Source organism: Cytophaga sp. FL35 (assembly GCF_014349235.1).
Lineage (GTDB): Bacteria > Bacteroidota > Bacteroidia > Flavobacteriales > Flavobacteriaceae > Euzebyella.
The window spans coordinates 230,686-288,356 of sequence record NZ_JACSOH010000003.1 but is presented as its reverse complement, the minus strand read 5'-3'; the positions used below and the strand labels follow the sequence as shown (position 1 = coordinate 288,356).

At 40.0% G+C, this 57,671-nt stretch carries 38 protein-coding genes (2 of these 38 only partly in view); 25 read left to right on the top strand and 13 right to left on the bottom strand.

Features of this window, described 5'->3' with window-relative positions; all coding sequences use genetic code 11:
• The 3 genes in view from BIZ36_RS03710 to BIZ36_RS03700 are tightly spaced (at most 7 nt apart) and all read right to left on the bottom strand, a layout consistent with a single transcriptional unit that may run on beyond the window.
• Positions 1-6,918 carry the 5' end (the start) of a T9SS type B sorting domain-containing protein gene (locus tag BIZ36_RS03710; protein ID WP_187456517.1) on the bottom strand. It extends 7,665 nt beyond the left edge of the window, so the window shows 6,918 of its 14,583 coding nt (coding positions 1-6,918); the start codon lies at positions 6,916-6,918; its stop codon lies off the left edge, out of view.
• Positions 6,919-9,039 carry a PorP/SprF family type IX secretion system membrane protein gene (locus tag BIZ36_RS03705; protein WP_187456516.1) on the bottom strand — a complete coding sequence of 707 codons (2,121 nt, stop codon included), beginning with the start codon at positions 9,037-9,039 and terminating at the stop codon, positions 6,919-6,921.
• 7 nt (positions 9,040-9,046) lie between these two features.
• Positions 9,047-11,305 (bottom strand): T9SS type B sorting domain-containing protein, encoded by a 2,259-nt coding sequence (locus tag BIZ36_RS03700; protein WP_187456515.1) that lies wholly within the window; start codon positions 11,303-11,305, stop codon positions 9,047-9,049.
• A 217-nt stretch (positions 11,306-11,522) separates the two neighbouring features.
• Between BIZ36_RS03700 and BIZ36_RS03695 the strand changes: the two genes are divergently transcribed.
• From BIZ36_RS03695 to BIZ36_RS03680, 4 genes are all read left to right on the top strand, one after another.
• Positions 11,523-13,205, top strand: coding sequence for a glutamine--tRNA ligase/YqeY domain fusion protein (locus BIZ36_RS03695; protein ID WP_187456514.1), 1,683 nt, complete (start codon positions 11,523-11,525; stop codon positions 13,203-13,205).
• A 351-nt stretch (positions 13,206-13,556) separates the two neighbouring features.
• A complete protein-coding gene (locus BIZ36_RS03690) occupies positions 13,557-13,886 on the top strand; it encodes a YtxH domain-containing protein (protein WP_187456513.1) in 330 nt (109 codons plus the stop codon).
• 3 nt (positions 13,887-13,889) lie between these two features.
• Positions 13,890-14,240: a hypothetical protein gene (locus BIZ36_RS03685; RefSeq protein WP_187456512.1), complete on the top strand. Its 351-nt coding sequence runs from the start codon at positions 13,890-13,892 to the stop codon at positions 14,238-14,240.
• Positions 14,237-14,452 carry a DUF6327 family protein gene (locus BIZ36_RS03680; protein WP_187456511.1) on the top strand — a complete coding sequence of 72 codons (216 nt, stop codon included), beginning with the start codon at positions 14,237-14,239 and terminating at the stop codon, positions 14,450-14,452. The genes BIZ36_RS03685 and BIZ36_RS03680 overlap by 4 nt, the downstream gene beginning before the upstream one ends.
• Positions 14,453-14,519: 67 nt before the next feature.
• Here the strand turns inward: BIZ36_RS03680 and BIZ36_RS03675 are convergent, their stop codons facing one another.
• Together BIZ36_RS03675 and gltX are read right to left on the bottom strand one after the other, a co-directional pair.
• Positions 14,520-15,452 (bottom strand): SPFH domain-containing protein, encoded by a 933-nt coding sequence (locus BIZ36_RS03675; protein ID WP_187456510.1) that lies wholly within the window; start codon positions 15,450-15,452, stop codon positions 14,520-14,522.
• Between the two features lie 118 nt (positions 15,453-15,570).
• The gene (gltX, locus tag BIZ36_RS03670) at positions 15,571-17,082 is read right to left on the bottom strand and encodes a glutamate--tRNA ligase (protein WP_187456509.1); all 1,512 of its coding nucleotides are present in this window, start codon (positions 17,080-17,082) and stop codon (positions 15,571-15,573) included.
• A gap of 138 nt (positions 17,083-17,220) precedes the next feature.
• On the opposite strand from gltX, the gene BIZ36_RS03665 reads away from it, so the two are divergent.
• The 7 genes from BIZ36_RS03665 (at position 17,221) to BIZ36_RS03635 (ending at position 25,731) form a co-directional block, all read left to right on the top strand.
• Positions 17,221-20,673, top strand: coding sequence for a hypothetical protein (locus BIZ36_RS03665; protein WP_187456508.1), 3,453 nt, complete (start codon positions 17,221-17,223; stop codon positions 20,671-20,673).
• A 25-nt stretch (positions 20,674-20,698) separates the two neighbouring features.
• A complete protein-coding gene (ybeY, locus tag BIZ36_RS03660; RefSeq protein WP_286174542.1) occupies positions 20,699-21,088 on the top strand; it encodes an rRNA maturation RNase YbeY in 390 nt (129 codons plus the stop codon).
• A gap of 11 nt (positions 21,089-21,099) precedes the next feature.
• Complete coding sequence (gene mnmG / locus BIZ36_RS03655; RefSeq protein ID WP_187456506.1) at positions 21,100-22,968, top strand: tRNA uridine-5-carboxymethylaminomethyl(34) synthesis enzyme MnmG; 1,869 nt, start codon at positions 21,100-21,102, stop codon at positions 22,966-22,968.
• 122 nt (positions 22,969-23,090) lie between these two features.
• Entirely contained in the window at positions 23,091-23,441 is a 351-nt protein-coding gene (locus BIZ36_RS03650; protein WP_187456505.1) for a hypothetical protein, read from the top strand.
• Positions 23,442-23,558: 117 nt separating this feature from the next.
• Positions 23,559-24,110 carry a hypothetical protein gene (locus tag BIZ36_RS03645; protein ID WP_187456504.1) on the top strand — a complete coding sequence of 184 codons (552 nt, stop codon included), beginning with the start codon at positions 23,559-23,561 and terminating at the stop codon, positions 24,108-24,110.
• Positions 24,088-24,918 (top strand): class I SAM-dependent methyltransferase, encoded by an 831-nt coding sequence (locus tag BIZ36_RS03640; RefSeq protein WP_187456503.1) that lies wholly within the window; start codon positions 24,088-24,090, stop codon positions 24,916-24,918. Before BIZ36_RS03645 ends, BIZ36_RS03640 begins: the two co-directional genes overlap by 23 nt.
• 306 nt (positions 24,919-25,224) lie before the next feature.
• Positions 25,225-25,731, top strand: coding sequence for an OmpH/Skp family outer membrane protein (locus BIZ36_RS03635; RefSeq protein WP_187456502.1), 507 nt, complete (start codon positions 25,225-25,227; stop codon positions 25,729-25,731).
• A gap of 58 nt (positions 25,732-25,789) precedes the next feature.
• Here the strand turns inward: BIZ36_RS03635 and BIZ36_RS03630 are convergent, their stop codons facing one another.
• On the bottom strand, positions 25,790-26,188 hold the full coding sequence (locus BIZ36_RS03630; RefSeq protein ID WP_187456501.1) for a DoxX family membrane protein: 399 nt from the start codon (positions 26,186-26,188) through the stop codon (positions 25,790-25,792).
• Positions 26,189-26,244: 56 nt separating this feature from the next.
• Positions 26,245-27,396: a DNA polymerase III subunit gene (locus BIZ36_RS03625; RefSeq protein ID WP_187456500.1), complete on the bottom strand. Its 1,152-nt coding sequence runs from the start codon at positions 27,394-27,396 to the stop codon at positions 26,245-26,247.
• 188 nt (positions 27,397-27,584) lie between these two features.
• Here BIZ36_RS03625 and BIZ36_RS03620 point away from each other — a divergent pair, with 188 nt between their 5' ends.
• The 3 genes from BIZ36_RS03620 to BIZ36_RS03610 all read left to right on the top strand — a co-directional run bounded on the left by BIZ36_RS03620 (position 27,585) and on the right by BIZ36_RS03610 (position 31,592).
• Positions 27,585-28,775, top strand: coding sequence for a phosphoglycerate kinase (locus tag BIZ36_RS03620; RefSeq protein ID WP_187456499.1), 1,191 nt, complete (start codon positions 27,585-27,587; stop codon positions 28,773-28,775).
• A 158-nt stretch (positions 28,776-28,933) separates the two neighbouring features.
• Positions 28,934-30,583 (top strand): LysM peptidoglycan-binding domain-containing protein, encoded by a 1,650-nt coding sequence (locus BIZ36_RS03615; protein WP_187456498.1) that lies wholly within the window; start codon positions 28,934-28,936, stop codon positions 30,581-30,583.
• Positions 30,584-30,596: 13 nt separating this feature from the next.
• Positions 30,597-31,592 (top strand): DUF4837 family protein, encoded by a 996-nt coding sequence (locus BIZ36_RS03610; RefSeq protein WP_187456497.1) that lies wholly within the window; start codon positions 30,597-30,599, stop codon positions 31,590-31,592.
• Between the two features lie 75 nt (positions 31,593-31,667).
• Here the strand turns inward: BIZ36_RS03610 and BIZ36_RS21250 are convergent, their stop codons facing one another.
• From BIZ36_RS21250 to tatA, 5 genes are all read right to left on the bottom strand, one after another.
• Positions 31,668-31,829, bottom strand: a complete 162-nt coding sequence (locus BIZ36_RS21250; RefSeq protein WP_317175474.1) for a DUF6747 family protein — start codon at positions 31,827-31,829, stop codon at positions 31,668-31,670.
• Positions 31,830-32,090: 261 nt separating this feature from the next.
• Positions 32,091-34,562: an OmpA family protein gene (locus BIZ36_RS03605; RefSeq protein ID WP_222937207.1), complete on the bottom strand. Its 2,472-nt coding sequence runs from the start codon at positions 34,560-34,562 to the stop codon at positions 32,091-32,093.
• 11 nt (positions 34,563-34,573) lie between these two features.
• A complete protein-coding gene (locus BIZ36_RS03600) occupies positions 34,574-35,497 on the bottom strand; it encodes a PorP/SprF family type IX secretion system membrane protein (protein WP_187456496.1) in 924 nt (307 codons plus the stop codon).
• 13 nt (positions 35,498-35,510) lie between these two features.
• A complete protein-coding gene (locus BIZ36_RS03595) occupies positions 35,511-43,916 on the bottom strand; it encodes an Ig-like domain-containing protein (protein ID WP_187456495.1) in 8,406 nt (2,801 codons plus the stop codon).
• 326 nt (positions 43,917-44,242) lie between these two features.
• On the bottom strand, positions 44,243-44,425 hold the full coding sequence (gene tatA / locus BIZ36_RS03590) for a twin-arginine translocase TatA/TatE family subunit (protein WP_187456494.1): 183 nt from the start codon (positions 44,423-44,425) through the stop codon (positions 44,243-44,245).
• 170 nt (positions 44,426-44,595) lie between these two features.
• On the opposite strand from tatA, the gene BIZ36_RS03585 reads away from it, so the two are divergent.
• The 11 genes from BIZ36_RS03585 to BIZ36_RS03535 all read left to right on the top strand — a co-directional run bounded on the left by BIZ36_RS03585 (position 44,596) and on the right by BIZ36_RS03535 (position 55,714).
• Positions 44,596-45,462, top strand: a complete 867-nt coding sequence (locus tag BIZ36_RS03585) for a M23 family metallopeptidase (RefSeq protein ID WP_187456493.1) — start codon at positions 44,596-44,598, stop codon at positions 45,460-45,462.
• Positions 45,463-45,510: 48 nt separating this feature from the next.
• The gene (locus BIZ36_RS03580; protein ID WP_187456492.1) at positions 45,511-47,007 is read left to right on the top strand and encodes a GH3 family acyl-acid amido synthetase; all 1,497 of its coding nucleotides are present in this window, start codon (positions 45,511-45,513) and stop codon (positions 47,005-47,007) included.
• Between the two features lie 137 nt (positions 47,008-47,144).
• Positions 47,145-48,830, top strand: coding sequence for a DUF6909 family protein (locus BIZ36_RS03575; RefSeq protein WP_187456491.1), 1,686 nt, complete (start codon positions 47,145-47,147; stop codon positions 48,828-48,830).
• A 4-nt stretch (positions 48,831-48,834) separates the two neighbouring features.
• Positions 48,835-49,839, top strand: coding sequence for a hypothetical protein (locus tag BIZ36_RS03570; RefSeq protein WP_187456490.1), 1,005 nt, complete (start codon positions 48,835-48,837; stop codon positions 49,837-49,839).
• Positions 49,840-49,846: 7 nt separating this feature from the next.
• Positions 49,847-50,851 (top strand): dTDP-glucose 4,6-dehydratase, encoded by a 1,005-nt coding sequence (gene rfbB / locus BIZ36_RS03565; protein WP_187456489.1) that lies wholly within the window; start codon positions 49,847-49,849, stop codon positions 50,849-50,851.
• Between the two features lie 45 nt (positions 50,852-50,896).
• A complete protein-coding gene (gene rfbA / locus BIZ36_RS03560; protein WP_187456488.1) occupies positions 50,897-51,760 on the top strand; it encodes a glucose-1-phosphate thymidylyltransferase RfbA in 864 nt (287 codons plus the stop codon).
• A gap of 13 nt (positions 51,761-51,773) precedes the next feature.
• Positions 51,774-52,337, top strand: coding sequence for a dTDP-4-dehydrorhamnose 3,5-epimerase (gene rfbC, locus BIZ36_RS03555; protein ID WP_353616810.1), 564 nt, complete (start codon positions 51,774-51,776; stop codon positions 52,335-52,337).
• Entirely contained in the window at positions 52,309-53,091 is a 783-nt protein-coding gene (gene rfbD / locus BIZ36_RS03550; protein WP_187456486.1) for a dTDP-4-dehydrorhamnose reductase, read from the top strand. The genes rfbC and rfbD overlap by 29 nt, the downstream gene beginning before the upstream one ends.
• A gap of 9 nt (positions 53,092-53,100) precedes the next feature.
• Positions 53,101-53,682: an acyltransferase gene (locus tag BIZ36_RS03545; protein WP_187456485.1), complete on the top strand. Its 582-nt coding sequence runs from the start codon at positions 53,101-53,103 to the stop codon at positions 53,680-53,682.
• Entirely contained in the window at positions 53,682-54,779 is a 1,098-nt protein-coding gene (locus BIZ36_RS03540; RefSeq protein WP_187456484.1) for a DegT/DnrJ/EryC1/StrS family aminotransferase, read from the top strand. Before BIZ36_RS03545 ends, BIZ36_RS03540 begins: the two co-directional genes overlap by 1 nt.
• Positions 54,776-55,714, top strand: coding sequence for a Gfo/Idh/MocA family protein (locus BIZ36_RS03535; RefSeq protein ID WP_187456483.1), 939 nt, complete (start codon positions 54,776-54,778; stop codon positions 55,712-55,714). The genes BIZ36_RS03540 and BIZ36_RS03535 overlap by 4 nt, the downstream gene beginning before the upstream one ends.
• A 68-nt stretch (positions 55,715-55,782) precedes the next feature.
• Here the strand turns inward: BIZ36_RS03535 and BIZ36_RS03530 are convergent, their stop codons facing one another.
• A protein-coding gene (locus BIZ36_RS03530; RefSeq protein WP_502709162.1) for an acyltransferase family protein crosses the window boundary here: on the bottom strand, positions 55,783-57,671 show its 3' portion. 25 nt of this gene lie beyond the right edge of the window; the window shows 1,889 of its 1,914 coding nt (coding positions 26-1,914); its start codon lies beyond the right edge, outside the window; its stop codon occupies positions 55,783-55,785.

Genomic DNA, 57,671 nt, shown 5'->3' with positions numbered 1-57,671 from the left:
ACCATCCAAACTAAAAGTATAATTACCGTTTCCTGCCGTTACATCTACTTGTATGGTGGCATCGTTGGCGCCTGCATAACATGCGGTTTCGGTTGTTGTAAAAGTGGGAACTGCAGGGGCCGTTACCGAAATAGGGCCATCAATAGGATCACTACAACCATTGGTATCCCTCGCTCTTACAATGTAATCTCCTGCTGCTAATCCTGTAAATACAGCATTATTTCCGTTGGTGGCAAAATCATAACTTGCTATGGGATTTCCTAAAGTATCCTCTAGTTGGTATTCATAAGCAGGTGTTCCTCCTGAAGCTGAAGCAGTTATAGTAGCTCCCGTATTGTCACATGTAAATTGTTCCGTAATGGATGCGGTAGTAACTACGGGAGTTGGCTCGGTTAAAGTTTGATTCAATGTAGCGCTACAACCGGCTATTGGATTATCAACATCACGCACTACAATAGTATAAGCTTGAGCTGCTAAACCTGTGATTTGCTCGGCGGCACTAAATGGACCTACGAAGGGGTTGCCATCAACGCTATATTCAAAACCACCTACACCATAATTATCCGCATCAATGGTAATCGTCCCTGAACCATCTGCGTTACAATCCAAATTTTCAAACGAAACAATGTTCGCTTCAAAAGCATGCCCGTTTTCTATGTTGGCATTGGTGTCAACTGTACAGTTGCTTCCGTAATTTACAGTGATAGTATGAAGACCTACGGCCACATTGGCAAAAATATTGGATGGCTGCGCCGTGCCCCCATTCAAACTATAGGTATAAGATGGGTCGTTAGGTAAAACCGTAATTGTGCCAGTACCATTACAACTATAGACCACAGAGGTTGAAAGCGTAGGTTCTACAGGTAGCGGCGCAATAATAATATCTGCCAAAGTAATTCCACACGTGGTAGCATTGGTATCCCTAACGCGTATGCTATAAGTACCATCGGTTAGAGAGGTAAATGTATGACCGCCAGTGGTAGAGGCCGTCCAAGCACCTCCGTTGATGCTGTATTGATAATCTCCAGAACCACCAGAAGTTGGAGTTATACTACCAACAGTAATCTCTCCATCCGTGGTACAGGTATAATTTTGTGTAAGTGTAGCTTCCGCAACTATCTGTGCGGGTTCATTTATGGTAACATTTTGTACAACGGATTCGCAATTGTTGGAATCCCTGACCCGTACTGGGTAAGTTCCAGCGGATAAGTTAGGGAAGGAATCTCCGGTAACATAGGTTGCTCCATTATCAATGCTGTACATAAAAGGAGCATTACCACCCGAATCCACCACAATAGCTATAGAACCATCAGTACCACCAAAACAGCTAACGTCGGTGGGTGTTGGAGTAAATACAATAGGCGTATCCTGAACTACTGTAAGGGTGTGAACCGCAGTACAATAACCAGCATTGCCACCGTTGTCCCTTACATGAATATCATAATCCCCAGCTGTAGAAACGCTTACCGGATTGGTATTGTTAAAATCACCATCAACAACAGGAGTTCCGTTTAGCACAACGGCATATACGTAATTGTTGTCCCCGCCTGTTGCGTTAATACTAATATCGGTTGAGGTGGCGCAGGCTGTAATGTTAGGTGCGGAAGCGCTTACCGTCAATTGTGGATCAATGGTAATCGTTTCTAAAGTTCCGGTGCAGCCAAGACCATCTTGAACATTAATGGTGTAGGTGCCGTTGTACAGTCCGGTAAAAGTATAGGTGGTAGCAGTACTTGGTGAAGGTGCTACCCAAGGATTTCCGTTCAGGCTGAAGGTATAATCTCCGTTACCGCTGGTCACATCAACTTGAATAATGGCTGTATTTCCACCAGGATAGCAGGCCGTTGGAGTTACGGTATAGGCAATAGGGTCAATAGGGCTAATCGTTAGGGAGGCATCAATAGCATCCTCACATAAATTGACATCCCTTACACGAACTATATAATCTCCTGCCGCTAATCCTGTAAAAACGGTATTATTGCCGTTGGAGACAAAGTCAAAACCGGCTATGGTGCCTCCCAAGTTATCTTCTAATTGATATTCGTAACCTGGTGTACCACCTGTAACACTGGCAGTAATGGTTGCACCACCGTTGGTACAAGTAAGTTCGGTGGTAACGGAAGCACTGGCCACTACCGCTGTCGGCTCCGAAATGGTATGTGTAAGTGTTCTTGAACACGTAATTTCATCCGATTTTCTCACCACAATGGTATGGTTGCCGGCACCTAATGGTGTCGAAGTGGTAACCGGTGAAGTGGTAGCATTAATAAATGCACTTCCGTTGATTGAATATTCAAATCCGGCAACGGCATCAAAATTTTCTGCTTCTATAGTAAGAGTGGCATCTGTATCGCCGTTACAAGTGGCATTGGTAGCACTAGTAATAGAGGCTGTAAATACATTACCTGCAACTACGGTAACCGGGGTTTCAACAAATTGCTCACAAACTTCTGGCACCTGGTGTACCGTAATATCATCAAGAACGAAATCATTACCGTTATTACCAGTAATTTCCGATCTAATAACAAAATCTAGCGTGGTATTCGCACCTGGATTCAGGGTCGCGGTAAATTCTACCCAGTCACTAGGTCCTGTATTTTTTGGTATGATACCTGTTCTGATGGATTGGATAACGTTGGTTGTTCCGGCCTCCCTAATTTCTATGGTTAAGTCGGGATCAAGGCCACTTCTACCCTGACGCATTAAATTTAGAATGTAAAGCGAAACGCTTAAATCTTGATTAGGGATTACGTCGTTGATTTGTTTAGAATATATGATTTGCGAAGGAGTAGGTGTTCCAACATTCATCACCAAATACCTACCTTGACTTGCACGCGTACCGGTGGTATGATCAATCGGACTTAACCAAGAACCAAAGGGAGCAACGATGTCACTGGTTACTGAATACTCAAAATCATTAATATTGCTGTTTGCATCCCCAGGAGGATCGGAAGTTTGATCTTCATAAGTATAGCCACTTGTATTTGGACTAGGGATGGTTTCTCCGCTACCAAAATCTTCGCTTAATAGAATACTCGGAGTTGGAGGTGTTTGCGAAGTATAGAATGTGGTTACGGTATAGGTGCCTGGTGTAACATTATTAAAAACATTGCTAGTTGGGTCAGGTGAATTGAGAACACCGTCAAGCGCATAGGTATAGTTGTAAGTAGCAATATTTGGTGTGGCCGTTATAGTGCCTGTTCCATCACAATTATAACTCACTTCAGGAGTCAATGTTACTTCAGGTTCATCAGGTACATCTTCTACGGTAACGGTCATTGGAAATTCACATGACCCATCATCAACAATCACAGTATAATCTCCTGGAGGTAAAACTGCAACACTTGATGCACCATAGGTGACACCACCATCAAAGCTATATTGATAAGTTCCTGAACCGCCGGTAACATTGGTTACCCTTACCTCTGCCCCATTGGGGTCACAAGTAGCATCTCTTGAAACACCTGTTGAAGCACTTAATGGAAATGGTTCGCTCAAAACATGGGTCTGAGATTGATCACATCCAGAGCTATCCAATACTCTAATGGCGTAACTTCCTGCGGAAAGATTTACAAAGGTGGGCGTAGATTGGTAGGTGGTACCACCATCAATACTATATTGATACGGGGCTGTTCCACCTGTTATGTTCACTACAATTTCCCCATCGGCATCACCACTACAGGAAGGTTGGGTTTCACTAACGGAATCGATACTCATGGTACCATTATCATTTATGGTCACCTCGTTGGAGAAAGCAAAACAGTTGTTGCCATCAACGACTACGAAGGAGTAGGTACCAGCTTCTCCAGCAAAATATTCATCAATACCATCTGCATCGGTATCTCTCCAACCAAATATGAAATTAGGATCGGTATCGTATGCATCACCTGGAATTGAAGCTACATCAGGGTAAAGGTTCACTCCATTTCTACTCCAAATAGCATAGTTATAATCTGGATTTGGATATCCATTGTTGGCTGTAAGTTGAATAACCCCTGCCGTACATCCAATATCACTAATGGTCAAGGCTGAAATTGTTGGATCAGGAGTTCTATCTACTCGTACGTTTTCAGTATAAGTACAACCATCTTCAGTTGACGCTTCAATGATATAATCACCTTCATTTACCTGAAAAGTATGAGTATTATTTGTACTCGCCGTTTCATCGTCGATCAAGGTACCGTCATCTCTTCTAAGTACGTAGGTATAGTTGGGCTCAACATTTAAAATGTCAATTTTAATAGTGCCTTGATCATTACAATTGGCGGGAGTAGTTTCTACATCTACTTGAAAATCCCTATCAAGAATTCCAATATCGGGAGTGCTGAATATACAGGCATTCGGTATGGGATTACCAGAGCTATCCAACTGAGTAATGTCAACTCGGTAAGCACCGTTGGTTGCAATATCAAAACTTGGTCCGTTATTAGCGCTAAAAGGGACTACAATGGTTCCATTCGCTACATCAACGAGTTGAAAACCGTAATTACTTCCTAGATTGGTAACGGTAATATTTCCATCGGTATTACAAATGATATCTCTGGAAGTGTGATTTATGTCAAGCTCGTTTTGATAAACATCAAAATAGAATCTACTGAAACATCCATTTTGATAGCTAACTACCAATCTGTATTTTCCTGCCGTAGTAGCGGTAAAATTATTTCCTGATGCTTCAAAGTTCCATTGGCAGGTAAGATTTTTATTGGCACAATCATCTGGAGCCGGTAGACAACTTGATTCATCTAAGCGCTCCCAGGTTAGATTGGCGTCAGTAATATTAATTTGAAATAATTGAGAATCGTTTGAACCACAAAGGAATATATTAGGAAGTAAATCCCCATCTACGCTACATTGTACAATTTCCCCTTGAATGTCGTTCGTAGGGTCGGCATCGGAGTTCAAGCCATTAAAATAATCGACGATAGGGTTGGTTTGAACGGTTCCAAACCTTTCAACAATAATTATTTCTTTAAAGCCTTTACAAGGGTCTGCAACTATTTTGTCAACAATATAAGTTCCTATGTCATTGACAACTAGCGTGCTTAGGTCTCCGTCTGGGTTTCCATCGTTCAGAACCGGATCAGATGAGTCTATTTGACCATTGTTGTTGTCATCCCTAACCCAAATATAATCGTCAAAATTGTCGCCAGCATCAAGTGTAACATCTAGCCCACAAAGTTGTACGGTACGCGTAAAGTTACAGTCAGAAAGGTCGTCCAAAAGAAAGTTGGTGGCACCAGGAGTAACAAAACCACAGGTATCAAAGTCTGACACACTAGGGTCATCGGTGATTTGGTTATCGTTTATAACACCTTCGTAAGTGGAAAAAGCAAGATTTTCAATGAGGTCAGTACAAGCATCTATAAAATCAAAGCAATTTTCTGCTACCTGTACCCTCATCCGAATGCTTGAGGCCGGTTGACCTACCCTAACAAGATTTGATGGAATACTAAAGACGACTTCCCTTGTTGCCGGATTGAAAGTGTAGGAGGTACCCGTGGGCATCTGCAAATTACTTTCATCCAAGGTTACATTTATGGGAAGTATATCCCTAATGGTATAATTGGCAGCATCATCGTTTCCAAGGTTTTCGAAGGTGAGAACATAGTCTAAAATCTGACCAAGATTTACTCCTTGTCCTGTAATATCATTACCACTAATGTCCTCTACACGTTTCTCAAGTACAATATCCGGTTCTATAATCTCAACATTAAAGGAATTAAAGAATGGATAATATTGATCTCCGTTGGTCTGAAACCTAAAAGTAGCAGCGGTTTCATTGTTTGGAATGACTGAATTGGAGGGGTTATTTACCAAAAAAATATCTGTGTCATACCCTAGGGTATTTATACTTGCAGGGTTTCTGTTAGTTGTGACGGTGCCATTAAGAGTAATGTTACTATTAAAAAAGTTGGTGGAAGGGTTGGCGCCGTTGCTTAGAGTTGTAAAACCACCATTGCTGGCAGCTCTAATTCTCAACCGATCTCCTGTAATCCTGAAATCACCTTCTAAGGTGGCCGCCCCTACGTTAGCCCTAACCGGACCAGCTGGAATGGTATTAAACCCTGAGTAATTAACATCTACTTGGTCAGTATCTCTAACTCGTGCAAAACCATCAAAAGTGGTGATTAGTTTACCTGTTAGGTTTGGATTTTCATATACGATAACCAATGTCCAACCGCCTGTTGAACCTCCTCCAGGAGTGAGTCCTCCGGTAGTGGCCCTTATGTTTGCTACAGTATAGTCCCCTGCGGGGTTTGCCAAAGGGGTAATTAAATTGGTAACATCTGCATAACAAGCATAGGGGCTATTTTCTCGTACGGAAGAATCCGCGCTGGTAAAACCATCATAAAGAATCTCGTCGGCCGTAATATTTATGTAGGCTCCTCCTGGAACCCTAAATCTTACTTGGTTGAAATCATTTTGTCTTCCTTGTCCTACGGGAATGTTATTTTCTGTATAATTGCCGGGAGCGGTATAGGAACCATTAGCTGTAGCACTTGGGTAAGTTGCGGCCCAATACAAAGCGGCATATCTAATGCGATTACAATCAGGGTTTGGAAAATTAAATGTTGCTGTACTGGAACTAAAGGTAGATGGGTCGGTGTCTACATCTATATACTGCATATTTTTATAGTCATTGTAGTTCAGCCTACCTCCTGTTTCCGTGTTCCAATCATTATTGTCCGTATTTAGATTGTTGTATGGGTCATTTGGTTCCGTGGTAGGTGTACCACCTTCCCTATTTAAGATACTATTGGAAATAAATGTAAGATCCCCCTTAATATTTGTTTGATACCTATAATTATCACCAGAAGGGTATGTTCTTGTAAAAGAAGTATACTCTTGGGAAAAAACGGTGCAGGTGACCATAAAAAGGACTCCTGCAAGGATATTTTTAATAAGTTTTGGTATCATTTATGCCAGTAGGTTTGGTTTGACTCGCATAATCCACATCTTGTCGTTGTACGAATCGTTTAGGTTGGTGTAGTAGGATATTAGGGCATTGTTCCAAGATTCATGTCTTTTTAAATAGACATATCTCCAGTTATTTTCCGGGTTGATGAAATAGCTTGCGCTTAACCCATAGGAGTTTAAAAGTTTTACAAACCGATTGGCATTTTTTGGACTGGCAAATACATTCGCTATGATATAATAACCGCTTCCAATACCATCAATTTTATAAGTTTTACTAGTTAATTCCTTAGAGGCAACTTGATCTTTGACAATGACATTTTGCTGAAGCACATCATTTTCATATTTGGCAGATTTCTCTTTGAGTTTATCAACATTGCTGGCGTAGGCCTCATTGCTGTATCTATTGTCAACATTCATAATCCAGAGGTCCCCATTGTAGTTACCGTCCATTTGACTATTGTGGGCATTGGCAGCTTCTTCCCACGTATCAAATCTTTTTAAATACACATATTTAAGTCCGTTGGATGGGTTGTCTATATAATTGGTTTGGTCAAAACCTTCATCGGTCATTTTGTTCAGGAAATTGTCCATGTATTTGCCGCCTTTATAAACGTTGGCAACTACATAGTAACCATCTTGAACCCCATCTAAATTCTTGAATTTTCTACTTTTAATAGGTTTTGACGAACTGTTTGTAGCTAACTTTTGAATGGCCACAGGTTCATTTTTCTTGGCATCGTTGCTGGCCAGTTCTTGGGTTTTGGTTATCCTGATGACCGCATCTTTTTCAGCCTTTGTTAGTTCTGTACTATTTGGTATTTTATGGTCTTTTGTAGTGTTCTCAGCATCAACAACGGGTCTTGTTTTGTTTCCTAGGAACATGGCCTCGGCACGGTCTTCAAGGTCTGGTCTACTTCCATTGGTTTCATTCCTAACCATACTCATGACCATGTTAAAGCGTCTTTCCAAATCCCTTTGTCTACTAGCTTCCATGGAATCTTGACGGAACATCAACTCTTCAATTATGGCATCATTTTCAGCGAGTTTTCTCCTCAATTCGGCAATTTCTTCGTTGGATGCAAGATCATTTTTATCTATATCTTCGCTATCTGCCAATTCATCTTCGTAGTCTTCCTCTAGCATTACTCTATCCTCGGTAAGGTTAGGAGTAAAGGAATAGGCAAAAGAGATTTCGTGGGTTATCCCCAAGTTGTCAAAGTCTGTAGTAAATCCTTTTTCCATGGTATATCCCAAGGAAAGTCTTTTATTGATATTAAAACCTGCACCGGCAGAAGCTCCATAAAAACTGTCATATCCGCCTTGTAACCATCCAATTTTGGGTAAATCTAAGATGAGACCTCCACCAAAGGATATGTCCTGTGTTTCTTCTGTGTCATCTGAAGCAAATCTGTTTTGACCGTTCATTCTTACTCTGGCCAATGGCATTAATCTGCTACCTTCCATTATTCCTGAGTCATTGGTAAAAGGATGGGTATATTGCAGATGTGCAGAATAGGTCTTGTCCGCAAAATCTGTCAAGGATTCACTTGTTTTCAAATTATAATCAAATAGGTTTTCGGCAAATACACCAAAATCAAATTGACCATAGGATATATTGAACCCCGGTTGAAATGAAAGAACATTGCTATCTTCTGTACCGTTCAGTCTAAAATCTTCTGAGTCAATAACATCAACATTGTTCCTGTCCAATCCTGTACTGTAATAGGCCAAGTTTCCTCCAAATGTAAAATTGCTTTTTTCGCTTAACTTAATGCCATAGGCGTAGTTTGCCAAAACACCTATATTGGATACCGGACCAATTGATTGGGTATAAAGACTAAGTCCCAAACCACTTCTATCCCCTATTCTACCGCTATAACTCAGGAAATAGGTTTGGTCATTATCCTTAAATTGTACCGATTGGTTTCGATGTAATAGATTGATGTACGATTTATCTTCCTGTACAGTGGAAAAGGTAGGATTGATCAAAAACCTATTGAATTTCAATAGGTTTTGTGATGCTGGACTGTAAAGGAGAATAGGATCGTCTTCTTGTGCCTGAAGATTAGTGAGACCTAGGGCAGCAAAAAGTATGAGTGCTATTTTTTTGGCAAGTTTCATGATTTGGTTATCTAATGACGGTTATGGTTCCCTGTTTTAAAGTTTCATTAGCGTTCTTTATTACATAGTAGTAAACCATGTTCTGCTGGGAAAAGCTGGTAGAGCTCTCTGGCCAATTGTTTTGGTAGTTGGTGGCGTTGAGAACTTCTTTTCCTTTTGCATTATAAATAATTACGTTAACGTCTGATTTATTTGAGTAAGAGTTGGGTATAATCCATTGATCATTTGCTCCATCTCCATTAGGAGTTATAACGTTTGGTATATTAAATAGGTCAAGGTAATCTGCGGTAATCGTTCTTACTATCTCGCAATTGTCTATTGTGGCAACCAATGTATAGGTACCCTCAGCAGTAAAGCTGTAGGAGTCCGTAGAACTTACTTCGTTATTATTGGAATCATACCAACGGTATGCGGTACCACCTGATGCGGTGACAGTTTTAGAGCTTCCTTCAGGGAAAATTACATCTCCATCCTCACTAAGCGTAATCAGCTCTGGGTCCAAAGGTGTTATTGAGATTTCATTGGAAATCACTGGGCATTCTCCCTTCTGAACCACAAGTCTGTAAGTACCAGGTTCTGAAACATTCAACACGGTATCAGTAGAATTTATGGTTGTACCATTCCTTTGCCAACCAAAGGTTTCTCCACTTAAATCCGTCTCGGTTGAAATGTTTATGTTATCATCACTACTGCAATAAACTGTACTAGAACTCGAAATGACTAAGGAGCCACTTCCGCTCAACTGTAAAGGCAGGGTGTTGGAGGTTGTATCTATACCGGCAAAAGAGCCATCAACGCTGTAATTGCCATTTTCATTATTGGTAGTAAGACTTATAGATCTTGCCGTTTCGCCAGAAATAGCTGTACCGTCTTTACGCCATTGGTAGGTAAAGCTCGATGCAACATCATCGGTTACGTCCAATTCCGTACCATCGGCAAGGACCGCGTAAATAGTAGCTGTTTCTAGGACCATACTAGAGTTGGTACAACTGGTATATTCTGTGGCATAATCAATTTCCATTCGGAATTCAGCCGGACTAACTACTGTTGTTTCTTCAGAGTTGATCGTTGTAGAAGAACAGGTTCCACCTGTTTGCGTTATCGCTGCGTAATAAGTTCCTTGTTGGGTTACATTATATGAACCGCTTGTAGCTCCAGAGATGGCGATGCCATTTCTATACCATTGGTATGTTGGGCTATTGGCATCAGTAGAAACGCTTAATGCTTCTGATTGACTTGGTAATACAACCACATTTTGGTTGTTTATTCTGTTTACACTAAACGAACCTGCATTGGTAATGGTAACAGGAGCAGATGTCTCCGTACAAATACCCGCACCTTGAATTTGTACTGTATAATCTCCCGCAAACGAGGGATCATCGGTATCAATAGTGTAGCTAAATCCTCCTGCTTGGGCCGTTCTTACTACATTTCCGTCCTTGTACCATGTATAGGTATAGGAACCATTTTGAACATTTGCCTCTAGGGCCGGGGCAGCATCGCCCTCACATAAGGCCGTGTTGGCTTGATTATTAACAGCAATTCCTGTACTGGTACCAGTATTTATTATAATATGATTTGATTCTGTATTCGCAGAACCCGTACAATCGCCGTAATCTATAAATACGAAGTACTCGCCATTTCCAGTGGTCACTATACTTGGACCGGTACCAATAGGAGTTCCGCTTCTGTACCAAGCATATTGGTAAGCACCAACCTCGTTTGCCGGAATGTTGTCCACTGTTAGTGTTACATTGCCGCCATCACAAACTTGAAGCGTTCCGGGCGTGGATCCATCACCATCTGGGCTAATGTGTAAATTGGTGGTGTGCCCCAAGTAGTACATGGAATAGGCGGGTGATGCCGGGCTCGTAGATGCCGGACTCGTACTACGTACGCGCATCCTGTACCCGTCTCCCTGTATATTGGTTCCCAGTGAAAAACTGGTAAGAAATTCCGAGTTGCTGTTTTGGTCCGTTATCGTTGATAGCGTGGTTGCAGATCCAAATGAACCTGAGGCATCGGATAATTCCAAAATGAATTGATTGTTGGAATTGGTGCTTCCCACCCAATTGATGGTTACAAAATATTCATTGAAACTTGCGGATCCGCAAGCTCTGTCCCATGGAGAGTTACCTCCAATGTTGGGGTTGTCTGCAGGCTCTGGGGCCTGTAGTGCAATTGTTTGTGCGTTCAGTGATGAATTGGCCAAAAGCAGAAATGCGAAGACCAATGTTGTTCCAGTGATAGAGAGTGCTTTTTTCATAAGTAGTGGTAGTTTTGGGTTACTACACGTTCGATGTCAGATTTGGGGTTTGAACAACGACGATAAACAAATATGCTACTTAATACACGCGTGAGGAATTTAATGTTGTATCAAGCCCTAATTGTGTTGTGAAAACCTTGTATTTTGTAGGATTGAATAGAACTTTTATCCAATTTTTTGGCATTTTAACTACCTTTGTGGCTTTAAATTTTCTGTTATGGGAGAGGCTGTAGAGTCCTTAAATTTTATAGAACACATCATTGAAGAAGACCTAAAAAAGGGTTATTCCAAGGAACAATTGCGTTTTAGATTCCCTCCGGAACCCAATGGATATTTGCATATTGGTCATGCCAGTTCCATATGTCTCAATTTTGGTCTGGGTTTACGATACAATGCACCTGTTAATTTAAGGTTTGATGACACCAATCCCGCAAAGGAGGAACAGGAGTATGTAGATGCCATTAAACGGGATGTGGAATGGTTAGGTTTTACATGGGATACCGAAAGGTATGCGTCTGATTATTTCCAACAACTCTATGATTGGGCAGTTGTACTAATTAATCAGGGAAAAGCGTATGTGGATAGTCAGTCTTCGGAGGAGATGGCTTCGCAAAAAGGAACGCCAACCCAACCAGGAATCGAGAGCCCCTATAGAAATAGAAGTGTAGAGGAGAATATGGACCTTTTTCTGGAGATGAAGGAAGGAAAGCATAAAGAAGGATCCCATGTCCTGCGGGCTAAAATTGATATGACTTCCTCAAATATGTTGATGCGCGACCCAATAATGTACCGAGTGTTACATAAGGCTCACCACAGAACTAATACCGATTGGTGTATTTATCCAATGTATGATTGGACCCATGGGGAAAGTGATTACATTGAGCAGGTTTCACATTCCTTATGTACATTGGAGTTTGCAATGCACAGGGAATTGTATGATTGGTTTTTGGACCAAGTGGTGGAGTCCAATAAATTAAGGCCCAAACAGCGCGAATTTGCCCGAAGAAACTTAAGTCATACCGTTGTCAGCAAAAGAAAATTGTTACAGTTGGTCGAGTCCGGAGTCGTGAACGGTTGGGACGATCCGCGTATGCCCACAATTTCTGGATTGAGAAGGAGAGGTTACACCCCTAATTCCATCCGTAATTTTGCAGATACCATCGGTATAGCAAAAAGAGAGAACCTTATCGATGTCTCTTTGTTGGAATTTCATGCTAGGGAAGACCTAAATAAAACCGCGCCCAGGGTAATGGGGGTATTGAATCCGCTTAAAGTGGTTCTTACCAATTATGAGGAAGGCAAGGAGGAATGGTTGGATATAGAGAACAACCCTGAGGATGAATCTGCAGGTACTAGACAAATACCATTATCTAGGGATATTTATATTGAACAAGAAGATTTTAGGGAAGAAGCGAACCGTAAGTTCTTCCGTTTAAAAATAGGAGGAGAGGTACGGCTTAAATCTGGTTATATTATTAAGGCCGAAAGCTGCACAAAAGATTCCGAAGGGAATATTATAGAGGTGCAATGTACGTATGATCCTAAAAGTAAGAGCGGAAGTGGAACCGAAGAAAGCTTAAGAAAAGTAAAAGGAACCTTACATTGGGTATCCGTTAAGCATGCGCTTGAAGCAGAGGTTCGTCTGTACGATCGTCTATTTACACATGAAAGTCCAGACACCCAAAAGGATAAGGATTTCATGGATTACCTTAATCCAGATTCCTTGGAGACCATAACGGCCTATGTTGAACCTGGTTTAAAAGATGTGGAGGTTGGTGATAGAATGCAATTTCAGCGTATGGGCTACTTTTGTGTAGATCCTGATTCAACAACCGAAAAAATTGTTTTCAATAAGACGGTAGGATTACGGGATACGTGGGCAAAAATAGAATCTAAGTAGAACTTATTGATATAAGGTTTTACTATTTCTAAATACATATCTAATACGATTTTCTAATTATTGTTTAAAATAATTACAAAAATGTTTAAAAATAGATGTTTTCTATTGAAAATGGATTATTTTAAAGCGATTTGAGCGTTTTATAAAATTCAGCAATACTCTTTTATCAGTGTTTCCTTTTTCCTCTCTGTAGGGGCTTAAAACGGTTAAATTCCTCTTAATTATTGGCTAAAGTCAATTTTTACTCCGATTGGGGCAAGTCTTGCAATTCATCGGTCATAATTTAGTGCTTTAAGGTTAAAGTAACTGATACCTAAAGTGAAATCAGTATTCATCTAAAAAGTAACAATTATGTCAAACAATAGTGGAAATGTTTTATTGGCCGTTTTAACAGGAGCTATCATAGGTGCCGGTGCTGGAATATTATATGCCCCGGACAAAGGAGAAAAAACCAGAAAGAAAATAAAGAAGAATGCTAACAAGACTAAGGAAGATTTAACCAAAAGAATTAGTCAGGCTGCCGATGAGCTTACTAAAACGGCAGAAGAGAAAAAGGTTGATTTTGAGCAAAAGCTGGAGGATACCATTTCTAATATGAGCTACAAGGCTGATGATATCATTATGACCTTGGAGAAAAAGTTGGAAGACTTAAGAAAAAAGAATGCCCAACTCCAAAAGTAATATATGGCTTTTGAAGAAATAAAGGAAAATCTAGTCGAAGCGGAAGCAAGCGCAAAATCCTATTTAGAGAATAGTCATAAGTATTATAAACTAAAGGGGTTCAAGGTGATGATGAAGGCAATTGTGGTTTTTGCCAAAATTGCTTCTGTTTCGACTATGTTGGTTCTAGCCCTTCTATTTTTATCGGCGAGTGCCGCCTTCTGGGTTGGCGAAGCCCTTAATAGTGAAGCCCTCGGTTTTTTGGCAATAGGTTGTTGCTATATTTTATTTGGAGTTATCCTGTATTTGCTTAGGGATAAACTTCAAAAACCATTGTTGAAAAAGTTTTCTGAATTTTATTTTGACGAGATATGATTCCCAAAAAGTACACCTCTTTTAAAGAAATAGACCAAGACCTAAAAATTTTAAAGCTCCAACAAGATATTGAGAGGGAGAATTTAAAGCTGAACTTTAACAATACCAAGGCTAGCTTTTATCCCACAAACTTAATAGGTGGAATAGGAGGGGTGATTCAAAAACTTGTCATCTCTTTTGTTGCTGGAAAAGTCATGAAGAAATTTAGTTAGTTTAGAGAATTGTTTATAAAGAGAAAGCCCGGTCTTCCGGGCTTTTTTATGGATAGTAGTCAATGTTTTAGTCGTCTTGACCCTTTTTCTTATTGGTTTCTTTCATTTTTTCACCGATCATATTACTTGCAGTGAAGGAGGCTACCATATTGTTTAGCATATCACTTCCTGCTTGTGGCGAATTAGGCAAAAGAATTAAATTGGTATTGGTTTCTTCACCAATGGCTTGCAGGGTATCATAGTGCTGTGTAACTACGATAAGGGCAGATGCTTCTTGGGAGTTGATGCCAACTTTGTTCAAAACTTCAACCGATTCTTCCAGACCACGGGCAATTTCCCTTCTTTGGTCGGCAATACCTTGTCCTTGTAGTCGCTTGCTTTCTGCTTCTGCCTTTGCTTTTTCAACAATCAGGATACGTGCGGCGTCCCCTTCAAATTGTGCCGCAATTTTTTCCCTTTCGGAGGCATTAATTCGGTTCATGGCATTTTTAACCTGTGGATCTGGATCAATATCAGTTACCAGAGTTTTGATGATGTCAAAACCATATTCAAACATAGCCTCTTGAAGTTCTGTTTTCACTGCTATGGCGATGTCATCCTTCTTTACGAAAACGTCATCCAATTTCATTTTTGGAACCTCGGCGCGCACTACATCAAATACGTAAGAAGTTATCTGTTCATGGGGGTATTCCAATTTGTAGAATGCCTCGTAGACCTTGTCTTTTAACACTACGTACTGAACTGAAATTTTTAGTTTTACAAAAACATCATCCAGCGTTTTGGTCTCAACAATAACATCCAGTTGCTGAATTTTTAAGCTTAGCCTACCGGCAATTCGGTCTACTAGCGGAATTTTCATTTGAAGACCGGAGCTGCGTATGCTTTGAAATTTTCCAAAGCGTTCAATAGCCACTGCAGTCTGCTGTTTTACTATGAAGAATGAGGAAAACAGAATGACGAGTCCGAAAAATAGAATAGGAATTAAAAGGTATGAACCCATGATATAAAGTTTTTAGTTGTACAAATGAAGATAGTAAGACTTTACCTAATGTGTATGTAAAGTCCTCTTTTTGTTACAACAAAGGAATAGGGTCAAAAAACAAAAAACGCCGTAACCCTTATTGGGAAAGGGTTGCTAGGGCATTTTCGATTCTGTCAACACTTTCCTTTTTTCCTATCATGGCCATGATATCAAATAGGTGAGGTCCTTTCATATCACCTACAATTACCAATCGCAAAGGCGGCATTACTTTCCCAAACGAAAGCTCTTTTTCTTTGATCCAGTCTTTGACTACAGCCTCTATATGTTGGGAGCTAAAGTTGTCTTGGTTTTCAAGCAAGGACTTTACTTCATTTAAAATTTTAGGTGTATCTTCTTTCCATTGCTTTTTTACCGCCTTTTCGGCATAGGAACTAGGAGAAACAAAGAAATAGTCTGAAAGCTCCCAAAAATCGCTCACAAAGGTGGCTCTTTCTTTAATGAGGGAAACCACTTTTTCTACATATTTCATAGAAAATTCAGTTTTCAAATTTTGTTTGGTTAAAACCTGTTCTTGAAAAGAATTTGCCAAGCTGGCGTTGGATGCCTCCTGCAAGTAATGCTGATTGTACCATTTGTTCTTGTCCGGGTCAAATCGAGCCCCTGATTTATTTACCCGCTCCAAGGAAAAAGCTTGGACCAACTCCTCCAGACTAAAAATTTCTTGTTCCGTTCCAGGATTCCACCCCAAAAGAGCCAAAAAGTTGACTACAGCTTCTGGAAAGAACCCTTCTTCCCGGTAACCAATAGATTCTTTCCAAGTCAATGGAAATACGGGAAAGCCCATTTTTTCACCATCACGCTTGCTTAATTTACCTTTTCCTACTGGCTTCATTATCAAGGGGAGGTGCGCAAATTGGGGCGCTTGCCATCCAAAGGCATCATACAATTGTTGATGTAAGGCCAGTGAAGGAAGCCATTCTTCACCACGGATAACATGGCTGATTTCCATTAAGTGGTCATCGACTATATTAGCCAAGTGATAGGTAGGCATTCCATCGCTCTTAAAAAGAACCTTGTCATCAAGGGTGTTGGTGTCTATTTCAATGGATCCGCGTATAGTATCCTGAAGTTGTAATTTCTTGTTTTCAGGTGTCAGGAAACGAATTACATAATCCTGCCCGGAATCTAGTTTTTCTTTTAGCTCCTCTTCGGATATAGTCAGGGAATTTTCTAACTTCAAGCGGTTATGCCAGTTGTAAATAAATGTTTTTCCTGCTGCCTCATGTGCTTTTCTATGGCTGTCCAAGCTATCGGGAGTATCAAAGGCATAATAGGCCTTTCCATTCGCAATTAAATCCTCGGCATATTTTTTATATAGATGCTTTCGTTCACTTTGGCGGTATGGACCAAATCCTCCATCCTTACCCGGGCCCTCATCAAACGGAATATTGCACCAATTCAAAGAAGCTATAATATAATCTTCGGCACCTTCAACAAATCTGTTTTGGTCTGTATCCTCAATACGTAGAATAAAATCCCCTCCATTTTTCTTGGCAAAGAGATAGTTGAACAATGCAGTTCTTAAACCACCAATATGCAAAGGCCCAGTTGGGCTAGGGGCGAAGCGTACTCTTATTTTTTGGGCCATAACTCTGTTTTGAGCGGCAAAGATAAACATTGATTTATACACTTAGGAAGGGTTACATTGATTAAAAATTTTGGCTTGACATTTCAAGGTGTTGATCTTCAAAAGGGTGGCTAGGTTTTTGCCTATCTTTGTTAGTATATGGATGGTTATAATAGAATAGTAGAAAAGCTTAACGAGTTCAGTAAAAAGTACTACACAAAGATGCTTCTTACTGGTGTGATTCTATTTGGCGCTTTCGGCTTAGCTATTTTCTTATTGGTAACTTCTGTGGAGTATTTTCTTTGGCTTGGTTCTACTGGGCGTCTCATACTTCTAGTATTGTTCGGGTTGGCTCAAGCTGTATTGTTGTATCGTTTTGTGCTGGTGCCGCTATTTTATCTTTTTAAGTTGAAAAAGGGTATCTCTAATAAAGATGCTTCGGTTTTGATAGGAAAACATTTTCCGGAAGTAGGGGACAAGCTTTCCAATCTGTTAGATTTAGCAGGTAACGGTAGTCAAACAGAACTTGTAGTTGCAAGTATTGAACAGCGAGCCCATAGATTGAGTCCGGTTCCATTCTCCAATGCTATTAATTTTAAGGAAAGTGTTTCTTATTTAAAGTATCTAATAGTACCTGTTCTTGTGCTAGTAGTAGTGTATGTATCAGGTAATTTTTCTAGTTTTTTTGGGTCTGTAGATAGGGTGGTAAATTACAGGCTAGCTTATGAACCACCAGCACCATATAGATTTCTTTTGATGAATGACAGTCTGGAAACATTGGATAATGAGTCTTTTACGGTGGTTGTTAGCACTATTGGCGAAATGCAACCAGAACAGATTTGGATCAAGGTAAATGGGGAAGACTATTTAATGAAAAAAAATAACGGTAGGTATGAATATACTTTTCAACCCCCGTTAACTTCAAGTGTTTTTGAATTTGTTACTGCTTCCGTGATCTCCAAAGAATACCAACTTTCGGTGGTGAAGACTCCAATAATAAGTGATTTTTATCTCGACCTTAATTATCCCGATTATTTAAATAAGAAAAACGAAAAAATAAGTGCTACCGGTAATGCTACTATTCCAGAGGGAACAACGGTAGTTTGGAATGTTGAGACGGTCAATACCGATCAGGTTGAGTTGATAACCAAGGATACCGTCTTTAATTTTCTCCATGTCAGTAATCAGTTTCAATTACAACAGAAGGTGTATGCTAATTTGTATTATGAGATAAGCTCTTCTAATGTTGGTGTGCAGGATTTTGAAAAATTGTCTTACAATCTGAATGTTATCAAAGATGCTTCTCCTACGATAAGGGTTAATCAAATGTTGGATTCGCTTAATCCTAACATTGCATATTATGCCGGTGAGGTTGGTGATGATTACAAGGTTAGAGAGGTTAAATTGGTGTATTACCCAACTGAAAATCCTGATCTTGTTAGAACCCTGAATATTAGTACGCCCAATTCCAATTACGAGGAGTTTTATTATACGTTTCCTTCGGGATTGGATTTGGATAATGGCAAAGTATATGACCTTTATTTTACCGTAAAGGATAATGACGGTTTAAGGGGTGGGAAAATTGTGAAAAGTCAGGTTTTCAGTATGGGTTTACTAGACGAATCAGATTTGAATAAAAGAGAGTTAGAAGTCCAGGAAAATCTTATTAAGAGTTTGGATGGATCACTTAAACAATCTAGAGAAGAATTCGAAAATTTAAAAGAATTAAGCGAGGGACAAAAGGAGAAAACGAAGTTGAATTTTAATGACCAATCAGAGGTTAAAGATTTCCTAAGGCGACAGCAGCAGCAAGAGGCACAGATGGAAAAATTTAGTGAACAGTTAAAGGATAACCTAGAAAAAAGTGATAGGAATGATCTAATGAAACAAATGCTGAAAGAACGATTGGAGAGGCAGGAATTAGAAGCTAAGAAGAATCAGCAATTGTTAGAAGAATTGGATAAGATTGCCAACAAAATACAAAAAGAGGAATTAACCAAAAGGTTAGAAGATATCGCCAAGAAACAGCAAAGTAGTGATCGTAACCTTGAGCAGTTGGTTGAGTTGATGAAAAGATACTATGCCGAAGAGAAAGCACAACAGCTAAGTGATGAACTCCATAAGCTTTCTGAGCGTCAAGTGAATTTGTCTAATACGGGGTTAGAGGATGATTTGAATTTTAAGGAGCAAAAAGGCCTTAATGAGGATTTTGAGGATGTTGAAAAGGAATTAAATGAGTTAGAAGAGGATAATAATAGATTGAATAAGCCTCTTAACATTAAGGTTAGCGATAAGGATATAGAAGGTGTAAAAGAGGATCAGAAGAGCGCATTGGAAGAACTTCAAAAGCACGAAGTAATAGAACAAGGTAATGAGGGTACCGATCAAGAGGATAAACTAAAGAAGGCCAGCAAGAGGCAAAAATCAGCTGCTGATAAAATGGAGGAAATGGCTAAAAGTTTGAGTCAGTCATCTTCTACAAGTGGCGAATCAACAGATGCCGAAGATGCTGAAATGTTACGGCAAATTCTTGATAACCTAATTACCTTTTCCTTTAAACAAGAAAGTCTATATGATAGACTTGAGGGTGTAGATAGTGATAGTCCTCAATTTTCCAATAGCATTAAGGACCAGCAAGGCTTAAGAGAGTTATTTGAACATGTAGACGATAGTATTTTTTCTTTATCTCTGCGTAGGGCTGAAATTTCGGAATTTGTAAATGAACAGATAACCGAGGTGTACTATAACATTGATAAATCCCTTGAAAGTATTGCTGAAAATCAAATTTATCAAGGTGCTTCTTATCAGAAATACGTTTTAAACGCTAGTAATAGTTTGGCCGATTTTCTAGCAAGAATTCTCGATAATATGAATCAAAGTATGATGTCCGGTCAAGGAAAAGGACAGGGTGAAGGCCAAGGTTTTCAATTGCCGGATATTATTAAAAGCCAAAAGGATTTACAAGAGAGGATGTCCGGTCAAAACAACAAGGGGGAGGGTAAGTCTTCTGGTTCTAGTGGTGAAAATGGAGAAAAGGGCAAGGGTGCCGATGGACAAGATTCTAAAAATGGTTTAAGTGGGCAAAAGGGGGAAGGTGGTGCAGGAGAAGGTGATGGAAAAGGAAATAGCGGGAAAAATGAATCTACCTCAGATGGTAACGGTGAGGGGAGGGGTCAACAAGGAATAAGCGAATCTGAGTTGAATGAAATCTACCAGATTTATAAAGAACAACAAATGATTAGGCAAAAGCTGGAGGAACAGTTACGTAATATGATAAATGACGAGGATAGAAAGCTAGGTGAAAAACTGGCACGCCAAATGGAAACATTTGAAAATGATTTGTTGGAAAACGGTATTACAACAAGAAATCTTGATCGTATCAATCAGATTCAACATCAATTATTAAAACTGGAGAATGCTGATTTAAAACAGGGTAACAAATCAGAAAGAGAAAGTAATACTGGAAGAGAATCGTTTGTTAATCCTATTATTTCCAAACCTTCGTTTTTAGATAACTATAACAATGATATAGAGATTTTAAACAGACAAGCATTACCTTTGCGCCAAAATTACCAAAATAAGGTAAAGGAGTATTTTAAAGGCGATGATTGAATTTCATTTTGAATCAATTTTGGAATTGGATACAACCAAGTATTCCGATTGGGTAAGTAGGATAATCTCTTCGGAGAATAAGGTCGTCGGACCCATTACGTTTATTTTTTGTGACGACGATTATCTATGGGATATCAATATGAAATATTTACAGCACGATACCTATACTGATATTATTACGTTCGATTATTGCGAAGGAAACAGTATTAGTGGGGATGTTTTTATATCCCTTGATAGGGTAGAAGATAATGCCCATGATTTTGATGTAGAATTTCACATGGAGTTAAAAAGAGTGATGGCCCACGGAGTTTTACATTTGTTGGGGTATAAGGATAAATCGGAAAAGGACGCATTACTCATGCGACAAAAAGAGAATGAGAAAATTGGAATGTTCCACGTGGAACATTCTAAATAAATGTGGTTGATATGTTTCAAGACGTATATGATGTTATAGTTGTTGGAGGTGGCCATGCCGGAGCTGAAGCCGCTGCCGCTGCCGCTAATTTGGGTTCAAAAACCTTGTTGGTTACCATGAATCTTCAAACTATCGGGCAAATGTCCTGTAATCCGGCTATGGGCGGTATTGCCAAGGGGCAAATTGTTCGTGAAATTGATGCCCTGGGTGGTTATAGCGGTATTATTAGCGACAAGTCCGCTATACAGTTTAAAATGTTGAATAAATCTAAAGGGCCTGCTATGTGGAGTCCACGTGCGCAGAATGACCGTATGCGTTTTGCAGAAGAATGGCGTTTAGCTCTGGAGGGAATTCCCAATTTGGACTTCTATCAGGAAATGGTTGGTGGACTTGTTATTGATGGGGACAAAATTGTTGGAGTTAGAACATCTTTGGGCATTGAAATCAGGTCTAAATCTGTGGTGCTTACTAATGGGACTTTTTTAAACGGGCTTATTCATATTGGAGAGAAACAATTCGGAGGCGGTAGAGCAGGAGAGAGAGCTGCGACTGGTATTACGGAAGAGTTGAAGGCCTTGGGTTTTGAGTCTGGTAGGATGAAGACCGGCACACCACCTAGAGTGGATGGCAGAAGTCTTGATTATTCCGTTATGATTCCTCAACCTGGCGATAAAAGGCCGGAGAAATTTTCTTATTTAAACACACCCGTTCTAAAAAACCAAAGGGATTGTTACATGACTCATACTAGCCTGGAGGTTCATGATTTGCTTCGTGAAGGGTTTGATCGTTCTCCAATGTTCAATGGTCGAATAAAAAGTTTAGGCCCTAGATATTGTCCCAGTATTGAAGACAAAATTAATAGGTTTGCAGATAAAGATAGCCATCAAATTTTTGTAGAACCCGAGGGTTGGGATACGGTAGAGGTCTATGTGAATGGATTCTCAACTTCACTACCGGAAGACATTCAATTCAATGCCTTAAAATCCGTAAAGGGTTTTGAAAACGTTAAGTTTTTTAGACCTGGATATGCTATCGAATATGATTATTTTCCTCCAACACAGCTTAAGCATACCTTGGAAACTAAGTTGGTGGAGAATCTCTATTTTGCTGGTCAGATCAATGGTACTACGGGATATGAGGAAGCAGCTTCACAAGGTTTGATGGCAGGCATCAATGCTCACTTAAAGATTAATGAAAAAGAGCCTTTCGTTTTGCAAAGGGACGAGGCATATATTGGTGTTTTGATAGACGATTTAATCACAAAAGGTACTGAAGAACCTTATCGAATGTTCACTTCTCGCGCAGAATATAGAACACTTTTAAGGCAGGATAATGCCGATTTGCGATTAACGCCAAGAAGTTTTGATTTGGGTCTAGCTACTAAGGAAAGGTTGAAAAGGATGGAAGATAAGCAATCCAAATCCGCCAAATTCCTAGAGTTTTTTAAAGAAACCAGTTTCGTTCCAGAGGAAATAAACCCAATTTTGGAAAAGGTGGAATCGTCCTTTGTCAAACAACCAGATAAGATGTTCAAGGTTTTTTCAAGGCCACAGGTGACTATGGACCATATGCTACAACTTGATAAGGTGGCTTCATTTGTTCATTCAAATGAATTGGATACCGAGGTGTTGGAACAAACCGAAATTCAAGTTAAGTATTCGGGTTATATAGAGAAAGAAAAAGCCAATGCGGATAAATTGCAAAGACTTGAGAACGTTAGAATTCCTTCACAATTTGATTATTCTCAACTTAAATCACTTTCATTTGAGGCTAGAGAGAAGCTTAATGCGATTCAACCGGTAACCATTGCCCAGGCTTCTAGGGTTAGTGGGGTAAACCCTTCGGACATTAGTGTTTTACTTGTTCATTTAGGTAGGTAATGGAAGGGGTTTTATTGGTTCAGAAAAAACCGTTAGTGGCTATTTTAATAGGTTTTTTCCTTTTGTTTTTGACCGTTTACTATCTTTTTAATCATAATGCGCCATGGGCTCAACTTGTTTTTATGTCTGCATTAGGACTTTTTCTGGTGGGTTATTCCAATGCTTTTTTAATTAAAAAGACGGAATCTAGGCGTTTATTAAGGATATTTGGCACTCCTGTTTGGGGGGCAAATCTAGATTTGAATGCTCCCGATTATATCTCAGTTTTTCCTGTTCGTTCATGGAAGAATTCAGATTGGGGACCCGTTGCCGCAGTAGGTAACAAGACCAAAAATGACGGCTATGTTGTTAGGGCGTTTAGTGGAAATAGACATTTTACCTTATTAAGAACACATAATTTGTCCTTTGCAAGGTCAAAAGGAGCTGCAGTTTCTCATTTACTCGAAGTAGAATTTATAGATAAATCGGTATAGTGTTCCACGTGGAACAAATAGTTTTATTTTAAAATATTCCTACTCTATTTTTTGGTCCTTGGACATTATTTTGGTCTGTTTTTTGCTTCAATAAAGAGAAACTATTACATATCCGTGATGAAATCTTTATTTGCTATTTTATTCGTTTTTGTCATTTCATCTTGTATTCCTGTTCGTGTAGCTCCTTCAATTAAAGATTATAAGGTTACTAAGGGGAAGCGATTTAAGAAAGGTCTATCAAAAAGAAACTTTTTTGTTTTTGAAGACCCTAAAAAAGCGAATGAGTTTTATGACTACGTCAACACAAAATTTCAATTAAAAGGGTTCAATGTGCAAGACGATGTTCCTTTCATAATAGGTCAGGATCAGTATTATTTTGCGTTTTATGAGGTGTCAATACCAAATAAAACGTTGAACTTGGCCCCGACAATTTTTAATGTAGCCGTTAGTAGGGCATTGGCTTTAGAAGATAACGAAGAATTTGTCCCTGCTGAAGAAATTATTAGGAAGGACAGATGGTACATAGCTAAAGAGGTCTATAGTGATATGCAAACTGATTGTTTAATGAAAGATTCATTTTCAAAAGAATCTGTTTTAGCATATCTTCGAGCTTTAAAAGATGAATACCTGACCACCCACAACTATAATGAAACTTTATTTAGAGACTGAAGATTTTTCAGTTAGCGGAGAGAAATTTCAATTGGTCCATGATGAAGAATTGGATATGTTGAAGACCCATCCACGACCAGAGGAATTAGAATCATATTACCAAAGTGCGTCCTACATTTCTCATTCCGATGCCGACCGTACTTTTACCGAAAAATTATATCAAGCAGTCAAAAAGTTTAGCCTATGGGTGAAGGTGCGGATGATTGCTAGATTCGTACACAATAAGAATAAGTCTTTATTGGACGTAGGAGCTGGAACCGGTGATTTTTTGGTTCAAGCTAAAAATACCGGTTGGTTTGTAAATGGGGTGGAACCAAGTTTGGACGCCAGGTTAAAATCAAGGGAAAAAAAGGTAGAATTGGTTTCATCCTTGGAAGATGTAAAAGGACAAAAGTTTCAAGTTATTACCCTTTGGCATGTGCTGGAACATTTACCCAATTTGGAATCAGATATAGAAAAGCTCAACTTACTATTAGAAGAAAATGGTACGTTGGTTATAGCCGTTCCCAATTTCAAATCTTTTGACGCAGACCACTATCAAGAATTTTGGGCGGCCTATGATGTGCCAAGACACCTATGGCATTTTTCTTCTAATGCTATTAAGGAGATTTTTGCAAAGCATGGATTCGGTTTAATAAAAAGAAAACCCATGTGGTTTGATGCTTTTTATGTTTCTCTTTTATCTGAGAAGTATAAAACGGGCAAACAAAATTTTTTGAGGGCATTTTATATCGGAACGCGTTCCAATATAATGGGTTTGCTAACTGGAGAGTTTTCTTCGGCTATATATATACTTCGCAAGTTGTAAAATGAATTGTTCTTACCTAATTAAGCTCTTTCCCGCCATTTAAGGATGTTTTTAGAGTGCGAGAGTAACATGTAAAGAGAATACTAAAAACCCTGTTACAAGTCCTTAAAACGCCTTGTTTTGTATAGACTTCGACAATTGTAAATTTATATCATTATAAATTAATCTTATATTTCTTGGTTCTTACTTTTTCAGCCTTACATAGGATAACCCACTATTTTATTTTATCAAGTTGCGATTAAAAAACCTTTTCTATTTTTGCGCAACAATTAAAAGAAGATTATTCTTAAAAGACATTCAGATCAAATGAAAAATTTAGTTTGGGCAGTACTTGCTCTAGCAGTAGTTTCTTGTCAACAGCAAAAAATTGGTTATGTTGATAATATAAAACTAATGGACGAGTATCAAGAGAAAATAGATGTAGAGGCAGAGTTTAAAACAAAGGCCGAAGCACTTTCCAAAAAAAGGGACAGTATTTCACAAGCTTTTCAGATGGAGGCTCAGGCTTTTCAGCAAAAGGCACAAAACCTTTCTCAACAAAAAGCACAAGAGGAGTATGGTTTAATGCAGCAAAAAGGTCAGCAGATCGGGCAGCAGCTTCAAATGGAAGACCAGCAGTTGCAGGCTGCCGGACAAACACAAATGGATAGCGTAGTAAGCAAAGTGAAAAAAGAGATTGAAGCCTACGGAAAAGCCAACAACTACCAGTATATCTTAGGTGGTGGAGATGGTGGAAGCGTTTTGTACGGTAACGAGGCAGATGATTTAACCGATGAAATCGTAAAGATTCTGAACGACAAATACAAGAAGTAAATCATTACGATTTTTATTTCTAGGAAACCTTCTTCAAATTTAAATGGAGAAGGTTTTTTTATGTCCTTAAAATATACACAAGTATGATTGCCGGAATAAAGTAGACCGCAATATTTTTGGCGCCTTCATAATCCTTTGCCAGACGCTGACCAAATAGAAGCATCAAAAGACTAATACAGGAAAGAACACTTCCATAAAAAGCATATTCTGCTTTTCCGTATACTATAATTTCCAAAAGGCCTACCCCGCAAAGTATACCGGAAACTGTTTCAAATATCAAGATGGTGAAGAGTAGAAATGGCACCCATTTCTGTAAAGGGGTTTGGGAAAAATGGTCTTTTAACCAAGTAACATTTCCCTTCCAATCAAAAATCTTATCAATTCCGCTTTGTAGAAAGACGATAATCAAAAAAAGAAGAAGAAGTATTTCTGCGGAAAAATGCTCTAAATATGTCATGGCCGGTCTCTTGGTTGTACTTAAAGTTAATAAATACATTGAGACCAATGCAAATTCTAGGCGGCTTTTCTATGCAGTAACCTCGTAAGTCTAATGGAAAGATCGGTAAGGATAATTTTAGAATTGCCATTTCTTTCAATGTGATAAATGGCGTCTTCCAATTCCTTCACTATACTCAGAATATTATTTTCATGAACGAAGGGTGCAAATTTTTCCAGATGAAAACCGTCTACGTGTATTCGCATAAAGGCAAGCTCCTTGGCATTAAAATTTATAAGCATGGCCTGCCTCATGACCGCTATACAATACTGTAAAAAGTTCTTTTGGGTTTCGCGGCCGTTTTTGGCAACTTCATCGCTCCACAATAGAAGTTCATGTATCGCACCTTTATTGCCCTTGGCCTTAAATGCACTTCGTACCCATTGAACAAACCATTTTTCAAAGACCAGGTCTTCTGAATCGTTGTTCACGAAATCCAGGGCCTTATTAAAGTTTCCATCGGCTTCATGTGCAATTCTCATGGCTTCTTCCTGTGCTACCCCTTTTACGATTAGGGCATTGGCGATAGCATCTTCCGCCAAAGGAGGAAAATGTAGAATTTGGCAACGCGAAAGAATGGTCTGAATTATTTGCTCTTCGTCTTGGGCGATAAGAAGAAAGACTGTTTTGTTCGGTGGCTCTTCAATAAGTTTTAATAGTTTATTGGCAGCAGCTGTGTTCATTTTTTCGGCCATCCAAATGATCATTACCTTAAATCCGCCCTCATAGGATTTTAAGCTCAGTTTTTTTACAATATCCTGTGCTTCGTCCACACCAATTTGACCTTGCTTTTTTTCTATTCCGATCAGTCGGTACCAATCAAAAAGATTGCCGTAGGGTTGCTCAATAATAAACTGCCTCCATTCTTCCATGTAATGGTCACTTACCGCATGTGATTTCACCTTATCGGAATTGGATACTGGAAAGGCAAAATGCATATCTGGATGAGAAATGGAATTGAATTTTAAATTGCAAGCTTGGTTACCACCCGCATTTTCACCTTGAGAATTGGAACAAATGATGTATTGGGCATAGGCAATGGCCATGGCCAAAGTGCCAGAGCCTTCGGGCCCCACAAATAGTTGGGCATGCGGAATTCTACCGGCATCTGCACTGGTAGCCAGATGATTTTTAATATGGGTAAGGCCTAAAATATCTTTGAACAGCATTTGCCAAAGATAGTTTTTTTAACAGAGCTATTTTGGTATACAACAAGAGGTGTACACCTCTTTAGCATCAATACAAAGCGGCGACCTTGTTTGTCAATGTCTATTGAACGACATCCAAATACTTACCCTTATCCATTACCAGTCTTTCTGGTTTTTATTTACATTTGCCATTCTCTAAAACCTTATTCATGAAAACGATAGACAATTTTAATTTTAAGAATAAAAAAGCCTTAATCCGTGTTGATTTCAATGTTCCTTTAAATGAAACATTTGAAGTAACGGATGCCAACCGAATTGAAGCTGCCAAACCAACCATAATAAAGGTTTTGGAAGATGGCGGAAGTGCAGTTTTAATGAGCCATCTGGGTAGACCAAAAGGAGAAAGGAAATCTGAACTTTCTTTACAGCATATTGCCAATAAAGTTTCTGATGTAATTGGTGTGGGCGTGAAATTTGTGGACGACTGCGTAGGTACTACCCCGGAAGAGGCCGTTGCCGCACTTAAGCCGGGAGAAGTATTACTTTTGGAAAACTTAAGGTTTTATTCAGAAGAAGAAAAAGGAGACAAGGATTTTGCCGAAAAACTAAGTAAGTTGGGAGACATTTACGTGAACGATGCCTTTGGTACAGCACACCGTGCCCATGCATCTACCACCATTGTGGCAGAGTTTTTTCCTGAGAATAAATGCTTTGGATACCTTTTGGCGAAGGAAATTGACGCAATCGAAAAGGTAATGCGTACAGGCGAAAAACCCGTACTTGCCATTTTAGGAGGCGCCAAGGTTTCTTCTAAAATAACCATTATAGAAAATATCCTTGATAAAGTAGACCACTTGATAGTTGGAGGAGGAATGACCTATACTTTCATCAAAGCGCAGGGGGGTTCCGTAGGAGATTCCATTTGTGAAGACGATAAAATGGAATTGGCCCTTGATATCTTAAAACAGGCAGAGGCCAAAGGGGTAAAAGTCCATATTCCCGTGGATGTATTGGCCGCCAATGATTTTGCAAATGATGCCGAAACCCAGGTGGTGGACGTAGACAAAATTCCTGAAGGTTGGCAAGGATTGGACGCGGGACCTAAAACGTTGGCCAATTTTAAAGAGGTTATCCTTGGGGCAAAAACCATTTTATGGAACGGTCCTGTGGGAGTGTTTGAAATGGAGAATTTTGCAAAGGGCACTATAGCTGTTGGAAATTACATTGATGAGGCCACTCAAAACGGCGCATTTTCGCTCGTTGGTGGCGGAGATTCTGTAGCTGCGGTAAAGCAGTTTGGATTTGAGGACAAGGTTAGCTACGTATCCACTGGTGGTGGCGCAATGCTGGAAAGTTTGGAAGGAAAAACGCTTCCGGGTATTGCTGCAATAATAGAGTAGATAGCACGTTATCGATAAGTGAGGGCAACGGCAAAATCCGGAAAAATTTCTGTGCTGTTTTCTATTTGCCAAAAAATATGCAACTTTATGTTATTTGCATATGATTGAATCCGTAGGTTTTAGAACCGTAGCTCTTACTTAAGATTAGACTATTGACTATGATTACAGGTACTAAATTTTTGGTTTGTTTGGCTGCGTCCGTATTTACGTTGCCGGTTTTGGCCCAGCAGAAAGATTCCGCAAAGGAGGCTCAAAGAGACTCTCTTTTGGCCATGAAGGAAGAAGTGGGAGCGGATACGCTTGCCATGGATTTGAATGGCGTGGAGCAAATGGAAGAGATGGCCGTTGATTCCAGTGAGATGAATGACGGACTTTCCTTGGTCATTGACAAGGTAATGAAGAAATACAATCTCCAGGACCATGCGGAAGCAGCAAGATATGATAGCCTTTGGATGAAGGAATTATATCAAAACGCATCCCTTTCAGAAGAAATGCATCGGGAAATTGTCAATCTTGAGTACGAAAAGGAATATCCTACCGCTTTGGACACGGATACGCTAAAGGCTCGTTTGGCCAAGTTGAACCAAAAAACTCCTTTTAACGTAGAATACAACCCTTCGCTTGAAAATGTTATAAAATCATTTCTCTTTAGAAAGAGGGATTTAATGGAGCGCATGCTAACCGCAAGCCAGTTTTACTTTCCACTCTTTGAGCAGGAATTGGACAATCATGATATTCCTTTGGAAATGAAATATCTTTCCATAGTGGAGTCTGCCCTTAATCCAAGGGCTAGAAGTAGGGTGGGGGCCACCGGTTTATGGCAGTTCATGTACGGAACGGGGAGGCAGTATAAGCTCAATGTCTCTAGTTATGTTGACGAGCGTAGCGATCCTATCAAATCCACAAGGGCGGCCTGTGAATTTCTAGGAAAGCTTTATGAAATATATGGGGACTGGGATTTGGCCCTGGCCGCGTATAATTCTGGACCCGGAAATGTCAATAAAGCCATCAGAAGATCGGGCGGTCATAAAAATTATTGGAACCTGCGTAGTTTTCTTCCAAGGGAAACGGCAGGCTATGTGCCGGCATTTTTGGCAACCATGTACATCTTTGAATACGCGGAAGAACACGGATTGAGAGGCAAGAAAGTGGAGCGACCCTATTTTGAGACGGACACCGTTCATGTAAAAAGCCTCATTACATTTGACCAAATATCAGAATTGGTCGATGTCAGCAAGGAGGAACTTAGACTATTAAATCCCTCCTATAAATTAAACGTGGTCCCTTTTGTAGAGGGTAAAAAGTATGCTTTAAGATTGCCTAAAAGTTCCATTGGAAAATTTGTGGCGAACGAGGAAGCCATCTATAACCATGTAAAAAAGGAGTTGGAAAGCAAGGAGAGCCCTTTACCGCAACTTGTTAAGCAAGCCGAAGAAAATAGGATCCGCTACAAGGTTAGAAGTGGTGATTATCTTGGAAAGATTGCCGAAAGGTATGGTGTAGGTGTCAGCCAACTTAAAAGGTGGAACGGACTTAGAAGCAATGATTTGAGAGTTGGTCAACGTTTGACTATTTTTCCTAGGAGAACACCCGGTGCGGCGGCGGTGAGCACGGTAAACAAATCTACTCAACCCAGGTCTTTTCCTCCAGGAACAAAGACACATACGGTACAAAGTGGGGATTCCTTATGGACCATTTCAAAAAAATATCCTGGAATTACTGTTGAAAATTTACGAAAATGGAACGGTATTAGTGGTAAAAACCTAAAACCAGGCACAAAATTGAAATTGTGCGCATGTCCATCGTAAATCAACAGAACAAATGAAACACAGCGGAACACTACTTTTACTTTTTACAATCCTATTATTTTCCTGTAAGGAAAACAAGAACACCAGCTATTTGCCCGAATCCACAGGAGCCATAAATTCAATGGTTGCCGTGGTAGACAATGAATTGTGGAGAGGCCACGTGGGAGACAGTATCCGAAAACATTTTGCTGCTCCTATCGTGGGCATGCCAATGGACGAACCCCTCTTTAGTATTGACCAAATAGATCCACGTTTCTTTACCGGATCGATCAGGAACACAAGGTCCATACTTTATGTAACTAAAGACTCCTTAAATCTGGCCCATATTAAAAAGGATATGTATGCATCTCCCCAAAGGGTAGGAGTGATAAAAGGCACTACCAATACTGAAATATTGGAGAACTTGAACAATAAGGCGCCGGAAATCATTGAATCCTTTAGGAGTGTTGAAGTTGCTGCGGCCCAGAAAAGGTTTGAACGCTCCTTAAATAGAGGCACCGTATTGGAAGATGAATTTGGTATCTCGTTAAAAATACCGTCCATTTATAAGGTAGGCAAACACGAAAATAACTTCGTTTGGATAGATAGGGAAATTCATAAAGGTACCGCCAATATTTTGGCATACTCCATGCCCGGTGACAGTTTCAACAACCAAGAAACGCTTGTAAGGGATATAGTGGCGATGAGGGACTCTATAGGGGAAAAGTATATTCCTGGGCCAGATGTGGCAGGAAAAGTCACCTATATGCGTACTGAGCCTGCATACGCCCCTTTCATTTACCCTACGGAGATCGGTGGGTTAAAGGGAGTGGAAGTTCGTGGGCTGTGGGACATAAAAAATTATCCTATGGCGGGACCATTTTTGACCTATATTCTCAATGATAAAGAAAATGATAGGAAATTGGTTTTGGAAGGCTTTGTTTTTGCCCCTGCCACAGAGAAACGTAATGATGTATTTGAGTTGGAAGCCATACTTAAAACCCTACGATTTGGGCAAGTGGCCAATTGATTTGATCAAGCAATACAATGCAAACAAAAAAGCCCCGCACAATTGTGCGGGGCTTTTCATTTTTTGAAATTCTACTTATACGAACGCAAAGCCCGTAGAAAGCCTATATATGAATGCATAGATTACAATTAGTAATAAAGCAAAGCAAAACCATGTGTACGCCTTGAAATATTTTTTTAGCAATCTGTAAGTCCAATCTTTAAAAGCTTCTAAGTAGATTTCTTTGACAAGTAACATTTTCCTCATACCTTCAAATTTTAAGTTCTGATACAAAGGTGGTTAGTTATCTACCTAATTCCTTAAAAATTGGATAAACGGTAAATGAATTAGACCGGGTGAACGGCATATTGTTCAATTTCGGCAAACTGTTTTAATTAACCGTTGTATGGAAAAGGACCAAAAGACTTTGGTAGCAAGTTAGTGGCTAGAAAAGAAATAATACAAAAAACCGCTACCTTTTGGGTAGCGGTCTATTTATTAAGTTTGGTTTATTGATTTTTACATTTTAGTGATAATGAATTCAGAACGTCTGTTCAAATAATGCTCTTCTTCCGTACATCTAACCGTTCCATCACATTGATTGATCAATCTGCTTTCTCCATATCCTGTAGCGCTTTCAATTCTTTCAGGATCTATACCTTGAGAAATGATATAATCTCTGGTAGATTTCGCCCTTCTATCCGATAGATACTCATTGTACGCCCTACTACCTCTGCTATCTGTATGGGACTCAATTTTTATAACCATTCCCGGGTATTCTTTCATTACGTTTACCAATTTATCCAGTTCCTTGGCGGCATCGGTTCTTATGTATGATTTATCAAAATCGAAGTGGATCATATCCGTTTTAATTTTCTTGATTCCATCTTCAAGTGCAATCATTTCCTCTAGACGCTTAAGGGCCACATCAACTTCAACTGTTTCGTTAGTTAAAGTAGAAACATCCATTTCATTGTTTACATATTGGTCTTTAACCGTATTAATGGTGTATTTGGTATCACTGTCCAAATCCTCGAAAACAAAACTACCGTCTTCATCCGTTTCCATTTCCTTGAGTTTTATACCATTTTCGTCAAGAAGCTCTACCAAGGCTTTTGGCATAACATCTCCGGTGGTAAGCTCGGTTACTACACCGGCAATTGCATTTTGATTCGTTGGTACCTCTTCAATGGTAAGCCTTTTAAAGGAATAAATATCATCATCTCCTTTACCTCCCGCTCTATTGGATGCAAAGAAACCTTGTTGGTTCTCATCGTTGACTATATAGGAAAAGTCGTCCTTATTACTGTTAATAGGTTTGCCCAAGTTCTTAACTTCTTGAAACCCTTCCTCTTCATCATAAACGGACTCATAAACATCTAATCCGCCTAAGCCAACGTGCCCATCTGACGAAAAGTAAAGCTTGTCACCGTTAAAGAACGGGAACATTTCACGCTGCTCCGTATTAATTTCTTTTCCAAGGTTTCTTGGTTCCGTAAAGCTTCCATCTTCCAGTACGTCTACTACAAAGATGTCTGTTTTGCCCATGCTTCCGGGCATGTCTGAAACAAAATAAAGTTTTTTACCGTCCGGACTCAAAGCTGGATGTCCCGTGGAGTAGTCATCGCTGTTAAAGGAAACCTCTTGGGCCTCTGTCCACTCCCCGTTAACCTTTGTAGAACGGTAAATCTTTAGGTGGTTTACCCCCTTGTTGTCCCTTTTTAATTTTTTGCCATAGTTGTTTCTTGTAAAATACATGGTTGAATTGTCTGGGCTAAATGTAACCGAAGCTTCATGGTACTTGGTATTTATCTTCTTTGAAAACTTAATAGCGTCTTTTAAGTCCTCATTCTCTTCGTTTATTTTGGCTACATATAGATCAAGATACGGCTGATTGTTCCACTTATACTTTCTGGTACTAAAGATGGAAGAATCCTTGGCGGAAGCAAAGACAACTTGGGTTGAATCCAAAAACATGGGAGAGAAGTCTGAGTATTTAGTGTTGATGGCCAAATTTTTTAGCTCCATTTCCCTTTCACTTCCTAAAATATTGTCCAATACCATTTCGCTTCGCTCAATTTTTGGCTTATCCAACCCTTCCTCTTTCACCTTTTTATCATATAGTTTCATCAGTCTTTTTGAGCGGGCATATTTTCCGGTTCCTTTGAGCGAGTGGGAATACTTAAAAATATTATCTGCAGAGAGTTCCTTTCCATAATTCTCATATAGAACATGGTACCACTCATAGGCTTTTTCCATGTTGGTATTAAAATAATAGGCATCGGCGGCCTTTTGGACAATGTCTTTTGAGCGGTATTTATCTCCTTTTGACAAAGCCTCTTCGTAAAGTTCTGCAGCTTCGGCATACCACATTTTATCAAAGTAATGGTCCGCCCTTTGAATTAACTTTGTCTTGTTTACGTTTTCATGAATTTTCACACCTGTAGAAACAGACTCTGCTTCTTCCTCAAGGCTAAAATTATCTGTTGCAGTAATTTGCGTGGATTCTTCTAAATTATCACCCCCAATTTCATTGCTATTTTCTACCTCTAGTATCCAAACGTCCTGTTTATAATTTCCGTCTAGCTGAGAGGTACAAGCGTCCACCGCTTCAAGACCAAAAGGATAGTACGCCAAATAAAGATAGTGCAAGCCATTACTATCATTGCTAATAGCACCGGCATTTTCAAACCCTTTTTTCTTTAACTTTTTAATCGACTTCGCTAGATTTTTATCATTGCTGAAGACACCTGAAACAATGTAATAGCCATTTTCAACCCCTGCTAATTCGCTAAAAGTTCTATAGGCAATTCCATTTTTTTCGGCTGCTTCCTCAAAGGATTCTCCTATGGAAAGGGGCGTGTCAAATGAAGTTATCATAGACGATTCAGTTTCATATGGCGGTGAAGCCTGAAAACCGATATCTTGAATGTCTTGTGCTCCAAGACTCAAGCAGTAAATTAGAATGAAAGAGGTAAATAGTTTTTTCATGATTTGGGATGTTAGAAAAATCTAGGGGATTTTAGTCTGTTTAGTCTCGATATCCATTGGTATCTCAAGAATATTTCATGGGTGCCAGAATTGTAATTATTTAGTCCACTAGTGGTATAATCATAGGCATAACCAAGATTAAATTGGGGTGAAATTTGAAGCCCAAAAATGGCTGCGACAGAATCATCCCATCTATAATTAACGCCTAGGTTTAGTTTTTCGTATAACAAGAAATTGCCGGAAATATCAACGGATATAGGAGCCCCAAACACTTGTTTAGCAAATAGTGAAGGCTTGAACTTTAGGGATTCGTTCAAATCAAAAACATAACCTGCGATTAAGTTGATATGAAGACTTTCGTCCGCTTTTCTCTCAATCTCCCGGTCATAATGTTCCGATGGGAATAAATTAGGAACCGATAGTCCAAAATATGCTTTCTCTGAATAATAAAAAGCTCCGGCGCCAATTGAGGGCAGTACTTTCCCATTTACATTTTCGTTGAAGGCAACATCATCCTGGTCTCTTCTAATTCCTTTTGTAAAATCCAAGCTGAACAACCGAACTCCTGCCTTTAATCCAAGACCAATACGGTGACCCTTGTTGTTAATGACCAATTGATGTGCATAATTACCATCAATGTAGGTTTCTGTGGCGGGACCTAACTCATCTTGAATAATCGAAAGGCCCACCCCATCAAATTTACCAATTGGGGTGTCCATACCAAACGTTATGGTTTGCGGAGAACCTTCTATTCCTTGCCACTGACTTCTATAGAGAGAAATCAATGTAAGATGTCCCCTTGACCCCGCATAACCTGGGTTTACAGTCAACGGATTGTATTGATACTGGGTATACTGAGGGTCTTGCTGTCCATTTGCATGTAAAGCTCCCAGTAGAAGTAAGGCCAGTATTTTATATGGGTTTAATAATTTCATCACAATTTTTTAATTACCTGCTGATATACAACCAACCGGATTTTGGAGTGGTGGTACCATCGCCTAAATCCAAAGTATAGTAATAGGTACCTACCGGTAATTGGTTGTCGGAACTAATGGTATTTTGATTATTGGTTTGTCCGTCCCATGTGTTATCATATCCTTGGGCAGTGAACACCATAGCTCCCCATCTATTGTAGACCGTAAGCGTATTATTGGGGTATTGTTCAATACATTCAATAAAAAACACTTCATTGGTCCCGTCTCCGTTGGGAGAAAATTCATTATAGACTGTTAAACATACAGATTGTGTTATTTCCGGAGTTGCCTCTGCTCTGTCGTTGTCTGTATTGGGATCAATCTGATCAACATAAATCAATTCGGCAATATTCGTATATGGACCATCTTCATTTACGGTCACCGTCATTTCCATGGAGACGGTTTCCCCAATAGCGATTACCGGAATTTCCCATAATGAAATGGAAACATCATAGGCTCCTACAGTAGCCGTACTGTTCAAATAGGCATATCCACTAGGCAAAATATCTTCGATGCCTACGTTGGTAGCGTCATAACTACTGTTGTTGGTAACACTTACCGTAAATACAATTGTATCACCGAAAAACGTTTGGTTTTTATTTACTGTTTTGGAAACTTCCAAGTCAACGGTAGGAGCATCAATAGTATAGTTGGCTTCATCATCTTCGCTTTGGTCGCCATCGTCATTATTCGGGCTTGAGTCCGGATCAAACTGGTCAGATGCGGTAACTTGGGCGATATTGGTGTATTCGTCCAAAGTATTGGTGGGCGCATTCAATTGCACCTCATAACTCAATACTTGGGTTCCCACTGGTACCGAAGTTAGATTCCAATCAATTCTATTGCCCGTTGCAATTCCTGAATTACTAATGTTGATAAGCTGATATCCTGATGGAACCACATCTTCTATGGAAACGTTAGTTGCCAAGCCTGGTCCTGCATTGGTTAGCACCAGTTCAAACAAAACTCTGTCTCCGGCATTTGGATTTTGATCGGAAGATGCGCTCAATCTTTTTGAAAGACTTAAATCTGCTGGTATAAGTACAATCTCTGCATTATCCTCATCATCTTCGCTCTGATCCCCATCATCATTATTTGGGCTTGAATCTGGATCCAATTGGTCTACGGCCACAACTTGGACCGTATTGAAATACTCACCGCTGGTATTTGTTGGGACATTGATAGTGACCTCAAAGGTCAAAACTTGACTTGAACCACCTGGCACCGAAATACCTGTCCAAAGAATTTGGTTCCCCGTTTGAAGTCCACCGTCGTTGATGGAGGTTACGGTAAATCCGGAAGGAACTATATTTTCAATATCAATGCCTGTAGCGGTATCTATCCCGTTATTGATTACTTCAATAGAGAACGTTAATGAATCACCAGGGTTGCCGGAATCGGGCGTTACGGAATTTATCAATTCTATATCGGAAGACTGTAAAATAAAATTGGCATTGGCTTCGTCATCCTCGCTTTGGTCACCATCATCGTTATTCGGTGTAGAATCAGGGTCAAATTGATCCACCTGAATCACTTCAGCTATATTTAAATACTCATTTGACGTATTCGTAGGATTGTTCACGGTTACCTCAAAACTCAAGGATTCAGTGGAACCACTTGGTATATTAAGTGCACTCCAGATTATATTGTTTCCTGAATTGGAACCACCGTTATTGACATTTACAAGTGTGAAACCTTCTGGTACCGAGTTTTCTACTGAAACATTGGTTGCCGTATTGGGACCGTTATTGCTAACATCAATTGTTAATATAATCGTATCACCTGGATTACCACTTGGTTGGGAAAGCGTAGAGCTTATCTCTAAATCTGCCATTTGAGGAACGATACCTATAGAAGCTTCGTCATCTTCACTTTGGTCCCCGTCATCATTTGCCGGACTTGAGTCGGGGTCGTAATGGGTCGCCGTAGTTACTTCTGCTATATTTAAATACTCATTGGCTGCGCCCGTAGGTGCATTGACGGTGGCCGAGATAGTAATTGAAATGGAATTACCATTGGCAAGGGCCGGCAAGGTCCATTGACCGGAAACAGGGTCATAGAATCCATTAGCGGCATTTCCGGTATCCGAGGTATACGTATAACCTATAGGAAGAATATCAGTAATAATACTGCCCCCGGTATCGTCACTGGGCCCATCATTGTAAGCCGTTAATGTGAAAACCACGGTGTCACCAACATTTGGAGTACTAACATCCACGGTCTTTTCCAAACGTAAATCGGAAGTGGCTTGAACCACAATCGTTATACTGTCTGTGTTATCGCATGAATTTGAATCGGTACCAACCACCGTATAGGTAGTGGTTACTAAAGGATAAACGGTATCGCCATCAGTTACTCCATTGTCCCACACATAGGAATCTGCACCGGAACCTGTCAGTGTCACAGGTTCCCCTGCGTTTATGGAGGTCGTGGTGGCATTTGCAACCACATTTGGTAACGGATGTATAGTTAGGGTTACCGGAACCCTATTATAACTTGTACATCCGGAAGTATTATCCCTGCTTTCTGCATAATAGGTCACCGTACCCACGGTACTTAGGTTTGGGTTTGTGACCACATTGCCCGCAGTTAAGGCATCATACCAAATAATACTCGATCCAGGCGGTGCTGTGGCTATTGCTGTAAGGGTTTGCGTGGGGTTGGCATCACATTCCGTTTGGTCTCCACCACTAACTGGGTCAGCAGGTGTTGCCTCGATAGTGAGGGTCACTGGTGTTCTGGTGCTACTTACACAATTAGTGACATTTTGCCTGCTTTCCGCATAATAAGTAATGGAGCCTATAGTATTCAAGGTTGGACTAGCGACGGTGTTTCCCCCTGTTGCAGCATCATACCAAATGATGGTTGCATCTGTTGGAGGTGTTGCGGTTGCCGTTAATGTTTGAATGGGGTTTTGTTCACATTCTGTTTGGTCACCACCACTCGTAGGAGCCGGTATAACAGGGCAACTACAATCCGGCGCTGTAACATCCAGAGTTTGCGAACACGAATTTGGGGCGGTTACGGTCAAAGTAATATTGTTTCCGGTGGTAACTCCAGATATAGTCCAGTTATTTCCTCCATTATCTACCACAGTTCCCTCACTGGAGTTAACAACGCCTTCACTTACATTAACGGATACTTCATAAGACAACAGATCGGGAGCACAAGTGGCTGCCGAGGCTATCGAGATATCCGGAGTGTCTTGAATGGTCAATGAGACCGGGGTTCTTAGATGGCTTGAGCAAGAAGATGCATTGTCATTGCTTTGTGCAAAGTAGGTAATAGTACCAACAGAGCTTAAGGTAGGATTAACAACAATATTTCCACCGGAGGCCGCATCGTACCAAACCACTGTAGAACCGGCCGGAGCAGTGGCTGATGCTGTCAAGGTTTGAATAGGACTTTGTTCACATTCCACGATATCCCCTCCACTGACCGGAGCTGCTGGAGCGGGTTCGATTGTCAAACTTACAGCTGTTCTTGTTAAGCTGGTACAAGAGGTGCTATTATCATTGCTTTCGGCGTAATAAGTAATACTTCCAACTGAATTAAGAGTAGGGCTGGCAACCACATTTCCTCCTGTTGCGGCATCGTACCAAACAACGTTGGAACCAGCTGGCGCCGTAGCGGTAGCGGTTAAGGTTTGAATAGGGTCTTGCTCACATTCCGTAACATCACCACCACTTACCGGGGCAGTTGGAGCAGCTTCAATGGTCAAGCTAACCGCTGTTCTAGTGCTACTCACACAATTGGTCACATTCTGTCTGCTTTCGGCGTAATAGGTGATGGTTCCAACAGTATTTAATATTGGGCTTGCCACCACGTTTCCACCTGTAGCTGAGTCATACCATACTACTGTTGCATCTGCGGGAGGGGTAGCGGTTGCCGTTAATGATTGGATTGGATTTTGTTCACATTCCGTTTGGTCTCCACCGCTTGTAGGAGGGTCCACTATAGGACAACTACAATCGGGAGCGGTAATATTTAAAGTCTGAACACAGCTGTTGGACCCCGTAACCGTTATGGTGATGTCGTTTCCAGAAGTTACATCAGAGATGGTCCAATTGTTACCTCCATTATCCACCACGACGCCCTCGGAAGAGGTAACGCTACCTTCGGATACACTTACACTTACATCATAAGTGGTTAGATCTGCGGAGCATACTGGACCTGATGCAATAGTTATATCTGGAGTGTCTTGAATCGTTAAAGTAACGGGAGTTCTGCTTTCGCTTGCACATCCGGTAGTACTATCTTCACTTTCCGCATAATAAGTAATCGCGCCAACTGAGTTCAAAGTAGGGCTGCCCACCACATTTCCTCCGGTTGCGGCATCATACCAAACAATGATGTAACTGGCTGGCGCCGTAGCAGTAGCGGTTAAGGTCTGTATTGGGTTCTGCTCACACTCGGTAACGTTACCATCACTTATGGGTGCTGTTGGTGCTGCATCAATAGTTAGCGTAACAGGTGTTCTGTTGAGACTCGTACAGTTCGAAGTGTTATTTTCACTTTCAGCATAATACGTAATGCTACCCACTGTATTTAGGATAGGGCTAGCTATTATATTTCCTCCTGTTGGCGCATCATACCAAATAATGGATGAGCCGGCCGGAGCTGTAGCCGTGGCAGTCAATGTTTGAATCGGGTTCTGCTCACATTCCGTAATGTCGCCTCCACTTACAGGGGCATTGGGTGCACCGTTGATAGTTAGGCTTACGGGGGTTCGCGTGGTACTGGTACATCCGTTAACATTGTCTTCACTCTCTGCGTAATAAGTAATTGTTCCTACAGAATTCAAGGTTGGACTTCCAACTGTACTACCTCCGGTAGGGGCATCATACCATACGACACTTGAGCCTGCGGGAGCTATTGCCGTTGCAGTAAGCGTTTGAATAGGATTTTGTTCACATTGCACTTGATCCCCTCCGCTAGTAGGAGCGTTAACCGTGGGACAGGCACAATTGGGGGCATTAATGGCAATACTCTCTGAGCATGTGTTCACGTCTGTTACCGTTACGGTAATATTGTTGCCTGATGTTATTCCGGAAATGGTCCAGTTGTTGCCTCCATTATCAACTACTGTTCCTTCTGATGAGGTTACGGTACCACTATTTACATCAACCGAAACCGAGTAGGTGGTAAGGTCTGCGGAACAAGTTTGGGAATTCGGCGTTATCGCAATGGAGGGCCTAGCATTCATGGTTAGGGACACCGCTGTTCTGGTATCACTAACACATCCACTGCTATTCGTTCTACTTTCAGCATAATAGGTAATGGTACCTACTGTATTTAAATCTGGATTGGTGATCATATTTCCTGCTGACGGAGCATCGTACCAGACTACAGTAGAACCTGCCGGTGCCGTGGCAGTGGCGGTCATAGTTTGGGTAGGGTTCTGCTCACATTCAGTTTGGTCTCCACCGCTAGTTGGCGCAACTGGAATAGCTTCAATGGTCAGGGTAACTGCTGTTCTTGTATGACTAGGACAAGCAGTGGAATTATCCTGACTTTCTGCATAATAGGTAATAGTACCCACTGAATTAAGTGTGGGACTGGCTACGGTGTTTCCTCCAGAAGCAGCATCATACCAAACCAGGGTAGTTCCTACGGGAGCAGTTGCACTTGCTGTTAAGGTCTGAATTGGGTTTTGTTCACATTCGGTAATATCCCCTCCACTAACAGGTGCATTTGGTGCAGATTCAATCGTAAGGTTTACCGCAGTTCTAGTAGCACTCGAACATCCGTTACCAGAGCTAACACTTTCTGCGTAATATATGACTGTGCCAACCGAACTTAAGGTGGGGCTGGCCACGGTACTTCCACCGGTTGCTGCATCATACCAAACAATGGTTGAGCCTGCTGGTGGCGTTGCGTTTGCGGTTAAGGTCTGTATGGGGTTCTGCTCACACTCTAGTACGTCACCACTACTAATTGGAGCAGCAGGAATAGGTTCAATGGTCAATGTTACGGAGGTTCTTGATGCGCTTGTGCAGTTAGTTACATTGTCCACACTCTCCGCATAATAGGTTACACTCCCTATGGAACTTAAATTTGGACTGGCCACGGTATTTCCGCCTGTTGGGGCATCATACCAAACTAAAGAAGAACCTGCAGGAGGCGTTGCAGAAGCCGATATGGTTTGTACAGGGTCTTGTGCACATTCAGTAATATCTCCACTACTTACCGGTACTATCGGGGCTGTATTTACATTTAGGGTGGCAGCATTGGAAATAGCATCGGCACAAGTGGGCGAAGTACTGGAAGCTACCATTCGATATTGTGAGTTATCCAATCCAACACCCATATTAGAAATATTCAAAGTAGAGGTGGTCGTATTGGAATATGTGGTATCGTCGGTAAGATCCACCCATGTGGAACCATCAAATAATTGCCATTGGAATGTTGCCGTGTTATTGGCACTTGCCGTAAAACTGGTACTGTCGCCTTCACAAGCAGTTTGATTGGTGGGCTGAGAACTTATGGCTGGAGGATTATGAACAACAATGTTCAATCTTCTACGTGGTCCTTCACAATTGGCAGCTGAGGTTGTCTGGCTAACCCAATAAGAAGTTGTACCTGCCGTTGCTGTACTAGGAATGGTAGTACCGGCTATAACAGAGCCGCCGGTGGCCGCATCGTACCAAGTGGGGTTGCTTCCAGATTGCACATAATCGTCTAATTGTTGTGCGGTGTCACCAATACAATAATTTACGGTATTTTGAACCAATGTAGGCGCTGCAGGTAAAGCATATACGACAACCTCTATTTCTTCTCTGATACTTTCACAACCTGTGCTGTCATCTATTTGACTAACATAATATGAGGTTGTACCTGCTGTAGCGGTACTTGGTGTAGGGGCTGTACCACTGGCTGTACCACCTGATGCCACTGTATACCATTGCAGGGTATGGTTAGGTTGTGCCGTTGCCGCTAACTGATTAGCCGTTTCTCCTACACAATATTCCACCGGGCTTGTAACACTTGGGGGTGCAGGGCGAGGTATTTGATATAGATTTATAGACAAGAAATCTTCACTGGAGCAGCCATTTGAATTTTGAGCATAGACTAAAAAATTCCTGAAGAACTCTGAACTTGAAGGAGGGGTAAAAGTAGTTGTATTTGAAGCAACAAGGTTTCCAGAATCATCATACCAATTGGCTGTTTCTCCCGCGGCCGTATCTACAGAAACTGTCATGGTAGGTACGGCCTCACCTTCGCAATATATATATTCATCTGTGCCAGAAGGTGGGTCTACATCATTTATGACAGTAATGTTAAAGGAGTTTTCAGTAAAATTACCTGCAGCATCTCTAACCGTATACTCTATTGTTGTAGTACCAACATCAAATTGAGCACCGCTATTAAGGCCGGTTCCATCACTTCGGAACATCACGTAATCCGCTAAATCGCAATCGGTATTATTTACATTTGTTACGATAGTTCCGGGAATAAGTAAGTCATCCAAATACCCTTCAAGGCCTGTTCCAAAAAAACCAGATGCACTATATCTAATTTGTAATTGATAATTTCCAGTAAGGTTAAGAGGAATAATTTCTTGTTGTACCGAGGTATCGGTGTAAGCTTCGGTGAAATAATCTGAAGTAATTAAGTTTCCGTTTTCATCCAATATATCTAAGTGTATGGTAGGATTATCGTTTAGTGCATTTATACTATGTGAAAAAGTAATTTCGCCGAATCCATTAAAATAGAATACTGGTGTTGTGAAGTAACTCGTAAAATTAGATAAACTTGAAATAGAGGTAGTCCTCAGGTTTCTTGTTCCATTTATTTCTCCGTTATTACTTATAGTAGACCTCGTGAAAGTGTAACATTGGTTAATTGTGGACTCAAAATCTTGAAGAACCGGAGCTATACCCTCTCCTGGGGGGCAATTATCCGATGCCGTAGGCTCTGCCCAAGTATGGGGTGCCGTACATGTATTTGGGTCTGCCGTTAATGTAACGTCCGTTGGGAAGGTCACAAAAATAGGGTCTTCACTATCTACCACCGTAACATTGAACGAACAAGTTGTCACGTTTCCCGAAGCATCTTCGGCACGGTAAACTACGGCTGTGGTTCCTGGCAAGAATGAATCACCAGGGCTATAATTGCTGGTCACACTTACCGCATCTGGGGAGGCTGTTGGGGGCGTCCAAGTGACTGTTGCACCACACACGCCAGGTGTGTACGAGGTGTTCACATCAGAGGGTGGACAGTTACTAAATGTAGGGGGTATATTTTCTAAAGGTAAAAGAGAGATTTCTTCCTTTACTAATAAGATAGAAGGTCTCGAAACAGATTTTTCTTCGGGGGAAAAACTGGTAAAGCCTGCCATGATTGACAAAACAATGAACAATTTTAGTAAGCTTCGCATAAGTAACGTAGAACTTGGTAAATGGTAAAACGAGTTGTTTAAAAACGTGCTGTTATACCATATATTAGTATCTATTCTAACGCAAAGGACGCCAATAGCATACAGTGGGAGGAGTATAATGTTGTGAAAGTCAGCTTATTTGTAGTGTGCTATTGTGCAAATTGTTGGGAACTGGGTTTTCATTTCCAGTTAAATTGAAAGGAGAAAGTTCTAATATGTAGGAAAGTCCGACAAAATTGTACCGAAAGGTTTCTGTTTAGCTTAAATTTAGTGCAATAAAAAACCCTTGGCGTTAGCCAAGGGTTCGTCACAATTTTTAAGAAGATTTATTCTTTTTTGTCCTCAACAGGTTCATCTTCCTTTGAGGCATCTTTAAATTCTTTTATACCGCTACCAAGTCCGCGCATGAGCTCAGGTATCTTTTTTCCTCCGAACAATAAAAGAACCACCAACACAACAATGGCAATTTGCCATGGGCCTATAGCCAAAAATATCTGTAAAGCTGTCATAATCGCATTTTAATTGAATCACAAATGTAATAAAAATCTATCAATGCAGATGTTAATTAAATATCTTTCATCTTAAGACTTGTATGTATAAACCATTATCAAAATTGCTATGTTAGAAAAAAGGTATACATAAGACCAAGAATTGTATTCCATCCGTATATTTGTGTATTATGGCCAAGAAAGTCAAGAAAAGAAAGGAAATTAAAAGAAAGCTACTGCACAAGTATCGCTTGGTCATTTTAAACGAGAGCACGTTTGAAGAAAAAATCTCCTTTAAACTGAGTCGTTTAAATGTTTTTGTAACGGGCTCTCTGTGTATCATTGGCTTAATTGCACTAACCACCCTGCTTATTGCATTTACCCCCTTGCGAGAATATATTCCGGGCTATTCTTCTACAAAGCTCAAAAAGCAGGCTACAGATTTAACTTACAAGACGGATTCTCTAGTAGCCAACCTGAATAATACCAATAGGTATTTGGAAAGCATTAGGCAGGTTTTAAAAGGTGAAATTGAGAGCGGGGAAATTGATATGGACTCCCTGAGGGAACAGTTTAAACTGGACCCCAACAGCATTGATTTAACACCAATTAGGGAAGATTCGGTACTTAGGGCCGAGGTGGCTCTTGAAGATAAATACAATCTTTTTGAAAGAAACACTGGGGGCGCAGAAATAGTATTGTTTCCGCCCTTAAATGGAGAAATATCCAATACGTACAATGTTGAACAAAAACATTTTGCAGTAGATGTAACCGCTCCAACAGATACACCTATAAAAGCCGTAGCAAACGGCACTGTAATTTTTTCAGAGTGGACGGCGGATACCGGTTATGTTATTATTCTTGAACACAAAGATGGTTTGCTAAGTGTATACAAACATAATGGTTCATTAAGTAAAGCTCAAGGAGACGTGGTCAGAGCCGGAGAAGTAATAGCATCCGTAGGAAATACTGGAGAGCTAACCACAGGGCCACATTTGCATTTTGAACTTTGGAGCAACGGTAATACGGTTAACCCTCTCGATTATATCGACTTTTAATTTATACCATTCGATATATTTTAATCCTCAATCAAAATCCAGATTAGAATGTCTTTAAAATCATTTGCTGCCAAATTGTTTGCGAAGTATGTGGTTGCTAAAACCGAGCGATGGAAATCTCGGCCAATTGAGACACAAAACGCCGTTTTTAAACAGCTGATTCAAACGGCATCCTCTACCAAATTTGGTCAGGATCACGATTTTTTTGAAATCAAGACCCATGAGGATTTTGTTGCCAAGGTTCCCATAAGGGATTATGAAGAGTTGAGGCCCTACGTTGAGAAAGTGGTTGCGGGGGAGAATGATATTCTATGGCCGGGCAAGCCTATTTATTTTGCCAAAACATCTGGAACTACTTCTGGTGCCAAGTACATCCCTCTTAATAAGTCTTCTATAAAAAACCAGGTTGAGGCCAGTAGGAATGCTATTCTCACTTATATCAATGAAACCGGCAATGCCGATTTTGTTGATGGAAAAATGATTTTTCTTCAAGGGAGTCCGGAATTGCAAGAAAAAAACGGAATTAAATTAGGAAGGCTATCCGGTATTTCTGCACATTACGTTCCCAATTACCTTCAAAAGAACAGGTTGCCCAGTTGGGAGACCAATTGTATTGAAGATTGGGAAACTAAGGTAGATACTATAGTGCGAGAAACCATAAAGGAAGATATGACCGTTATTGCAGGCATACCGTCCTGGGTGCAAATGTATTTTGAAAAGTTGCAGGATGCATCAGGTAAAAAGGTAGGGGAGCTATTTAAAAACTTCCAACTTTTCATTTACGGCGGTGTCAATTACGAGCCTTATCGGTCAAAGTTTGAATCGCTTATTGGAAGAAAAGTAGATAGTATAGAGCTGTTTCCGGCTAGTGAGGGCTTTTTTGCCTATCAAGATTCCCAAAAGGGAAAGGGCATGCTGTTGTTATTAAATTCCGGAATTTTTTACGAGTTTGTAAAGGCAGATGAATTTTTTGATGAGGGTGCGAGAAGGATGACGCTAAAAGATGTTGAGATTGGTGTCAATTACGTGATGATTATCTCTACCGATGCCGGACTTTGGGCATACAATCTAGGAGATACCGTTCAGTTTATTTCATTGAATCCCTTTAGAATTATTGTTTCTGGGCGTATCAAGCATTTTATTTCCGCCTTTGGCGAACATGTTATCGCAAAAGAAGTAGAGGAGGCCATGAATCAAGCGATTTCAGCTACCGATGCACAAATAAATGAATTTACGGTGGCGCCACAAATCACTCCTGAAGGAGGCGAGCTTCCTTATCACGAATGGCTGGTTGAATTTGAAAAAAAACCGTCGGATATGGAGAAGTTTGTTTCAACTTTAGATGCGTCCCTTCAAAAACAGAACAGCTATTATTATGATTTGATGGAAGGTCATATTTTGCAATTGTTAAAGGTGACCGCCATTAAAGTTGGCGGCTTCAATGAGTTCATGAAATCAAAGGGAAAACTAGGGGGGCAGAACAAAGTGCAAAGATTGTCCAATGATCGTAGTGTTGCCGACAAGCTTACGGAATTCAAAGAATAAATACCATATAGAATATTTATATTTATTTTTCGTTATGGAAATCAGCTTCTTTATTTCGGGCGAACGAATAATTTGAAAGCTTTATGACAACCGCACGTATGTAAACCAATAATTGTAATTTTGTGCGAAATTCTTTTATGGGCAATAACAATACAACCACCAGAGCTCAAGAATCTACCAACGCCATTGAGCGTTTGTATATTACCATGCGCCATTTGTTTAACCGTGGTTTTTACAAACCAAATGGGGTTTCCGGTGAATCTTTAAAGGATGCACTTCTTCAATTGCGCCCAGAGATTTATGGTTCAGTTGCAGAAGACAAGGCAGAACTTAGTGGTCTAACCTATGTTCTCGAAAGACTTCCAGAAGGAATTGAACAATGTAGGTTCATCAATTTAACTTCGGATGAGGGATATGGCCATTCGCATTTTGAGCCCATTGTACCCCCAAAAAGAAGGCGTAATTGCTATCGTATAGATGATGAGCAGATGAACATTGAAATTACCCGGGGGCGTTCAGATATTTATGATATTCTAACCCACCTTACTTTTTTGTTCATAGAATCCGAAAAAATCAGTAAAAAGGTTTTAATCGAGGACACCCATAAAACTATTAGGGATTGGACCAAGTTGGAGGAGGCCGTTAACAAAAATGAACTTACCCAAGCGGAGAGGGAGGTAGCCCTTATACATACGGCAAATATCTTGGGAAGGTCTTTTGTGGAGGTGATGGCCGTACATAACCATTTTTCCACCGATGAAAAGCCGGAGCGCTTTTTGGAAATTGTCTATTGGTTGGGGAAATTGGCCATTGAAGAGGAAATCACCGGAGAAAAGAGAGCAATTACATTTAGCCTCTTACTGCGCGAGCGATTGGGGCACCATATTCACGGAGAAAGGTGGGCCAATACCATCAAAGAAACGTTGTATAAAAACAATATCCTCTCAAGACCTATTCATATCATAAGTGCCAATATGCACAGTGTTATGAATTCTCTTTTTGCAAAAAAGGCTCTTGGGAAGGAATTTCCAAAAAAGGAAAGTCTTGAGATTTACGAGGCTTTAAGCTCTGCATCCAACGGTTCGCTTAGGAAAAAGGTCAGTTCCCTAGCGCAAAAGAATGGTATGATCGCAATTGACGACTATTCTGGAACCAGTATTGATGTTCAAATTTTCGATACTGCAAAAATGACGAATGATGCCTGTTGTTATGAACTGGATACCAGCATTCCTGAAAGCGAAAAGCCCGTAATTTTTGTCATGGATTATGCTTTTGGAGAGCAGGCTTTTGAAACCATCGATGAACTTTTAAAACCGTATACGATTGATGGGAAAGATGCTGTTTTCATGAACATAGTCTCCATTTCAATAATGGGAAAAGCAGGAATTTTAGATGGCGGAAAAGGAGACTTAATGATTCCTTCTGCCCATATGTTTGAAGGAACGGCGGACAATTATCCATTTAAAAATGAGCTTTGTGCAGAGGATTTTAAGGGTCACGGACTCAAAGTTTTTGAGGGAACCATGGTTACCGTATTGGGAACTTCGCTTCAGAACAAGGATATTTTATCATTTTTCCATGATTCCACTTGGAATGTAATCGGTCTGGAAATGGAGGGAGTACATTATCAAAAAGCGATTCAATCCGCCTCCAAAATAAGAAAAAGCATAAGCGAAGATGTGAAGGTAAGATATGCTTATTATGCTTCTGACAATCCCTTGGTGACGGGAAGTACTTTGGCTTCCGGTGGACTGGGAACTACAGGGGTAAAACCTACCTACTTAATTACAGACAAGATTTTAGGGCAAATATTTAATTCATAAACAAATGGCGGAGAACCAACCTGTTAAGAACACATCATCAGATGAAATCGATTTAGGGCAATTGCTAAAGCTAATCGGTAATGGTTTTAAAAAAGTGGGCAACGTTTTTTTATATGCTTTTCTTTATCTTAAGAAAAACATGCTGATATTGATTGGTTTGGTAGTCGTGGGCGTTCTTGCTGGGTTTTTGCTTAGTACCATTGTTGAGAAAAAACTAAAGACGGAAACCATCGTCAGGCCGAATTTTGAAAGTAAGGATTATGTTTATGATGTAATAGACGAAATCCAGGCAAATATCTACTCCAAAGACACCGTCTTTTTTAATCAGATGGGTGTAGATGTCGCTGATCTTGAAGGGTTTAAAATTGAGATTACACCAATTACAGACCCGGAAGAGGCAAAGGAAGATGCAGAGCAAGATTTAATGTATTTAGAACTGCTTCAGGGTTTTAAAGAGGAAAGTTTTGCGGTAGACATTATGCGAAGCGTGCTTACCCAAAAAAGTATTGTGGCACACAGAATAACATTCACTTACTTTGACGCTGACACAGGCAGTGAGGTTGCCCAAAAAATACTGGATTATATCAATAACAACAACTATTTCAAAGAAGTCATCACGGCCTTTAGAGAAAATGCACAATTGAGAATCGATCAGAATACCATGTTAATCGGACAAATTGATAATCTTGTAAACAATTATTCGAAAACATTGAATAATAAACAACTTGAGAAGGCTCCAGGGACCGTAATTTTAGAAAATGAAAGTGCTTTGAACATTAGTTCTTTGCTTACATTAAAAAATAGGTTCGTAAAGGAAATCGAAGAGAAGCGAATGGAATTGTCTGAGCAAAAAAATCTTTTAAGTGTTTTGAATATGGGGAAGACCCAAAAAGTGAGAAAACCACTTTTTAATAATACTTACGTAATCATCCCCCTTGTATTGGTAGGCTTGTTCTTTATTCTTTCGTTCATTAAGTTCCTTAATAAAAAAGCAGCCGAACTTCAATAAAGGGTGCATGGCCAATAGATATTATCTTATTACAGGAGGGGCAGGATTTATAGGAAGCAATTTTATTCCGTATTTTCTTAAGGAGAATCCTGATGTGCACGTGGTAAACCTTGATAAACTTACGTATGCCGGTGATTTAGATAATTTAAAAGAAGTCGAAAATAATAATCGGTATTTTTTTGTAGAAGGTGATATTTGCAATGAGGAATTGGTGGATAATCTTTTCAATAAGTATCAATTTAAAGGTGTTATTCATTTTGCGGCCGAATCACATGTAGATAACTCCATCTCAAATCCGAATGCTTTTATCAAAACCAATGTTAATGGAACCTTTACTCTTTTAGAAGCTGCGAGAAAACATTGGTTGACAGCCCACAAAGACGATGGCCGGGCACAAAATAGATTTTTGCACATTTCTACAGATGAGGTATACGGTAGTTTAGGCGAAACAGGGTACTTCACTGAAGAAAGTCCGTACCGCCCCAATAGTCCATACAGTGCTTCAAAAGCAGCTTCTGATTTTTTAGTAAGAAGTTATTTTCACACCTACGGGCTCAACGTGGTCATCAGCAATTGTAGTAACAATTATGGGCCTAAACAGCATAAAGAAAAACTGATTCCGACCATTATCCGCAAAGCGCTTAAGGAAGAACCCATCCCAATATACGGCGATGGTAAAAATGTTAGGGATTGGCTTTTTGTTCGTGACCATTGTACTGCCTTGAATACGATTTTTTACCAAGGTAAAAGGGGTGAAACCTATGTCATTGGCGGTGATAATGAAAGGAATAATATTCAGATTTCTCAGACTATTTGCACCCTCTTAGACCAAATAAAGCCTAGGCAAAAAGGGACTTATGCAGAACTCATTACCTTTGTGCGAGATAGACCGGGTCACGACTTTAGGTATGCCATTGATGCAAAAAAGCTGAAGAATGAACTTGGCTGGACACCCGAAGCGAGTTTTGACGCTGGAATAAAACAAACGGTTACCTGGTATCTAGAGAATTGAGAATCTATTCGAAGAAACCAAATTAGGAATTCAAAGGGCGAATTTATGAAAGGAATCATTCTGGCAGGAGGCTCCGGAACAAGGTTATACCCTCTTACAATGGCGGTAAGCAAGCAATTGATGCCTGTGTACGACAAGCCAATGATTTATTATCCTTTGGCGACCCTTCTTTCTGCTGGTATACGGGAAATTTTAATTATCACTACTCCAAAGGACATCGAATTGTTCAAAGGCTTATTAGGCGATGGTACAAATTATGGCTGTGTGTTTGAATACCTAGCACAAGAGCAACCCAACGGGCTTGCTGAAGCGTTTATTTTAGGCGAAAAGTTTATCGGCAGTGATAAAGTGGCGCTTATACTGGGGGATAATATTTTCTATGGTTCTGGACTTGCCCCTTTATTGCAACAGAACAATGACCCCGAAGGTGGTATTATTTACGCCTACCATGTGCAGAATCCGCAGCGCTATGGGGTAGTAGAGTTTGATAAGAATGGAAAGGCCATTAGCATTGAAGAAAAACCGAGCAACCCAAAATCGAACTATGCCGTACCGGGTATCTATTTTTATGATAATGAGGTGGTCGATATTGCGAAGCAAATTCAGCCAAGTAAAAGAGGTGAGCTAGAAATTACCGATGTCAATAAACACTACTTATTGAATGGGAAGTTACAAGTGTCCGTTTTGGATAGAGGAACCGCTTGGTTAGATACGGGTACCTTTGCCTCTCTTATGCAAGCGTCGCAGTATGTTCAAGTAATTGAAGAAAGACAAGGGCTTAAAATTGGAGCGATAGAAGAGGTAGCCTTTCAAATGGGCTATATAGATGAAACTCAGCTCAAAGAACTGGCCGAACCCTTAATGAAGAGCGGTTATGGCGAGTATTTGATCAACCTACTTAGGGAATAGGGGAATTATGGAAATGGAAAAAACAGAAATAGAAGGTTGTTTCGTCATTACCTCGAAAGTATTTGCAGATGAACGCGGACAATTTTTCGAGTCTTTTCATAACGAGAAATTCAAAAAAGCTACGGGATTAGATGTTTCTTTTGTGCAAGACAATATATCCATATCTAGAAAAAATGTCATTAGGGGCCTTCATTTTCAGGAAGGTGATCATGCTCAGGCTAAACTAGTACAAGCCATTAAAGGAAAGGTTTTGGATGTAGTGGTAGATATTAGAAAGGAAAGCCCCACCTTTGGTAAGCATCTTAAAATTATCCTTTCAGAGGAAAACAGAAAGCAGATTTTTGTACCAAAAGGTATAGCCCATGGTTTTGTCGTTCTTAGCGAGGAGGCTGTTTTCAGTTATAAGTGCGATGCTTATTATTGCCCCGCATCAGAAGCGGGCATATTTTATGCGGATGAACAATTAAAAATAGACTGGCAGATTGATATGAAAGATGCCATAGTTTCGCCAAAAGATCAAGAATTACCCACTTTAAAATCTTATTTTGATGCTATCGGTATTGGTGACAGGGGCTAGCGGGCAATTAGGCAGGAGTATTCAAAAGCTCCAAGGTGATTATCCCGATATTGGGTTTCATTTTAAAAATTCGATTGATCTGGATATTTCTAATGAAAATGCCGTTGCTGAAGTTTTCGCTAATAACAAATTTGATTATTGTATCAATTGTGCGGCCTACACGAACGTGGAAATGGCAGAAAAAGAGCCTCAAAAGGCTTTTCTTGTAAATTCTCATGGTGCAGCGAATATCGCCCGGGAATGTGAGGCTAATGGCACTATCTTAATCCATATTTCAACAGATTATGTGTTTGATGGGGAGAAAGGAGAACCGTATACGATTTTAGATAAAACCAATCCAATCAACGTTTACGGAGCTTCGAAGTTAGAAGGAGAGGTCAACGTAAGCGCTCTAATGAAAAGGCTTTTTATAGTCCGTACTTCCTGGCTATACTCAGAATTTGGAAAGAATTTTTATAAAACTATATTGGCAAAAGCCCAAAATGGAGAGCCTTTATCTATAACCAATGCGCAAACCGGCTGCCCGACCCATGCCGAAAATTTGGCGAAGTACATCTTGAGCCTGATAACATCTGGCAATACCCATTATGGACTCAAACATTTTACAGACGGTGTGGAACACACTTGGTATTCTTTTGCGATTGAAATATTAAAGAAGAATTCTCTGTTCGAAAAGACCGAGATTCAAAAAGTAAAGAATTATCGTACTTTTGCTCGTAGGCCAGTTTACAGTGTTTTAGAATCAGAACGTTAAATACTATTGATGTCAGAGCAAGATTACTTCGTACACGAAACAGCAGTTGTCGATGATGGCTGTACCATTGGAAAAGGAACAAAAATTTGGCATTTTTCCCATATAATGCCCAATTGCGAATTGGGTGAAAAGTGTAATATCGGTCAAAATGTAGTAGTTTCTCCAAACGTTAAATTGGGTTCTAACGTTAAGGTTCAGAACAATGTTTCTATTTACACCGGTGTTACCTGTGAAGATGATGTTTTTTTAGGTCCTTCGATGGTATTTACAAACGTGATCAATCCGCGAAGTGCCATTAACAGAAGAGGGGAATACGCATCCACAATCGTAAAAAAAGGGGCTTCCATAGGAGCAAACGCTACTATAGTTTGTGGTAACGATATTGGGGAATATGCCTTTATAGGAGCAGGTGCCGTCGTAACCAAAGATGTACCGGCCTTTGCACTTTTAGTCGGTAATCCGGCCAAACAAATAGGTTGGGTCGGTGAATATGGACATCGTCTTCAATTTGACGAAGAAGGTGAGGCTATTTGCCCTGAAAGTAAGCAAGAATACCAATTGGTAGATAATAAGGTAATACGAATAAAATAATGAACATAGATTTTGCCAATTTAACTAAGGCCTTTGAAGAAAGAGAGGAAGAATACCTTTCGGTAACCAAAGAAGTGATGTCTTCCGCCCGTTATATTTTGGGCAAGGAAACCGAGGAACTTGAAAGTAGCTTAGCGCAATTTACAGGCTCAAAGTATGCGTTGGGAGTATCTTCCGGCACAGATGCCCTTTTACTGGCTATGATGGCTTTGGGAATTAGGGGTGGCGACGAAATTATAACCACGCCATTTACCTTTATAGCAACAGCAGAAACCATTGCCTGTCTAGGCGCGAAACCCGTGTTCGTCGATATAGATGAAACGACCTTTAACATAGATGCCTCGCAAATTGAAATTGCGATTACGGAAAAAACCAAGGCAATCATGCCCGTTTCCCTCTATGGTCAAATGGCCAACATGGATGAAATTAATGCCATAGCGGCCAAGCATAACCTTGCGGTTATCGAGGATGCTGCCCAAAGCTTCGGTGCAACCTATAAAGGAAAAAGAAGTTGTGCTACATCTACCATTGGCTGTACGAGTTTTTTCCCTGCTAAACCTTTAGGCTGTTTTGGAGATGGAGGTGCCGTTTTTACCAATGATAACGAGCTCTTTGAAAAAATGAAGGCCATGCGCGTACATGGTCAGGTAAAGAGGTACACCCATAAATATATTGGCATGGGTGGTAGACTTGACAACCTCCAATCGGCTATTTTGAATGTGAAAATGCGCTATTATGAGCAAGATATTGCTAGAAGGCAGCAAGTAGCAGAACAATACTCAAAACAATTGGCGGATGTGGTCAAAACCCCGGAGGTTTTGCAAGATAGAACTTCCGTATGGGCGCAATACACGGTCAGAGTGTCCGAAAGAGAGAAAATTCAAGGAGTATTAAAGGTAAAGGGCATTCCCACTGCGGTACACTACCCTATACCGATGCATTTGCAAGAATGTTTTAACTATTTGGGATACAAAAAGGGAGATTTTCCCGTTAGCGAACAGTGTGCGGCGGAAGTGATGAGTTTACCTATGAATCCGTACGTGACAAATGAAGAAATAGAATATATAACTACCAACCTAAAAGAATTAGTTGAATGAAGAATTTCGCATTGATTGGGGCAGCAGGATATATTGCACCCAGACACATGAAAGCTATTAAAGACACCGGAAATAATCTATTGACCGCTTTTGATAAGGGAGATAGCGTCGGAATCATAGATTCATACTTTCCGAATGCGGATTTCTTTGTGGAATTTGAGCGTTTTGACCGTCATATTGAAAAGTTGAAATACGAAAAGGATACATATTTAGATTATGTGAGTATTTGCTCCCCCAACTACCTTCATGACGCACATATTCGCTTTGCCCTTAGAAGTGGCGCAGACGCCATATGTGAAAAGCCATTGGTTCTGAATCCTTGGAATGTAGATAAACTAAAACACGTTGAAGAAAAAACCGGGAAGAATATTTTTTGCATTTTGCAATTAAGGGTACACCCCAGTATTATTGCTTTAAGGGAAAAGGTCAAGAATGCCCCTAAAGACACCAAATTTGAGGTGGACTTAACTTATCTAACTTCAAGAGGCCATTGGTACCACACTTCATGGAAGGGCGATAAAACTAAATCAGGTGGAATAGCTACCAACATTGGGGTCCATTTTTACGATATGCTCTCCTGGATTTTTGGAGATATCCAAGAGAACATTGTACACGTTCATGAAGATGATCGAGCGGCGGGTTATTTAGAATTTGAAAATGCTCGAGTAAAATGGTTCCTTTCCATCAATGCTGCCTATTTACCGAAGGAGGTAAAGGAAATGGGGCAAACTACCTTCCGGTCCATTACCATTAACGGTGAAGAATTGGAATTCAGTGGTGGTTTTACGGATCTTCACACCATGGTATACAAGGATATTTTGGCCGGAAAGGGATATGGTGTTGATGCTGCCAGAACCGCCATAGAAATCGTACACGACATTAGGGCCGCCAAACCAGTTGGTTTAAAAGGGGAGTATCATAGGTTTTTGGAATAAACTTTCAAGGAAATTACAATGAAAGCCTATTCAATATTTTTAATATATAACCTGCGTTGTTTATTTCCTTAGCGTTTGACCAACTTTCCTTTCAATTTCAGAAAGGGCTTTTCTAAATATCGATAAGATAGAATGGCAAAAATAAATACCAAAAGAATGTTTAGAGGGTACTTTTGAAATAAGGGACCATCAGGTTTGGGTCCGGTAGTTAAAAATAAGCCTTGATAAATGTAAAGACCATATGAAATCTTACCCATTGCCGAAAGGGGTTGAAATTCTAGTTTTCTTACTATATATGAGTTTTGATTGTTAACTATGTACAGAATTAATAAACAGGTCCCTGCCGATTGAATAATCCATCCCAACATAATCAACTTTTCTGGTAAGTACAGAAAACAGAACATTAGAGTGAGTGATATACCGAATATCAAATTAGGCTTTTGACTTATTTTCCGGTTTAGTGTGTTTTCATTAACCAAAATACCGGAAACACACCCCATTAATATTGTTGCAATTGCGGGAAGAATCCAACGATTAGTGTAATAACCTTCTGATAGGGCTATGTATTTGTTAACATAGTCCAACTGTTTCAATGGGTCAATTAAGTGAATAATTTGCAACAAGCCACAAATGGTTATCAAAGAAAACAATAAAAGTAGTAAGTGTTTTCTTTTTCGTATCAGGAACAGGGTTATAGGAAAAAAAAGATAAAATTGTTCTTCCACGGAAAGGGACCATGTCAAACCCAATTCTGCCGAAGAGAGGCTTTTTGGGATAAAATTATATACATAAAAAAAGGAATATAAAAGCCCCGAATAGTTTATAGACAAAATATTTGAGAGCATTAAAATGAGAATAATTAATAGAAATACCAACAATGGGGGAAAGAGTCTTAGAACGCGTTTTGTGTAAAAGGCCTTGAAATTGACTTTTCCTCCTTTTTTGAGTTCTCGGAGTAATATATTAGTAATTAAAAATCCACTCAGAGTAAAAAAGATGTTTACTCCAGTTGTCCCACTAAAAAGAAATTGCATTTTTTTTCCTCCTTGCCCCAAAGTATCAAGACTTTCAAGCCAGCCTAAATGAGTAACTATTACCAGCAGTATGGAAATACCTCTTAGTCCGTCAAATCCTTTAATATAATTTTTTGGTAGTAAGAATAGGGGTTCCCCTTTATACATGAAAATTATTAGCAATACTAATACCAAAAGACTTACTAGGCTAACCAAATGCAGTAGCAGTGTTTCTTTGGTAATTTCGCTAAACATGATTTTTTGGTTGTCGTCAATTGCTGAATTTATATAGCCTCCTCGAAATATTGATTTTATATATACGTCTAAAGGACAATTGGTTAAGTCAAAGTGATAGTCTATTACTGCCTTATTAGAGTCTTTAATTTTATTTGGTACTATTGTTTTATCATAAAGTTTGAACTTTTTAAGATAACCTGTAAAGTGATTCTTTGTTTGCTTAGGCCTTTTGAACGCTCCAAGAGTGAAATAGGCCTTTTTTTGATTTTTTAGCACATCGGAAAACCAACCTATTTTTTTTGAATTACCTTGATAAGTTATGGTAGTTTGTTGTAGTTTGCCATCAATATAGAATAGTATCTTACCTCTATCGTAGTTTACTATAAGGCTATAATAAAGGCCGGGAACAAGTTGCTTGGTAGTTTTCAGTAAAATTGAATTTAACCTATCGTAGAATAGAACATGACCGTTAGCGACACTTAAAGAAAAGTTTTGTGCCGTTGAGGTAGTTGATGACGAAGAGAAAAGGGTTCTTTGACTTTTGTTGTAATAAGAGAACTCTACCTCCAATGCGCCAGAGTCCCAGTTTTCAAAATTTCCTGGTTCAACTGTATAATGGTTTTCCCCTGAAAAATATAGGGCACCACCCTTAGTTTTGTTCAAATTGTTCCCAAGGGCTAACACAATAAGAACAATGATCGCAAAGG

Excerpts from the sequence above, each read along its gene's own strand:
- BIZ36_RS03705 (WP_187456516.1), bottom strand. The coding sequence starts at position 9,039 with ATGAAACTTGCCAAAAAAATAGCACTCATACTTTTTGCTGCCCTAGGT.
- BIZ36_RS03700 (WP_187456515.1), bottom strand. The coding sequence starts at position 11,305 with ATGAAAAAAGCACTCTCTATCACTGGAACAACATTGGTCTTCGCATTT.
- BIZ36_RS03695 (WP_187456514.1), top strand. The coding sequence starts at position 11,523 with ATGGGAGAGGCTGTAGAGTCCTTAAATTTTATAGAACACATCATTGAA.
- BIZ36_RS03690 (WP_187456513.1), top strand. The coding sequence starts at position 13,557 with ATGTCAAACAATAGTGGAAATGTTTTATTGGCCGTTTTAACAGGAGCT.
- BIZ36_RS03685 (WP_187456512.1), top strand. The coding sequence starts at position 13,890 with ATGGCTTTTGAAGAAATAAAGGAAAATCTAGTCGAAGCGGAAGCAAGC.
- BIZ36_RS03680 (WP_187456511.1), top strand. The coding sequence starts at position 14,237 with ATGATTCCCAAAAAGTACACCTCTTTTAAAGAAATAGACCAAGACCTA.
- BIZ36_RS03675 (WP_187456510.1), bottom strand. The coding sequence starts at position 15,452 with ATGGGTTCATACCTTTTAATTCCTATTCTATTTTTCGGACTCGTCATT.
- gltX (WP_187456509.1), bottom strand. The coding sequence starts at position 17,082 with ATGGCCCAAAAAATAAGAGTACGCTTCGCCCCTAGCCCAACTGGGCCT.
- BIZ36_RS03665 (WP_187456508.1), top strand. The coding sequence starts at position 17,221 with ATGGATGGTTATAATAGAATAGTAGAAAAGCTTAACGAGTTCAGTAAA.
- mnmG (WP_187456506.1), top strand. The coding sequence starts at position 21,100 with ATGTTTCAAGACGTATATGATGTTATAGTTGTTGGAGGTGGCCATGCC.
- BIZ36_RS03650 (WP_187456505.1), top strand. The coding sequence starts at position 23,091 with ATGTCTGCATTAGGACTTTTTCTGGTGGGTTATTCCAATGCTTTTTTA.
- BIZ36_RS03645 (WP_187456504.1), top strand. The coding sequence starts at position 23,559 with ATGAAATCTTTATTTGCTATTTTATTCGTTTTTGTCATTTCATCTTGT.
- BIZ36_RS03640 (WP_187456503.1), top strand. The coding sequence starts at position 24,088 with ATGAAACTTTATTTAGAGACTGAAGATTTTTCAGTTAGCGGAGAGAAA.
- BIZ36_RS03635 (WP_187456502.1), top strand. The coding sequence starts at position 25,225 with ATGAAAAATTTAGTTTGGGCAGTACTTGCTCTAGCAGTAGTTTCTTGT.
- BIZ36_RS03630 (WP_187456501.1), bottom strand. The coding sequence starts at position 26,188 with ATGACATATTTAGAGCATTTTTCCGCAGAAATACTTCTTCTTCTTTTT.
- BIZ36_RS03625 (WP_187456500.1), bottom strand. The coding sequence starts at position 27,396 with ATGCTGTTCAAAGATATTTTAGGCCTTACCCATATTAAAAATCATCTG.
- BIZ36_RS03620 (WP_187456499.1), top strand. The coding sequence starts at position 27,585 with ATGAAAACGATAGACAATTTTAATTTTAAGAATAAAAAAGCCTTAATC.
- BIZ36_RS03615 (WP_187456498.1), top strand. The coding sequence starts at position 28,934 with ATGATTACAGGTACTAAATTTTTGGTTTGTTTGGCTGCGTCCGTATTT.
- BIZ36_RS03610 (WP_187456497.1), top strand. The coding sequence starts at position 30,597 with ATGAAACACAGCGGAACACTACTTTTACTTTTTACAATCCTATTATTT.
- BIZ36_RS21250 (WP_317175474.1), bottom strand. The coding sequence starts at position 31,829 with ATGTTACTTGTCAAAGAAATCTACTTAGAAGCTTTTAAAGATTGGACT.
- BIZ36_RS03605 (WP_222937207.1), bottom strand. The coding sequence starts at position 34,562 with ATGAAAAAACTATTTACCTCTTTCATTCTAATTTACTGCTTGAGTCTT.
- BIZ36_RS03600 (WP_187456496.1), bottom strand. The coding sequence starts at position 35,497 with ATGAAATTATTAAACCCATATAAAATACTGGCCTTACTTCTACTGGGA.
- BIZ36_RS03595 (WP_187456495.1), bottom strand. The coding sequence starts at position 43,916 with ATGCGAAGCTTACTAAAATTGTTCATTGTTTTGTCAATCATGGCAGGC.
- tatA (WP_187456494.1), bottom strand. The coding sequence starts at position 44,425 with ATGACAGCTTTACAGATATTTTTGGCTATAGGCCCATGGCAAATTGCC.
- BIZ36_RS03585 (WP_187456493.1), top strand. The coding sequence starts at position 44,596 with ATGGCCAAGAAAGTCAAGAAAAGAAAGGAAATTAAAAGAAAGCTACTG.
- BIZ36_RS03580 (WP_187456492.1), top strand. The coding sequence starts at position 45,511 with ATGTCTTTAAAATCATTTGCTGCCAAATTGTTTGCGAAGTATGTGGTT.
- BIZ36_RS03575 (WP_187456491.1), top strand. The coding sequence starts at position 47,145 with ATGGGCAATAACAATACAACCACCAGAGCTCAAGAATCTACCAACGCC.
- BIZ36_RS03570 (WP_187456490.1), top strand. The coding sequence starts at position 48,835 with ATGGCGGAGAACCAACCTGTTAAGAACACATCATCAGATGAAATCGAT.
- rfbB (WP_187456489.1), top strand. The coding sequence starts at position 49,847 with ATGGCCAATAGATATTATCTTATTACAGGAGGGGCAGGATTTATAGGA.
- rfbA (WP_187456488.1), top strand. The coding sequence starts at position 50,897 with ATGAAAGGAATCATTCTGGCAGGAGGCTCCGGAACAAGGTTATACCCT.
- rfbC (WP_353616810.1), top strand. The coding sequence starts at position 51,774 with ATGGAAAAAACAGAAATAGAAGGTTGTTTCGTCATTACCTCGAAAGTA.
- rfbD (WP_187456486.1), top strand. The coding sequence starts at position 52,309 with ATGCTATCGGTATTGGTGACAGGGGCTAGCGGGCAATTAGGCAGGAGT.
- BIZ36_RS03545 (WP_187456485.1), top strand. The coding sequence starts at position 53,101 with ATGTCAGAGCAAGATTACTTCGTACACGAAACAGCAGTTGTCGATGAT.
- BIZ36_RS03540 (WP_187456484.1), top strand. The coding sequence starts at position 53,682 with ATGAACATAGATTTTGCCAATTTAACTAAGGCCTTTGAAGAAAGAGAG.
- BIZ36_RS03535 (WP_187456483.1), top strand. The coding sequence starts at position 54,776 with ATGAAGAATTTCGCATTGATTGGGGCAGCAGGATATATTGCACCCAGA.